Annotated in this window: 49 protein-coding genes and 1 pseudogene (2 of these 50 cut by a window edge); 7 read left to right on the top strand and 43 right to left on the bottom strand. The window is 45.8% G+C overall.

Features of this window, described 5'->3' with window-relative positions; genetic code table 11:
- The 14 genes and pseudogenes from DFQ00_RS16645 to DFQ00_RS16575 form a co-directional block, all read right to left on the bottom strand.
- Window positions 1-796: the 5' portion of a response regulator gene (locus DFQ00_RS16645; protein WP_167433749.1), read on the bottom strand. 836 nt of this gene lie to the left of the window's left edge; 796 of the gene's 1632 nt are visible here — the first part of the coding sequence; it begins with the start codon at window positions 794-796; its stop codon lies beyond the left edge, outside the window.
- A gap of 229 nt (window positions 797-1025) precedes the next feature.
- Window positions 1026-2390 carry a glycoside hydrolase family 30 protein gene (locus DFQ00_RS16640; protein WP_110897611.1) on the bottom strand — a complete coding sequence of 455 codons (1365 nt, stop codon included), beginning with the start codon at window positions 2388-2390 and terminating at the stop codon, window positions 1026-1028.
- A 50-nt stretch (window positions 2391-2440) separates the two neighbouring features.
- Complete coding sequence (locus DFQ00_RS16635) at window positions 2441-4084, bottom strand: type 2 periplasmic-binding domain-containing protein (RefSeq protein WP_110897610.1); 1644 nt, start codon at window positions 4082-4084, stop codon at window positions 2441-2443.
- Window positions 4085-4138: 54 nt separating this feature from the next.
- A complete protein-coding gene (locus DFQ00_RS16630) occupies window positions 4139-5026 on the bottom strand; it encodes a carbohydrate ABC transporter permease (protein ID WP_110897609.1) in 888 nt (295 codons plus the stop codon).
- Window positions 5027-5040: 14 nt separating this feature from the next.
- Window positions 5041-5904 (bottom strand): ABC transporter permease, encoded by an 864-nt coding sequence (locus DFQ00_RS16625; RefSeq protein WP_425271034.1) that lies wholly within the window; start codon window positions 5902-5904, stop codon window positions 5041-5043.
- 333 nt (window positions 5905-6237) lie between these two features.
- Window positions 6238-7257, bottom strand: a complete 1020-nt coding sequence (locus tag DFQ00_RS16620) for a LacI family DNA-binding transcriptional regulator (protein WP_110897607.1) — start codon at window positions 7255-7257, stop codon at window positions 6238-6240.
- Between the two features lie 229 nt (window positions 7258-7486).
- Entirely contained in the window at window positions 7487-9865 is a 2379-nt protein-coding gene (locus DFQ00_RS16615) for a glycoside hydrolase family 95 protein (protein WP_110897606.1), read from the bottom strand.
- 229 nt (window positions 9866-10094) lie between these two features.
- Window positions 10095-11078 (bottom strand): alpha/beta hydrolase, encoded by a 984-nt coding sequence (locus tag DFQ00_RS16610; RefSeq protein WP_110897605.1) that lies wholly within the window; start codon window positions 11076-11078, stop codon window positions 10095-10097.
- Between the two features lie 239 nt (window positions 11079-11317).
- Window positions 11318-12616 carry an NCS2 family permease gene (locus tag DFQ00_RS16605; RefSeq protein WP_110897604.1) on the bottom strand — a complete coding sequence of 433 codons (1299 nt, stop codon included), beginning with the start codon at window positions 12614-12616 and terminating at the stop codon, window positions 11318-11320.
- 358 nt (window positions 12617-12974) lie between these two features.
- The gene (locus DFQ00_RS16600; RefSeq protein ID WP_110897603.1) at window positions 12975-14189 is read right to left on the bottom strand and encodes a macrolide family glycosyltransferase; all 1215 of its coding nucleotides are present in this window, start codon (window positions 14187-14189) and stop codon (window positions 12975-12977) included.
- A 63-nt stretch (window positions 14190-14252) separates the two neighbouring features.
- Window positions 14253-15680: an MFS transporter gene (locus DFQ00_RS16595; RefSeq protein ID WP_244213881.1), complete on the bottom strand. Its 1428-nt coding sequence runs from the start codon at window positions 15678-15680 to the stop codon at window positions 14253-14255.
- A gap of 302 nt (window positions 15681-15982) precedes the next feature.
- Entirely contained in the window at window positions 15983-16723 is a 741-nt protein-coding gene (map, locus tag DFQ00_RS16590) for a type I methionyl aminopeptidase (RefSeq protein WP_110897602.1), read from the bottom strand.
- 177 nt (window positions 16724-16900) lie between these two features.
- Window positions 16901-18090, bottom strand: a pseudogene (locus tag DFQ00_RS16585) (glycoside hydrolase family 1 protein).
- A 16-nt stretch (window positions 18091-18106) separates the two neighbouring features.
- Complete coding sequence (locus tag DFQ00_RS16575; protein WP_244213880.1) at window positions 18107-18418, bottom strand: PRD domain-containing protein; 312 nt, start codon at window positions 18416-18418, stop codon at window positions 18107-18109.
- A gap of 107 nt (window positions 18419-18525) precedes the next feature.
- On the opposite strand from DFQ00_RS16575, the gene DFQ00_RS16570 reads away from it, so the two are divergent.
- Window positions 18526-18996, top strand: coding sequence for a hypothetical protein (locus DFQ00_RS16570; RefSeq protein ID WP_110897599.1), 471 nt, complete (start codon window positions 18526-18528; stop codon window positions 18994-18996).
- 113 nt (window positions 18997-19109) lie between these two features.
- Entirely contained in the window at window positions 19110-19580 is a 471-nt protein-coding gene (locus DFQ00_RS16565; RefSeq protein ID WP_110897598.1) for a ferritin-like domain-containing protein, read from the top strand.
- Between the two features lie 146 nt (window positions 19581-19726).
- On the opposite strand, the gene DFQ00_RS16560 is transcribed toward DFQ00_RS16565, so the two are convergent.
- The 5 genes from DFQ00_RS16560 to DFQ00_RS16540 all read right to left on the bottom strand — a co-directional run bounded on the left by DFQ00_RS16560 (window position 19727) and on the right by DFQ00_RS16540 (window position 24757).
- Window positions 19727-20626: a cation diffusion facilitator family transporter gene (locus DFQ00_RS16560; RefSeq protein WP_110897597.1), complete on the bottom strand. Its 900-nt coding sequence runs from the start codon at window positions 20624-20626 to the stop codon at window positions 19727-19729.
- A gap of 305 nt (window positions 20627-20931) precedes the next feature.
- The gene (locus DFQ00_RS16555; protein ID WP_244213879.1) at window positions 20932-21579 is read right to left on the bottom strand and encodes a hypothetical protein; all 648 of its coding nucleotides are present in this window, start codon (window positions 21577-21579) and stop codon (window positions 20932-20934) included.
- Between the two features lie 117 nt (window positions 21580-21696).
- A complete protein-coding gene (locus DFQ00_RS16550; RefSeq protein WP_244213878.1) occupies window positions 21697-23109 on the bottom strand; it encodes a sensor histidine kinase in 1413 nt (470 codons plus the stop codon).
- Between the two features lie 17 nt (window positions 23110-23126).
- Complete coding sequence (locus tag DFQ00_RS16545; RefSeq protein ID WP_244213877.1) at window positions 23127-23819, bottom strand: response regulator transcription factor; 693 nt, start codon at window positions 23817-23819, stop codon at window positions 23127-23129.
- A 170-nt stretch (window positions 23820-23989) separates the two neighbouring features.
- On the bottom strand, window positions 23990-24757 hold the full coding sequence (locus DFQ00_RS16540) for an alpha/beta hydrolase (protein ID WP_110897595.1): 768 nt from the start codon (window positions 24755-24757) through the stop codon (window positions 23990-23992).
- A gap of 138 nt (window positions 24758-24895) precedes the next feature.
- Between DFQ00_RS16540 and DFQ00_RS16535 the strand changes: the two genes are divergently transcribed.
- Window positions 24896-25510 (top strand): TetR/AcrR family transcriptional regulator, encoded by a 615-nt coding sequence (locus DFQ00_RS16535; RefSeq protein WP_110897594.1) that lies wholly within the window; start codon window positions 24896-24898, stop codon window positions 25508-25510.
- 112 nt (window positions 25511-25622) lie between these two features.
- On the opposite strand, the gene DFQ00_RS16530 is transcribed toward DFQ00_RS16535, so the two are convergent.
- The 5 genes from DFQ00_RS16530 to DFQ00_RS16510 form a co-directional block, all read right to left on the bottom strand.
- Complete coding sequence (locus tag DFQ00_RS16530; protein WP_208643791.1) at window positions 25623-28274, bottom strand: ABC transporter permease; 2652 nt, start codon at window positions 28272-28274, stop codon at window positions 25623-25625.
- On the bottom strand, window positions 28267-28959 hold the full coding sequence (locus DFQ00_RS16525) for an ABC transporter ATP-binding protein (protein WP_110897592.1): 693 nt from the start codon (window positions 28957-28959) through the stop codon (window positions 28267-28269). Before DFQ00_RS16525 ends, DFQ00_RS16530 begins: the two co-directional genes overlap by 8 nt.
- A 115-nt stretch (window positions 28960-29074) precedes the next feature.
- The gene (locus DFQ00_RS16520) at window positions 29075-30316 is read right to left on the bottom strand and encodes a HAMP domain-containing sensor histidine kinase (RefSeq protein ID WP_110897591.1); all 1242 of its coding nucleotides are present in this window, start codon (window positions 30314-30316) and stop codon (window positions 29075-29077) included.
- Window positions 30316-31026: a response regulator transcription factor gene (locus DFQ00_RS16515; RefSeq protein ID WP_110897590.1), complete on the bottom strand. Its 711-nt coding sequence runs from the start codon at window positions 31024-31026 to the stop codon at window positions 30316-30318. Before DFQ00_RS16515 ends, DFQ00_RS16520 begins: the two co-directional genes overlap by 1 nt.
- A gap of 52 nt (window positions 31027-31078) precedes the next feature.
- Window positions 31079-31819, bottom strand: coding sequence for a class I SAM-dependent DNA methyltransferase (locus tag DFQ00_RS16510; RefSeq protein WP_110897589.1), 741 nt, complete (start codon window positions 31817-31819; stop codon window positions 31079-31081).
- 115 nt (window positions 31820-31934) lie between these two features.
- Here DFQ00_RS16510 and DFQ00_RS16505 point away from each other — a divergent pair, with 115 nt between their 5' ends.
- Both DFQ00_RS16505 and DFQ00_RS16500 read left to right on the top strand, forming a co-directional pair.
- The gene (locus DFQ00_RS16505; protein ID WP_110897588.1) at window positions 31935-33137 is read left to right on the top strand and encodes an MFS transporter; all 1203 of its coding nucleotides are present in this window, start codon (window positions 31935-31937) and stop codon (window positions 33135-33137) included.
- On the top strand, window positions 33124-33795 hold the full coding sequence (locus DFQ00_RS16500; RefSeq protein WP_244213876.1) for a TetR/AcrR family transcriptional regulator: 672 nt from the start codon (window positions 33124-33126) through the stop codon (window positions 33793-33795). The genes DFQ00_RS16505 and DFQ00_RS16500 overlap by 14 nt, the downstream gene beginning before the upstream one ends.
- Window positions 33796-33914: 119 nt before the next feature.
- Here DFQ00_RS16500 and DFQ00_RS16495 read toward each other — a convergent pair whose 3' ends face one another.
- Window positions 33915-34958: a ketopantoate reductase family protein gene (locus tag DFQ00_RS16495; protein ID WP_110897587.1), complete on the bottom strand. Its 1044-nt coding sequence runs from the start codon at window positions 34956-34958 to the stop codon at window positions 33915-33917.
- 13 nt (window positions 34959-34971) lie between these two features.
- A complete protein-coding gene (locus DFQ00_RS16490) occupies window positions 34972-35718 on the bottom strand; it encodes an acetoacetate decarboxylase (RefSeq protein ID WP_110897586.1) in 747 nt (248 codons plus the stop codon).
- Between the two features lie 161 nt (window positions 35719-35879).
- On the opposite strand from DFQ00_RS16490, the gene DFQ00_RS16485 reads away from it, so the two are divergent.
- On the top strand, window positions 35880-36794 hold the full coding sequence (locus DFQ00_RS16485) for a LysR family transcriptional regulator (protein WP_110897585.1): 915 nt from the start codon (window positions 35880-35882) through the stop codon (window positions 36792-36794).
- Window positions 36795-36935: 141 nt separating this feature from the next.
- Here the strand turns inward: DFQ00_RS16485 and DFQ00_RS16480 are convergent, their stop codons facing one another.
- From DFQ00_RS16480 to DFQ00_RS16465, 4 genes are all read right to left on the bottom strand, one after another.
- Window positions 36936-38402, bottom strand: coding sequence for a glycoside hydrolase family 1 protein (locus DFQ00_RS16480; RefSeq protein ID WP_110897584.1), 1467 nt, complete (start codon window positions 38400-38402; stop codon window positions 36936-36938).
- A gap of 90 nt (window positions 38403-38492) precedes the next feature.
- Window positions 38493-40448, bottom strand: a complete 1956-nt coding sequence (locus DFQ00_RS16475; protein ID WP_110897583.1) for a beta-glucoside-specific PTS transporter subunit IIABC — start codon at window positions 40446-40448, stop codon at window positions 38493-38495.
- Between the two features lie 158 nt (window positions 40449-40606).
- The gene (licT, locus tag DFQ00_RS16470; protein ID WP_110897582.1) at window positions 40607-41455 is read right to left on the bottom strand and encodes a BglG family transcription antiterminator LicT; all 849 of its coding nucleotides are present in this window, start codon (window positions 41453-41455) and stop codon (window positions 40607-40609) included.
- Between the two features lie 248 nt (window positions 41456-41703).
- Window positions 41704-42639 (bottom strand): ArsR/SmtB family transcription factor, encoded by a 936-nt coding sequence (locus DFQ00_RS16465; RefSeq protein ID WP_110897581.1) that lies wholly within the window; start codon window positions 42637-42639, stop codon window positions 41704-41706.
- Window positions 42640-42880: 241 nt separating this feature from the next.
- On the opposite strand from DFQ00_RS16465, the gene arfA reads away from it, so the two are divergent.
- Window positions 42881-44392, top strand: a complete 1512-nt coding sequence (gene arfA / locus DFQ00_RS16460; RefSeq protein ID WP_110897580.1) for an arabinosylfuranosidase ArfA — start codon at window positions 42881-42883, stop codon at window positions 44390-44392.
- 276 nt (window positions 44393-44668) lie between these two features.
- On the opposite strand, the gene DFQ00_RS16455 is transcribed toward arfA, so the two are convergent.
- The 13 genes from DFQ00_RS16455 to DFQ00_RS29225 form a co-directional block, all read right to left on the bottom strand.
- Entirely contained in the window at window positions 44669-45259 is a 591-nt protein-coding gene (locus DFQ00_RS16455) for a hypothetical protein (RefSeq protein WP_110897579.1), read from the bottom strand.
- Window positions 45260-45377: 118 nt separating this feature from the next.
- The gene (locus tag DFQ00_RS16450; RefSeq protein ID WP_110897578.1) at window positions 45378-45851 is read right to left on the bottom strand and encodes a hypothetical protein; all 474 of its coding nucleotides are present in this window, start codon (window positions 45849-45851) and stop codon (window positions 45378-45380) included.
- Window positions 45844-46635 (bottom strand): MerR family transcriptional regulator, encoded by a 792-nt coding sequence (locus tag DFQ00_RS16445; protein ID WP_110897577.1) that lies wholly within the window; start codon window positions 46633-46635, stop codon window positions 45844-45846. Before DFQ00_RS16445 ends, DFQ00_RS16450 begins: the two co-directional genes overlap by 8 nt.
- A 184-nt stretch (window positions 46636-46819) precedes the next feature.
- Window positions 46820-47464 carry a hypothetical protein gene (locus tag DFQ00_RS16440; protein ID WP_110897576.1) on the bottom strand — a complete coding sequence of 215 codons (645 nt, stop codon included), beginning with the start codon at window positions 47462-47464 and terminating at the stop codon, window positions 46820-46822.
- A 200-nt stretch (window positions 47465-47664) separates the two neighbouring features.
- A complete protein-coding gene (locus DFQ00_RS16435; protein WP_244213875.1) occupies window positions 47665-48702 on the bottom strand; it encodes an alpha/beta hydrolase family protein in 1038 nt (345 codons plus the stop codon).
- Entirely contained in the window at window positions 48683-49366 is a 684-nt protein-coding gene (locus DFQ00_RS16430) for a GNAT family N-acetyltransferase (RefSeq protein WP_110897575.1), read from the bottom strand. Before DFQ00_RS16430 ends, DFQ00_RS16435 begins: the two co-directional genes overlap by 20 nt.
- Window positions 49363-50157, bottom strand: a complete 795-nt coding sequence (locus tag DFQ00_RS16425) for a MerR family transcriptional regulator (protein WP_244213874.1) — start codon at window positions 50155-50157, stop codon at window positions 49363-49365. The genes DFQ00_RS16430 and DFQ00_RS16425 overlap by 4 nt, the downstream gene beginning before the upstream one ends.
- Before the next feature lie 195 nt (window positions 50158-50352).
- On the bottom strand, window positions 50353-51171 hold the full coding sequence (locus tag DFQ00_RS16420; protein ID WP_110897574.1) for a CPBP family intramembrane glutamic endopeptidase: 819 nt from the start codon (window positions 51169-51171) through the stop codon (window positions 50353-50355).
- A 203-nt stretch (window positions 51172-51374) separates the two neighbouring features.
- The gene (gene cydC / locus DFQ00_RS16415) at window positions 51375-53150 is read right to left on the bottom strand and encodes a thiol reductant ABC exporter subunit CydC (protein ID WP_110897636.1); all 1776 of its coding nucleotides are present in this window, start codon (window positions 53148-53150) and stop codon (window positions 51375-51377) included.
- Window positions 53151-53152: 2 nt separating this feature from the next.
- Window positions 53153-54904, bottom strand: a complete 1752-nt coding sequence (gene cydD / locus DFQ00_RS16410; RefSeq protein ID WP_110897635.1) for a thiol reductant ABC exporter subunit CydD — start codon at window positions 54902-54904, stop codon at window positions 53153-53155.
- 117 nt (window positions 54905-55021) lie between these two features.
- Window positions 55022-56035 (bottom strand): cytochrome d ubiquinol oxidase subunit II, encoded by a 1014-nt coding sequence (locus DFQ00_RS16405; protein WP_174812089.1) that lies wholly within the window; start codon window positions 56033-56035, stop codon window positions 55022-55024.
- Entirely contained in the window at window positions 56035-57411 is a 1377-nt protein-coding gene (locus DFQ00_RS16400) for a cytochrome ubiquinol oxidase subunit I (RefSeq protein WP_110897572.1), read from the bottom strand. The genes DFQ00_RS16405 and DFQ00_RS16400 overlap by 1 nt, the downstream gene beginning before the upstream one ends.
- A 128-nt stretch (window positions 57412-57539) precedes the next feature.
- On the bottom strand, window positions 57540-57671 hold the 3' portion of the coding sequence (locus tag DFQ00_RS29225; RefSeq protein WP_167433748.1) for a hypothetical protein. The gene runs 30 nt beyond the window's last position; the window shows 132 of its 162 coding nt (coding positions 31-162); its start codon lies off the right edge, out of view; it ends in the stop codon at window positions 57540-57542.

The following is a 57671-nucleotide window of genomic DNA, read 5'->3' as shown; positions in this document are numbered from 1 at the left end:
AGGACATTATTTTGCGGATAAGTTTGTCCAGATCAGTCTGTGTGGCTTTCACGTCAGATTCGGCGCTTGAGCCTGTGTTCACCACAACCCAGTATTCGGATGAGCTCTCCACAAAAATCTCCTTGTCCCACCGGGAAGGAATCACTTCCTCCATGATGTTAAGGATAGAGAAACGAAGCAGCTTCTCCCCTTTTTCAATGTACTTGCGTTTGACCTGCTCCACATGATTGAGGATGAATTTGATGACGACCAGATCGTCTGACTGAATGCGAAACTGAAGCTCCTCTGCTTTGACTAGCATGTCGCGATTAGATATGAATCCGCTTACAATATCCTGGAAAAAGCTATCCTTCAAGTATCGCAGGCTCTTCGAATAATCTGCTGCCGCAGGCGGAAAACCATGTAATAGCTTCTGTTCGCTCTGCAGCTTATCACGAATCATCTCCAGCAACTGGATGAGAGAATGCTCGTTGATTTCACTTTTGATCAGGTAATCTGCAGCACCAAGCTTTAACGCTCTTTTCACATAATGCAGCTCATCGAAGTTGCTGAGAATAACGAATTTGCAATGCTTGATTACATTGGACGCTTCTTGAATTAACTGTAGTCCATCCATGACAGGCATCTTAATGTCGGTAATAATCAGGTCTGGGGCCTTTTCCAGCGCCATCTCCAAGGCTTCTCTTCCATTGCAGGCTTCACCCGCTACGCAAAAGCCGTGCTCTTCCCAGTTCAGCATTGAGCGAATGCCCACACGCATCAGCAGTTCATCTTCCACAATGATCAGTTTATACATGTATGTCCTCCAAAGTTGATGATTTAATCTGGTCTCTGCCCTTGGCCAACACATCGGGCAAGTATGTTCCATCTTGTATGGTATTCGGAGTTGATGCTTGAAATCCCCTTAGAAAATACATAAAACGAATAAAAGACCGCCAATTCGGCGGTCCGGGGTTTGCGAAGAGGTTACACGTATACTGGTTATGCTATATTTCTTGCCTCTGCAACTTATAGCGAGCCAATCTCTAGCTCATTAATATCGACAAGGCACACTTGGACTCCATGTAAAGGCTAATCTTCTCCTGATCCTGCTTCTGCACTGTGATTTGTTTGCCTTCCTGCCCATCATTGAACAAAACAAGGGCTATAGAGCCGTCCTTGTTGCGAAAAGCAACTGTGAATATTGCATCATCACTGGATATGGAGTGAATTTGGACTGCTTTGGGACGAATAAACGAACTAAAGTGAGCCAGCGCATAATAATCCAGCGTATAGACAAGCTCTCCCGTTTGCTGATTGATCTGAACAATTCCGCGGCAGGTGCTCTCGCCAAAGCCCGGTACAGTCGGCCCATTCTGCTCATCCAGTGCCATATTCCATAAAATCATGGATTTGCTGTAATGACGAAGAATCTGAATGCCGGTTCGCAATACATTGGAGAAAGCCTGTTCAAACGGTGGTATCCAATCTCCGCCAGAGCCTTCCGTAAAATGCACTTCCTTACCCGCAAAGGCCTCATATACTTGAGTCTGCGCAGACGCATTTCCGCCATACCAATGCCAGGCAACCCCATCGACAGCTTCTCCAGCTTGCTCAAGCACTGTAAGTGGATAGTCCGGCCGATCCCAGTTATGGTCGTAACAGAGGATTTTGGTCTGGAGGTTATTGCTTACGAAGGCTGGCTTCAGGTGCTGCTTGATAAAATCGACTTGTGCTTCGGCGGGCATCAGCATGCCGGGGTAATGCCCAGGCTCATACAATGCTTCATTTTGCGGTGTAACGGCATAGATAGGTAGCCCGTGCGCTGCGTAAGACTGAATGTACTTTACAAAATACGCTGCATATGCCGAATACCACTCGGGCTTTAACTGGCCTGTAATCATCGAACCGCTTGTTTTCATCCAGCCTGGTGCACTCCATGGCGAAGCGAACAGCTTTAACTCAGGGTTAAGAGCTAACGCCTGGCGGGTTAACGGAAGGATATCTGCTTCATCATGGGCAATGCTGAACCCGGATAAATCCGGGTCAGTCTGATGTTCCGGCAGATCATTATAACTGTAGACCGTGCGTGCATAATCCGAAGCGCCCATCGGATTACGAATCACAGATAAACCTATGCCTTTCACAGGATGAAACAGTCGTGTCATCACTTCGTCCTGCTGTTCCTTAGTCAACTTCTGATGGATAAGATAGGCAGCAGAATCCGTAAACGAAGCACCAAAGCCATCCATTTCCTGATACGTTTCACGTTCGTTTAATTGAATGGTTACAGCTGAAGCAGGATTGGCTGTGCCCGTATTTTTTGACAGGTCAGCATGGCATTGCTCCAGATTTACGGATTGAAACAGCTCTTTCTCACCTGTAGTCCTGTATATTTTATATGTGGTCATTCTGCAGCTCCCTTTCAGGTGTAGATGATGAGACGGTTTTTGTTTTCAGCTTATTGAATGCCTAGCTTCTCTTTGTTCTGTTTCATCTTCTCGCTGCGAATCTTCATAATGTCCGACCAGCGATTCTCTTCGAGGAAGGTTCGGTATGCAGCAAGCGCATTTTCAAACGAGGCATCATCTTTAGCCCGCAGCATGCTGACGAGTGTGGAGTTCCATTTGGTCTGAATCGCTGATAACGCACGGGCTTCCGGCGTTCCCAGATTCGGGTTGATATTTTCCAAAATAAAATGTGGTGTCAGCTTGCCTTTGCCCCATTCCTGCATCTGTTTGATAGCCTGCGGGAAGGCATCGGCACTCATCGCTTTATGACGATCATGACCAAAGAACATAAACTCGCCCATGCGATAATCCTTTTTGAATTGATCGGCATGATGAAGCTGAAGGTTCTTCACCGCAGGAAGCAATTCAACCGAACCATCCGCTTTTTTGGTATACGTCTCTCCTTCAATGCCATAGTTCATCAGCAGCTGTCCTTCATCACTCAGCAAATAGGTGAAAATCTGGATGGCCTTTGCCGGGTCCTTGCAATCCTTGGAGATAAAATTGATCATCCAGCCTGTAATTCCCGATTGATTCAGCGTAGGGGCATGCCCCTTGGTGCTCTGCGGCCCGTCAATGGCAATATACTCCTTGCCTTCATTAGCACTCATATAAATCTGGAGATTTCCTCCCTGTTGAGGTGTGCCATCCAGCAGCATCGTCGCATATTTGCCCGATTTGACCTTTTCTTCAAAAGCCGTCCCATCATCCGCAAAGCTGTCATCGCTAATATTGCCATCTCTGTACACGGCGTTTATTGTTTTCAGCCAGGCCATATAATCCTCGTCCAGATTACGATCATAGAATTCGCCAGTGTCCGTCTCCAGTGGCACGCCGATAAAATCCTGAAGTGTATCGCCCAATGAACCTGTGCCTTCTCCGATCGCATTAAAACCAAACGGAATTAAGGTAGGGAACTTTTCCTTGATCTGCTTCATAACACGCTGGAATTGCTCGGGAGTGCCCACAACCGGATTACCGAGTGCATCGTAAACATCCTTGCGAATGATAAAAGCCGTCTTTGCCGGAATGTTACCGCTATCATAATCCTCTTGCGTGTTTGAATAGTTAGGATAACCATAGGTTTTACCGTCCTCCTGCTGGAACCAGTTCAGCGTGTCCGCAGCAGCAACCGTATTGAAATAGGGATCATATTTCTCGGCCAGATCATTCAGGGGCATCGCCCAGGTGGATGCCTTGTGCACTACGGCTGAATTGGAATCAAACACCGTCAGCAGATCTGGCATATCTCCCCCCGCGAAAAAGGTATTTAATTTCGTATCATCTCCTGTGATGAACTTAATGTTAATATTCAAATCCTCCTTGATTTTCTTCGTTACAATGTCCTTGCCAAAATCCGTATTCCACCAGTCTGCATTCACATACCAGGTCAGATCGGTTGCTTCTTGCTTCTGGTCCAGCTGCCAGGCAGGCTTATCCGGATCAATCGTGTAACGGTCTTCAATGGAAATCCAATTGCCCTCACCCGTACCGCCCGAGCCGCCGCTGCACCCGGTAACGATTAAAACAGCCGCCAGCAATGCTGCAAAGCCCCGTACTCCCTTTCCCTTAAACCATCCTTGAAATTTGAACATGTGTTTGCCTCCTCATCATGGAATGTAGATGTGCAGATGTATTTCGTTTCTTCGTTATTCCTTTACCGCTCCAAGCATCATTCCTGATATAAAATATCTTTGAAGTAGAGGATAGATCAGCACAATGGGCAGCGTTGTAATTACAATCGTCGCGAGCTGCACCCCTTTGGTTGTCGTTTCAATGACAGCTGATCCACCAATGTTTTGCATGGCTTGTGTCTGTGATTGAACAATAATTTCATATAACATCATCTGTAGCGGATATAACGATTGGTCTGTGATATACAGCTTGGTGGTCATGAAGTCATTCCACTGGCCTACCCCGTTAAACAAAGCAATGGTTGCCATCGCAGGCATCGAGAGAGGTATAAATATTTTCAGAAAAATATGCCAGTCTCCCGCCCCGTCCATCTTGGCTGATTCCTCCAGAGAATCCGGTACATTGCGGAAGAAATTCATCAGAATAATGACATCATAGAAGCTGAACAAGGCGGGTATAATGTACACCCAGAAGCTGTTGAGAAGCCCCAGAGACTTGATCAATAGATAAGTTGGAATCATTCCACCGGAGAAAAACATCGTAATGACACCCATGGTGACGTATAACTTGCGTCCGCGCAGATACTTCTTGCTAAGACCATAGCCAACCATGGCACAAAAGAAGACATGTGTTGCCACACCGAGCGTTGTTTTGGATACAGAGATAAAAAATGCCTGCCAGATGCTGGAGTCGTTGAACACAGCTCGATAGTTCTCCAGCGAGAACTCGGGCGACCAGAAGATAAATCCCCCTTCTGCGAGGGCTCTGCCGGAGCTAAAGGATGAGATGATGACATTCCAGAGCGGAACAACTATTACAATGGTACATAGCAGCAGCAGCATGACATTGACGGTATCGAAGACCCGGCTGTCCAGATCTTCCTTTGCCACCTTTCCATTCACGGTGAGGCCTCCTTTTACAGCACTGATTGGTTGTCATTCAGTTTGCTTGTAATTTTGTTTGCAGTGACGAGCAGGATCACGGACACAATTGAAACGCCCAAACCTACCGCGGTTGCATAGGAAAAATCACCCTGTGACATGCCCATCCGATAGACATAGGAATTGATGACCTCTGCCTTTTCACGGTTTTGTGAATTCATCAGCACCAGCGTTTGATCCAGATTCGAGCCAAGCAGACCACTGACCGTCAGAATCAGATTCAGACTGATGATGGATTTCATGTTAGGCAGAGTAATATTCCAGATTTGCCGCAGCCGACTGGCTCCATCTATTTTGGCAGCCTCGTAATAGGTCGGATCAATCTTTGACATAATGGCGAGATACAGAATTGTTCCCCAGCCTGCTTCTTTCCAGATATCGGATAACGTAGCGATCCACCAGTACTTGCCTGCGTCCAGCAAAATATTTTGCGGCTTTGAGATGATGCCCAGACTAACCAGCAGCTCATTGAACAATCCTGTGGTGGAGAACCAGGTGATCAGCATACCGCCTAGTACAATCCAGGAGAGGAAGTGAGGTAAGTATGAAACCGTTTGCACGAATTTCTTGAAGCGTCCGCTATTTAACTCATAGATCATGATGGCCAGAATGATTGGAATGACAAAGCCGATCCCCAGCTTCAGAAAGCTGATCCCGAGCGTATTAACGACCGCATCCCAGAAGTATTTATCAGACAGAATAATTCTGAAATTATCCAGACCAACCCAAGGTGCAGTAGAAAGAGTATCAATAACGGTGTAGTTTTTGAAAGCAATGGTCAACCCATAGATAGGTATGTAGCAGAAAACAATCATAAAGATTATACCGGGTATAACCATGGATTGAATCTCCCATTGCCTGGCGTAATCGGCCCAGAATGCCTTAAAGCGCTGAGTTAATCGAGGCTTACTGCCGGGCTGGTGAGGCTGCTGCTTGTGTGTCGCAGTGATTAGATGACTCATGTATTCGCCGCTCCCTTTTATAGAATTTAATAAAAACGTTTTTATTTTACGCCGAAAAACTCCCTTCCTTGGAATATATAAGTTGAACTAGAGATTTCACAACGTGTGCTCTAACAACAGAATAACCTGGAGAGCAGCAGTTATGCGCGCGTAAACTATAGTTCAACTTATTTAGATTTGAGAAAATAACGGCATCAAACGGCATCTGTATCAACGCACGTCTCTCCGATCCTTCTTCACATGACTTGAACCTCGCACAACAAGCTCGCCAGCCAGCTTCTGTGCGACTCCTTGCTCCTGCCCCTTGATCATATCGACCAATTGAGTAACCGCCAGAATACCTTGTCTCGCAATCTGATTCCGTACCGTTGTTAGTGGTGGAGAGTAATACTGAGCAATATCAATATCGTCAAAACCAACTACACTGATATCATTTGGAACCTCATACCCATGTGCTTTCAAGGCTTGAATGCAACCAATTGCACTCAGATCATTGCCGGCGAGGAAAGCATCAGGCAGCTTGCCCGGTTGCAGATGAATGAAGGATTTGATCGCGCTGTAGGTCGCCTCCTCCTCGAAGTAGCCTTGAATAATGTAGTCCTCATCGACAGGCAGTTCATATTCACGCAACGCCGCCAGATATCCCGCTCTCCGCTGCACGCTGTCAAACATCGTATCTACACCGCAGATATAGGCGATTTTCTTGTGACCGAGCCCGATCAAATATCGGGTAGCTTCATAGCTGGCTTCGTACGAGTCAAAAATAACACTCCCCATACGTTCGCTTTCATATGCACGGTCGAGAAACACTGCCTTGATCTTGTCTTTCTCCATGGACAGTATGTCCTGCTCATCAATTCGAAGCTCTTCGTAAATAATAACGCCATCCACCCGTCTGCCAAGAATATTGCTCATAATGACATGTTTATCCCGGGTAACAAATACATTCAGCCCATATCCGAGACGATCACATTCACGCGACATCGCTTCAACAAGCTTGTAGAAATAAGGTCCCGATACACTCGTTGTGAAAAAACCGAGCATTTTGGTCTGTCCCGATTTCAACAGTTTGCCATTCAGATTCGGTATGTAGTTCAGTCGCTCCGCCACTTTGAGTACATGGGACTTGGTTTCCGGGTTCAGAACATCAACACCATTCAAGGCATTCGAGACAGTAGAGATGGATACGCCAGCTTCCCTTGCCACATCTTTAATTGTGATTTTTCCCATAAGTTCGGTTCCTTTGCTATAAAAACGTTTTAATACATTCAAAATAGCATAAAACCGTTTTCATTACAACCTTAAACTGACGAAATATGCCCAAAAGAAAACCGCTGATCCAGAATGATCAGCGGTCCATAATCTCCAGCGCTTTATAAGGCGCTGGAAGTTGATAGGTTCCATACGAATTAATTCAGTTCAATCCACCCGAAGTCATCCATCAACATTTACTCATTGTTTATTCAAATGAAATAATATACGTTTCTCCTGTTTGCGTTGGCACGCTTATTTGATCGTCTTGCTCTGCATGTATTTCTACTTCAGCTTCATTGAGACGGACCTTCATGCCTGGTGCAGATTGCAGGTAACATGTATTACCTGTGTGTGACAGAATTTCAGCCTCGATCAGCTTTCCATTTTCCCAACGAAGACTGATCTCGAATCCGCCTCTTGCTCTCAGACCTTTAACATAACCTGTAGACCAGCGCTCCGGCAATGCTGGCAGGAACTCCAAATAGCCTTGGTGGGATTGCAGCAGCATCTCGGCAATACCCGCTGTTGCTGCGAAATTGCCATCTATCTGGAACGGTGGATGAGCATCAAACAGGTTGGCATATACCCCGCCCTGCTCATGTTTGCCTGGCTCATGCGCCTTGACAAGGGTCAAGAGATTGGAGATCAGCTGCTCGGCACGATTGCCTTCTCCGAATCTTGCCCACAGACCGATTTTCCAGCCCAGACTCCAGCCCGTGCCCCCATCTCCACGAATCTCAAGCGAAGTGCGGGCAGCGCGCATCAGATCAGGTGATTTTTTCTGTGTAATGAGTCTTCCAGGGAATACACCCACCAGATGGGAAACATGGCGGTGCTGCGGGTCTTCCTCAGTGAAGTCTTCACTCCACTCCTGAAGCCGTCCCTGTGCATCAATCTTCAGCGGAAGCAGTTGCTCCTTCTTCGCGCGCAGGAGATCAGCGAATTCATTGTCTGTTTCCAGCACTTCAGCCGCTTGAATGCAGTTATCAAACAGTTCGGAGATCAGTGAAATATCCATCGTTGTTGCTTCGCTAACCGCTGCATGCTCACCGTTAACAACAAATTTCATCTCGGGTGATGTGGAGGGGGATGTAACGAGCCGTCCTTCTTTATTTTCGATAAGCCAGTCCAGACAGAACAGAGCTGCATCCTTCATGATCGGGTAGGCTGTTTCCTGCAAGAACTGTTTATTTTCCGAGAATGCATAATGCTCCCACAGATGCTGTGTCAGCCATACACCGCCCATCATCCACAGTGCCCATACCGGATCACCTTCGCCATAATCGCCTACCGGGGCTGTCTGTCCCCAGATATCCGCATTGTGGTGAGCAACCCAGCCTTGAGCTCCATAGTTGATCTCAGCGGTTTTACGTCCATTCACTGCGAGCTTGCCGATAAAATCAATCAGCGGTTCATGCAGCTCGGCCATATTACATGTCTCCGCAGGCCAGTAGTTCATCTCTGCGTTAATATTGAGGGTATAGTTGCTGCTCCAAGGAGCCCGTGTATCCTGATTCCAGATCCCCTGCAAGTTGGCTGGCAGTGTTCCGGGTCTGGAGCTGGCAATCATCAAATAACGACCATAGTTGAACAGCAGCTCTACTAATCCCGGATCGCTGCTTCCGTATTTCTCGATACGTTCATCTGTAGACATGTGCTCGGGAGCCATACTGTCACCTAGATGTAACTGTACACGGTTGAACAAAGCTTGATGATCCTGCACATGGCGTTGAAGCAACTCATTATAATCATGTGTCATAATCTTCTGAATAACGTCTGCGGTTTGGGTTGCAGGAGACTTTGGCGTTCCATTCACCTGCTCCTTGGCAGCATAACTCGTGGCTCCTGCAAAATAGATTACCGCTTCAGTCGCATCAATGATTTGCAGTTCGCTTCCGTTTGAATGCAGGGTGCCGCCAGTATGAGAGACTGCTATCCGGCCATGGAAAGACATCGCACGGTTAGATTCAGAATCTCCATAACGCACAGGAACTTCAACATCATGATAGTTAGGTGATACATACTCTGGAGCCGTCCCCGACAACTCGAATTGAGCATTTGCAACCGAGGTTGTGTGTCTCAACGGGCTACTCAATCGAGTACGGAAGCTTAATCTGCCCTCCTTGCTTGCTGTCAAACGAATGACAATGCCTTGATCAGGATGTGAGGCGAAGACCTCTCGATCATAACGTACGCCGCCAATTTCGTAGGAAACGCTTACAACACCTGTTGATATATCCAGTTTGCGTTGATACGTTTTCCGTTCACATAACTGACCATGCTCCATAACCAGCTCCAGATCGCCAAATGGAAGGTACGATTGTGTGAAGGGCCCCATCATTTTTTTACTCAGCAGATCAGCCTCTACATACTGTTTATTGGCAATCAGCTCTCTGATTCGGGGCAAGACCTCCCGTGCTTCCGGGTTGTTCCAGTCCTGAACATAGCCCGACCATAACGTATCTTCGTTTAATGCAATGCGTTCTTTTTCGATACCACCAAAAACCATTCCACCCAGCTTGCCGTTGCCGATCGGCAGTGCTTCAACCCAATAGGCGGCTGGAGAACCAAACTGAATATTCATGCTGATTGTTCCCTCCAAATGCACACGTATTTTGGACATATATGAAAACTTGTTCAGCAATCATTATATCTTTCAATCCGGGGAGAGGATATATAATTCGATAAAAATGATGTGGAAAAAATTAAACGAATAACAAATATGACTTATAATCCCAATCGAGGACTTTATTTCTGTAAGTTAGAGCACAAAAGCGCCACCGGGTACGGCGACGCTTTTCTATATCAGAGTATTATTTCAGTTGAATTTGTTTCATAAATTCTTTGAACTGCTCCGCGATCTCTTTATATTTCGTATGGTGCAGATAGTGTGAACCTTCCATTGGTACCAGTTTGCCCTGATCGGATTGTTTGATCTGCTCCTCATGTAGTGGCAGCCATTTCGGATTATTATCGTTGTTGGATTGCACAAACAGCAATATCGGCAGCTCACGCGGATATATCATGTGCTCTGCATTTTTGAAGTTGGAGCCCAGATTTTTCAGTTCATTCATTAGTGTTGAATTGGTGGCGACTTGATTCGAGATCAGATTCATCTGCTCCTTGGTATGCTCATCGTAGTCCATTGCATCGTAAGGGTCAGCACTCAGCTTTTTGAGCAATCGCATCAGCCCCGAGGATTGAAGGAACTGCATGGACTTCAGCGGCAATTTCACATCCATGCCAGGCTGATTCGGCACACTGCTGTCAATGCCAACAAAGGCCATTACTTCATCCGGATATTGCTTTACATAGGAGACACCATACAAGCCTGTGATGGAATGACCCATCAGGATATAACGCTTCAGACCGAGCTGTTCTACAGCCTCATGAATCTCACTGACGATGTTTTCCGTGGTTCGCTCCTTCTCGGTGCGATCACTCAATCCATAGCCTAAGGGTTCAATTGCTACCACTTTATAGTCGGAGGTCAGTTGATCAATCAACAATTTGAAATCCAGCACCGGTGAGGGGGTTCCTTGCCCTGGAAGCAGCACAATGGTCTGCTCGCCGTCCCCCTGTATGGATACGTTCATTTTTTTGCCATCCACTTGCACGTACTGTCCATAAGAGTCAATTTGTTTCTTTTCCATCCCGTTGCTAATCACGTTGACCACAAACACAATGCCCATAAATAATACAAGTGCTCCGAGAATACTTCCGCCTATTTTTAATAATAACTTTCGTTTTCTTCCGGGTTTCTTCTCTTTTTGCTTGATCTCTACGATCTCTCCCATTCCAATCTTCTCCTGTCCCTTGAGTCTAATAAAGTATCTTGATGACTTCTGCTCAGTATAATCGAACAAGATGTCGTTACAGTGACGCCAATATGAACAGAGTATGAACAGGGCTCATGGCGGATGTCAAAAGCTCGTTCAGCATACGTGCATGCTAAAATAAAATAAAATAAAAAAGAGAACTGCTTGGATGAAAGCAGCTCTCTCCTGTGAATTCCACATTCACTTCAGATCCTCTTCTAGTGGTCAAGGAAAACAAGTTGAATGAAGAACAGTATTGCGAAAATATAAAAGATCGGATGAACATCCTTGCCTTTACCACGAAGCAGCTTGAGCACAGGATAGAAAATAAAGCCAATACCGATGCCGGTTGCAATGCTATGAGTTAATGGCATGAGGATAATGATCAGGAAGGCCGGGAAGGCCTCTTCGAGATCACTCCAGTTCATTTTGCTAATTACACTAATCATGAAGAAACCAACAATAATCAGAGCCGGAGATGTGATTGCAGGAATGCTGGATATAACGCTCACAATCGGGCTGAAAAACAGAGTTAGTCCAAGCAGTATACTTACAGTTACCGCAGTTAGTCCTGTTCTTCCTCCAGCAGCGACACCTGTACTGGACTCAATATAGGCCGAGGTTGGGCTTGTACCCAGCAAGGCCCCCGTCGTTGTACCGACAGCATCTGCCAGCAACGCACCGCGGGAACGCGGAAACTTACCGTCTTTGAGCAATCCGGCTTGCTCTGCAACGCCCAGCATCGTTCCCGTTGTGTCAAACAAGGTAATAAGCAAAAAGGTGAAGATAATGGTATATAGCCCATTGGAGAAAACACCAGCGAGATCCATCTGGAACGCTGTCTCCCCAAGACCTGATGGCATGGCTACCATCGATTCCGGCATTTGGAACAGACCCATGAACCAGGCAATGATTGCCGTAATGACCATACCAATGAATAGGTATCCCTTCACATTGTAGGCCATCAGCGTAACCGTAATAATTAATCCGATCAACGTCAGATACGTCATAGGCTGCGCCAAATTACCAAGTGTAATCAGAGTAGATTCGGAATTCGCGATAATGCCCGCATTTTGCAAACCTACAGTTGTAATGAATAATCCAATGCCTGCCGTAATGGCATGTTTGAGACTCGCCGGAATTGCATCCAGCAGCATGTAGCGAAAGGATGTGAGCGATAGAATGATAAATAAAACACCTGCAATAAACACAGCACCGAGCGCTGTCTGCCACGATACGCCATATCCCTGTACAACACTAAACGCGAAAAAGGCATTCAAGCCCATACCAGGTGCAATGACAATCGGGTAATTGGACCAGAGCCCCATAATTAAGGTAGCCACAATACTCGCCAGAATCGTAGCGATAAATACACCATTAAAGCTCATGCCTGTACCGCTGAGGATTCCAGGATTCACTACCACTATGTATACCATCGTGAAAAATGTTGTAATCCCTGCAATAATTTCAGTTGAAACGGTGGTGCCTCTTTCTTTCAGTTTGAACCAGTTGTCCATCGTAAAGCCAGCCTCCAACTTTCATATTGTCCTTCAACTCTAAAGTCCATTTCGAATTTTATTAAATATAACATCCGATGTCAATGGAAAAGCGTACTTGTTCACAGTATTTACGAACTATTTTAACAAAATCAATGTATAATTTTCGTTTTTCGGGGAGATGAAACGTGTGAACAGAAATAAGATTATTTTACGCTCCGGCTGCAATTGTGATCGTTTTTATTTACAGATAAATGATGATCTTCATAAGGATGAACAAGTGAACCCCCCTCTCTTCTTTTAACTGAAATGAAGAAAGGGGGGTCTCATTCATGTTTATGTTATTCGTTGTTGCATAAGATTAAACTGGCGATCACGTTTATACCTTGGCAAATTGCTGCATAATGGCTGCCGCAGCACGTGTGTACCCGCCAGCTTGTCTCAAAGATTCACCGATGAGATGAGCCTGCTTTTGATAGTCTGGATTGTGCAGTACTTCCATCACCGCCTCCCTTAAAAGGGCTGCGCTCAGGTGATGTTGATCCAATACAACCCCTGCACCAAGTTCGTTTACACGAGCAGCAACGAAAGGTTGATCTGAGGTCATAGGGATCATGACAAGTGGAACATCGAAATACAATGCTTCGCTTACACTATTCATTCCCGCATGTGTAACAAAAACGTTTGTGTGCTGCAGTATTTCAAGCTGTGCAACGTACGGCTTCACGATGAAATTGTCAGGGATAAGCCCCTCAAGAGCTTCAAGGTCTGTGTATTTGCCAGAAGATAAAACAACGTTAATGGGCAGATCCTTTAATGCATCAAAGCATAATTTATAAAACTCCAGGTTTTTATTCAGTATCGTTCCCATTGAAATGTATACTGTCTCGGAATGACGTTCACGAAGCAGACGAAACGGGAACGCAGGAGCATCCTGCCGCGGGATAATTGATGGACCCGTAAATAGATATCGGTCATCCAGTTCATCTGCTCGCGGCTGAAAATAACGGCTTGTGTATACAATTTTCAACTGGCCGGTATGTGCCATAATGTCTTCCACAGCAGGTACACTGACCTGATACTCTGCAGCGATCTCTTGCGCAGCGTTCATGATTGCTTCATACAGTTGCTGTGTATAACTATGTTCTTCATTAAGTGATCCTACATTTTTGCCCAGAGGCTCAACAAACGCAAAAGAAGTTATGGAACAGACAGCGGGAATCCCTAACTTTTCAGCCAATATTTTGCCTCCCCAGCCCATAAGGGAATCGTAGATCAGATAGTCAAATGTCTGATGCTCTATCACACGAAGAACTTCGGGAATCATCTGGGGGATGACACCACAAGTAACCATGTGTATAAATTGATAAGGATGGCGATATTCCAAGGGTTTCAAAACCGGATCATGAGAGAAAGCATCTTGCAGAAAGGGATACGTCATAACCCGGGCCCCTGTCTGCTCCATCCGCGAACGGTACTCCTCTACAGTCACATAAACAACTTCTTCTCCAAGGTTGACCAGCTCCGTGATTAACCCCAAAGAGGGGTTCACATGACCTTCAGCCGGAGTAATCACAACTAACACACGCGCCATCTCGCGCACCTCCTGAATGTAATATTTCCTCCGATCTGCATGTTGTCTGACCGGGTTGTTATGTTACATCGGAAGTGTATCTATTTTCTGTCCAGCGGACGAATGCTTGTGACGAGCAAGGATTGAAATCCGTAAAGAGGACAGAAAGCTAAGTAAAACCAATAGTAACTGAAGCATCAGCACCATAAAAATACCTGTCGATATCCCCCATCTCATTGTCTCGGCTAATGCAACAAGGGCACCGCTGACACCAATGCTCATAGCTACATAAAAGGAATCGACAAACTGCAGATTGGCAGACATCTTTCCTTCATGTCCTAGCTCGGCATATTGTAGAGCGATGACTGCTGTTGTCGGGTTAGCCAGACCGACACCAAATCCAATAATAATTTGAGAGATTAGAATGAGCATGATCCCCGTATCTTGTAAAAATAAAGCGAGTATGACGAGCATAACCCCGCCAATCATCGTCCCGATTCCAAGCATAACTCTCCGTTTACGCCCTTCACCCCGATCTTTTGCATCCAGTCTGGCTTGCAGCCATGCTGCACCGGACCAGCTTAAAGAGCCTGCTGCTACCAGCAGGCCGGCAGTATCTGCGGATAACCCCTTGAGCTCCGTCAGCCCCAGAATAACAAAACTTTCTGTAGCGAAATAACAAGCCACATACAATCCTCTCGTTACCAACGTAGCCGGTAAACCTGCTTGGACCAAAAATGTCCCTTGAGGCAACAATTTGTGCATTAACGGTATCATGATCATTAATCCACCCATTGAAAGAGCTATACCCTGCCAGTTTGTAATCATGCCAAGACCTGTCAGCAATAAACCGGTTCCAATTGCTAGTAAGATGGCCTGCCCTGTTCTTGAGTCAATGGCTCGTGCTCCTCCTGTAACCTGCTGACTACGTTGTAAATCACGAAATGATCGATATGTAAGGAGAAGAGCGATTGCAATCAATGGAATAACAATCCAAAAAACAAATCGCCAAGATATATAAGAAGCGATGAGTCCTGCGAAATAAGGTCCGATTAACGAAGGCAACACAAAAGCCATAGAGAAAGCCGCCAAAATCTGAGTTCGCAGAGAATCTGGATAATATAACGTTACACACGCATAGACACATGTTATTAATGCTCCAGCACCGAATCCTTGAAAGGCCCTTCCTCCAATGAGCATATACATGTTCAAGGAGGCAGCCGCAATAATGGTTCCGAGCACAAAAACCGTAAACGATACAAGCATGGAATTAAATACACCTTGTTTATCCACTTGCTGGCCCATCACCAGTGTTCCTACGAGCTGAGATAACAAAAATGCACTGAAAATCCAGCCATATAAATGAAGCCCCTGCATGTCTTGAGCAATCTTCGCAGCAATGGTTGTGATCGCCAGCCCTTCAAAAGCCGAGGTGGTTAATACCAGCATAATGCCAATCGTCATAGCTCTATATTGTCTGTCAAAAATGCCGACGGTCTTGTGTTCTGTCATGCATACCTCACAAATATTGAAATATTAGTAAATTACACCTGCAGATGTATCTTTAATATAGAATAACAAAACTACTTTGTAAATGAAAATGTTTAAAAAGAAGCCCGAGTAAGCCCATTTATTATTGGCAGCTCGGATAAAGGTACGACGTATGTTGATAAAAAGGATTCTAAACCTTCGTTAATGAGAGCGATTACGGTAAACTGCTTAAACTTTTCAGTTTTGCCATAACGCAAAAGCCGATTCCACATCTGGAATCGGCTTTTACGTATGACTCTCAAAACTTTTAATACTCTCTATAGTTACAGCGTAATAATGATCGGTCCTTTTTTGGAGAGAATAATCGTATGTTCAATCTGTGCCACATGGCTGTTCTTTGTTGCAAAGGTCCATCCATCGCCTTTTTGATACACTTCTTCTTCGGATGTAGAGATGAAGGGTTCAAAGGCAATAACCATACCTTCCTTCAACAGCTCGTCATCTGACGTGTCATTATAATTATAGATATGATCTGGTGCTTCGTGAATTGCACGTCCCACTCCATGTCCTGTCAGGTTGCGAATAACGGTTAACCCATGCTGGCGAGCTGTCAGGAAAACAGCTTTGCCAATGCCACTCTTTTTGGAGCCAGGATTAGCCTTTTTTAAACCTGCCTCAAAGGCTAGCTTGGCTACGTCACATATTTTCGTTAATACTTCTTCTCCCTGACCTACAACAAATGAAATGCCTGTATCCGCGAAATAGTCGTTTTTGGAGCCGGAAACATCAATATTAACGATATCGCCTTCCTGAATAACGCGATTGCCCGGAATGCCGTGAGCGACCTCTTCATTGACACTAATGCACGTAAAACCAGGAAAGTTATATTCACCTTTTGGAGCAGAGATCGCTCCTTCTTTTTCGAACAACTCCCCGGCCAGATCATCCAATTGTTTAGTCGTTACTCCCGGAGCTGTGCGCTCCACCAGGTTATCTCGAATGGAAGCAACAATTCTGCCAATTTCCTTCAACCCATTAAAATCTTCTTCTGTTTTTGCAATCATATGCGCTGACCTCACGATCCTTCTTCATTCTAAAACGTTCATCTCATTCCAACATAAATTAATGTAATTTGCAACATTTTGCGTTGAAAAAGCATAGAACCACGCTATGCTGCATCTTATTATGCATATGTAACAAATAAAAAAGGATGAACCGCAGCTCACCCTTTTTCATTCAAGTTATAGTCCATTGCTGGAGATCACATTTTGGTACCAGAAGAAGCTCTCCTTCCGTTTTCTCTCCAGCGTACCGTTTCCGTCATTATCCTGATCCACATGGATTAGACCATAGCGTTTTTCCATTTCCGAAGAAGAATAGCTAATCAGATCTATAATTCCCCAGACGGTATATCCTATAATTTCAACACCATCCAGTAACGCCTCGTGCATTTGCTCGATATGGGAACGCAAGTATTCAATGCGATACGGATCACGGATTGTCCCGTGCTCTTCAACAGTATCGTAGGCCCTTAGACCATTTTCTACAATGAACAAAGGAACCTGATAACGACTATACAAATTGTTAAGTGCCAATCTCAAACCAATCGGGTCGATCTGCCATCCCCAATCACTGACAGGCAGGTACGGATTTTTCACGCCTTCCATCGTGTTACCACTAACCGTCTCTAAACCTTCGCTATCCGCACTTGCAACAAAGGAGTTATAATAGCTGAACGATATGATGTCCGCTGTGTAGGTCTGCAGCAGCTCGCTGTCCCCCTCAGCTTTTTTAATAACGATGCCCTGCTCTTTAAAATATCTCTCGATATAACCAGGATAAGCGTCGCGTACCTGTACATCGGTGAAAAACAGATTAAACTGATTATTCTTATGTGCCGCCAGCACATCCAGCGGATTACACGTATGCGGATAATGCAGCAGGCTTGTCAACATGCAGCCGATCTCGGCATTCGGAATGATCTCATGGCAAAGCTTCACAGCATATGCACTTGCATTCTTATACCGGTTGAAGACCGTTGTGCTAAAGCGTACAAAGAAATCGAGCACTTCTCTCGAAGTCCACCCACCATAATGATCCACCAGATACATTGGCATTTCATAATGAGACAAGGTAACGAGGGGTTCAATGCCATTTTTAATCATCTCATCAAACAGGCGATCGTAGAAAAGTAAACCCTCTTCGTTTCGGATAATTTAATGTTGATTGATCTGTAAGAGCTATCGCAAGCTGCTCCGAGCTCACAGCATTTTGTTTTTTTATAGTCACCCTTGCTAATATTCTTCTTATTGGTTGCTAAATCTGCAGTGGAAATGCCCTTACCTTTCACATTCCAGGCTCCCTCTGCCTGATTCGCTGCAATTGCGCCGCCCCATAAAAACCCTTCAGGGAATGTTCGGCTTGTAGTCATATAATCATCCTTCCTGTTAATGCGCTCTATCCATCACTCGGCTAATCTGAATGATGAGATACAACCTTTCTTCATTGGCCATAAATCGTTCGAATTTGGCGCCAATATAATTGTTAATCTTGGAAACGCAACTTCCTTCCTCCGGGTATTTCATGGAGATTCGTTCAAGCAGCTCATCATCCTTGGATTCAAGCATCGTATTCTCCAGCAATCGCTGAACAAAAAACTGCAAATGAGTCAAAAAACGTGAATAATTAATGCTTAATGTATCCAGCTCAATCCCATAATGAATGCGAATAATGTTGAGAATATCTTTAACATGCAGCATTGTATTTTTACTTTGCTCAATGCATTATATAACTTCCGTAAGGGCATCTTAACCAGATGACAACTGTTGCGTGAAACATGAATCCGGGCAATTTGGAGGAAAATGATATGTTGATTAATGTAGTTGTAGGCATGCTCATTCCCCTGCTCATAGGAGCGTGGGTTCTTAGAGGGCACTACAGATTTTTCGTGATTTATTTTCCCCTCGGCGTCGCTTTGTCTTCAAGCATCAACAGTGTAGGCTTTAATTTTTTCTGGAACATTCTGCCGAATACACGCAATCAAGGCTTTGCTGCTCTTCCAATGGACCTCGGCATCTATCCCGTAACCGGCTGTATTATGATGTATATGATTCTGGTCAGACATACCAGACCTTGGCCCTCCATCGTCATTTCAGCCCTTCTGTTAACGTTGATTGAATGGACGGGCAAGCTGCTGGGACATGTTATTTATTTCAACGGATGGAATATCTTCTGGACCTTCTGGTCTTATTTCCTGCCCCTGATGCTTGCTTACGGTTACAGTAAACTTCTGAAGATTGCTTTGCCGGAGCATTCCCATCAGGGCTCCAAAACGTAAAGGAGTGTGGAGATACTCTGAGACGGGCGCCTGCGCATAAAATCATTGCATCTCGTTAACGTCACTGGGCGCCTGTGCATATCATAATCCATAATGGTTATGGAGGGATTGTAATGTACACGGCGTATCCGCATTATTACAGAAATACATTTACTCCTGTATGGGCGACATCAACCACAGAAGCTTTGGGATTGATTCAATCCGCTGTGCAAGGAGAACGCAATGATGAAATGTTCTATGATGCTCTCATTCGCATGGCCCCTGATTCTCATCAGGTGGCTATCATTACAAGCATTCGTGATGATGAACGCGGGCATAACATGATGTTCAGACAGATGTATAAGGACCTCACAGGCCAGGAGATCACGGGTGTTAGCAGTGAACCTCCTGAAACCGTCTCATCTTATCTTGGCGGACTGCAAAAGGCGTTTCAAGGGGAACTTGCTGCAGTGGAGAAGTATAGAAAAATATGGTTTGGCCTTCCCTACGGTATATACAAGGACACCGTTTGGGGCATTATTCTGGATGAACAGAAACATGCGGATAAATACAATAACCTGATTATCTACAATATGCCCAAGTAACTTCTTGTGTCCACTCTGGTTGGAGTCTACTGAAGAAAATGTGTTCGCCTGGAAGACAGGCACACTTGATACTCGTCAAAAAACCAGTAAACAATATCGTTTACTGGTTTTTAAATTCTGAATTAAGTGATATACGTTCCGAACTATCACAAACATTCTTTGGCATTTTCAGGCTCCGGCTCCGGCTCTACATGTACATGTACCGTATACACATCATGTTCATCCAGCAGCTCATTCTCGACATCGGTACAGATATCATGGGCTTGCTGCAAGTCCAAATCACCTCGAACCGTGATCACAACGTCCACAACAGCATTGCTGCCATAATTACGCGCTCTTACATCCTTTACCGTCTCGACCCCATCAATTCCGGCAATCGTATCACGATATTCCTGAATCAGTTCCACATCGAAGCCATCCGTAAGATGGTGGGTAGCTTCTCTGAAAATATCCCATGCCGTCTTGCAGATCAGCAAACCGACGATTATCGCCGTTACTGGGTCAAGCCATGGCAGACCAAATTGTGAGCCTACAATCCCGATCACTGCACCGATACTTACCCATGCATCAGAAATATTGTCCCGTGCGGCAGCCATGACTGCCTGACTTTTAATCCGTGTAGCCAATCTCTTGTTATACCGATAAACGAGGTACATAATTACCGCACAGAAAACACCTGTATATGCCGCAAGAAGATCTGGGGACTCATGCTTGCCTTGAAAAACAGAACCAAAGGCTTCGAATAAAACTTGAAGTCCGACAGCCATCATAATGAACGAAGCAACCAGTGACGCAACCGTTTCTGCTCTCCAGTGACCATATGTATGATCTTTATCAGCCGGCCGCTGTGCGAGCTTTAAGCCGATCAATACCGCAATAGACGCAACGATGTCCGTTGCATTATTCAGTCCATCTGCCTTGAGCGCTTCCGAACCAGCCATCGTACCAATGACCAGCTTCAGTGCAGTCAAACATATATAAGCGACGATGCTGATAATCGCTCCGCGCTCCCCGAGTTTTAAATTATCATATCTTAGTTGATCCACCTTCAGTTCCCCCTGCAATCTTCAACTCTATCAACACTTGTATGATGGTATCATTGAACATTTGTGTGGGTCTAGAGAAACGTTTTAAGTGTGAGACAACATAATCTGAGAGCGCCAAGAGTTTAATAGAAATCCAAAAAAGTTGTGTATGGCAAACTTGTACTTGTTATGTTTTCTAGAGAAGAGTTTTGTCTGTGATTCAACAGTCACAAATATAATTCAGACTACATAAAAAAACTGCCCGACTTCGGACAGATTTAGTCTAAGCTGGAGCGTAGGAAACGCTGTTTTGCATAATTATAATTTTAGTCGAGCAGGCTGTAGATCTGAATGCTTTCCACCTTGGCATCCTTGATATGGAATGACATCACATCCACATAATTGGATGGCTCGTAGCGAAAATCATCCTCCTCTTCAGGGGCTCCTTCACCGACGAGTCTCCCCTCCGGGTAAGCATTTTTGAGTGTATCCAGGCTGTCGCCTGCTTTAATATTTCGCACTGTCGCATACTTGGGATCGGTAATTTGGATATGAAAGATTGAGTCTTGTTTTCCATCGGGAATACTGATTGTTTTAATTTTCAGTCCCGGATACGTGTATACTTTTTCCGTAAAGCCAATCAAAGTATCCATGTTGGTCCCATCATCTGCACGATACGTATGAGACTTCACATGTTCTGCTTTTCCCAGCATCTGCTCCAACTGTTCTTCGTTTGCTGTATCGGAGATCGCAATCGTCTTCCCTTTAAACATAAAAGCAAGCTCCTTCAGCACCACATTGCCTTCCTTTTGTTTTGAACCTTCCTTCACCACTACAGTACTCTGTCCTTCGGAATTTCCCGAAGGGGACGCAGCTTCTGGTGACTTGACCTGATTGGATTGACAGCCTGTCAGTGCCGATGTCAGTAGTGCTCCTAATAGGATAATAGCTGAAGCTTTAATATTAATTTTCATCATGATCCCTCCATAAAGGTATGATTTCTTCTTATGAAGTGATTATAAAAAAAGCATTTGTTAGTCTCATAACAGAATTGTATCAGTCTTGTAACGTTACCTGATTGACGTACGGCTTTACGCTTGTGGCAATACAATTGTAATGGTTGTTCCTTTTCCCAACTGACTTTCCACGTCGATATATCCGTTAAAACGCTCAACGATTTCTTTGCAGATGGACAGCCCGAGTCCTGAACCATTAGCTGTATTTGCATTTTTTGCCCGGTAAAATCGCTCCTGCACACGTTCCAGTTCATCGCCCGCAATGCCAATGCCTTGATCGCGTACTCGAATAACCACCTCACTTGGTGTACGTTCCGTCTCGATTACAATCTGTGAATGATGATCGGAATATTTAATTGCGTTATCCACGAGATTGGCGATGGCGTGCGACATGAGCGTAGAATTAACGTTGGCGCAGACTTCACTTCGGTTTCCCCTGACCGGCTTTTCTTGCTCTTCTGCCTCCATGATGCTGATCTGGATGTTTTTTTCTTTGGCCTTTGCAGCCATATGGCTTGCAACTTGCACAACCAGTTCAGTTATTTCCGTTTTTTCGACTTCGAGCTCGCCGGAGCTGTTTTTGTCGAATCGGGATAACAGTAACAGTTCATTAATTAATCGTGTCAGCCGATCCGATTCTTGCAGCAGATGCGCATAGATTTTGTGCAGCTCCTTGTTTTCATTCTCACCTTCGTACAAGTATTGGGAGAAACCACGAATAGCGGCAAGAGGTGTTTTTAATTCATGCGATACATTGGAAACAAATTGCTTCTGATACTGGATATAATTATCAAGCTGCTGTCCCATTTGATCCAGTCCATCTGCAAGCATGCCCAGCTCATCATTCCGCTTCAGATGAACTCTTCGAAACTCCTGTCTGGAGAAGCTTTGCGTAGCGCCGAGCAGTACCTTAATCGGTTTGGTTGTATTCCGTGCAATCCATAGACTGGATAACGTGATTAATACAATGAAGCCCCCAGCACCAGCAAATAGAATATAACGAATCTGATCCATCATCACATAAAAGTACGAGACGTCCTCGACGAACTCATACACATATGCATTTTGGTAATATTGATCCTGAATGGGAGTTGCAAAATAAAGCAGATGGTCCTCCGTTACCGTGTATGCATAGCTGCCATTCAGCGCTTTTTCAATATTTTTCTCAAAAATAAGCGGCTTGCCATCATTAATGATGATGCCGTCCACAGCCAAGCCAAGCAACTGCTTGCCGCTGTCATAGATTCGAACCTCTTTGCCCGAAGCCTTCAGCTTCTCCAGAGCAAGTCGGGCAATCTGCTTCGTCTGCTGCGCGTCAGTTGATGATCTATGCTGTGCCAGCACCTCTCGGAGGGACATCTCGGAGAGATCCGCCTTCTCGATCATCCGTTTCTCAATTGTGATGAAGCTGTAATAATCTATCGCTTTATTGATTGCAAAAATAATGATGCCAAAGGATAGTACGGAGAAAAATAAATAATTCAGCACTAATCGGGTCGCATATTTCAGTTCGCTCCACCTCCAAGCTGGTAGCCGAATCCATAGATTGTCCTGACATACCTAGGTTCCTCTGCGTTATCCTCCAGCTTCTTCCGCAATCGCATAATCGTCATATCCACACTGCGACTGTCGCCCATAAAATCATATCCCCATCCGATCTGCAGCAGCTCATCCCGTGTGAAAATTTTGTCCGGCCGTTTAAGCAAGGTTTCCAGAATTTTAAACTCTTTCGCTGTTAACGAGATAGGCTCATCATTTTTCAGCACTCTGCGGCTTTCCAGGTCAAAAGTCAGCTCTTCATGAATGATCCGTGTAGATTTCATATCCATCTCTTCAAGCGTTTCTTCCTTGCTCTCGCTTCTTCTCAAAATGACCTTAATGCGGGCGAGTAATTCCCGATTATCAAAAGGTTTGGTCATGTAATCCTCCGCACCTAGCTCAAGTCCAAGCACTTTGTCGATCACCTCGTTTTTGGCAGAAAGCATCATAACGGGAACGGCCCGTTCCTGGGTAATTTGCTTACACAGGTCGTACCCGGAGCAGTCAGGCAGCATCAAATCAAGCACCACCAGATCGGGTTGAAAGGAATTCAGCAGCTGCAGACCGATTTTACCGTTTTCAGCTGTCCGCACCTCGTAGTTTTCTCTTCTCAGGACCAGTTCAATTAAATCTCTAATGGCGATCTCATCATCGATCACAAGTATTTTTTCCAGAAGGATTCCTCCAATCGGGCCAAGCGATATGCAAACCAAGTGTCTTTACTATAACAATGCTTTGGCAAAAAAACATCGGTTTATCGGCAGATATTGCTGAATTTTCGTTCCAAGCAATGAAGTTTGCTCCAGGCTAAAAATATAGAATAGCGGGTCTATTTATCCCATCTCTTCAACCATGCTTCCAGTGCCTGAATAACCTGCTGAAGCTGCTCTGCTTCTGTAATTTGAGCCGTGTTATCTCCCTTCTGCATGCCGTAGGAGCCAAATTGACCGTGATTTCCGCCTTCAATGCTCACAAAAGTAGTATCTTTGGGCAGGTTGTTTTTGGCTTTTTCCCACTCTTCCCCGTTCAAAACGCCATCCTTGCTTCCCGTAATCTGGAGTGCGGACAAGCTGCTGCCATCCAGTTTGCCACTCTCATCCGCATAGGATGCCAGATAAAAGACACCTTTGATCTGAGCTATGTGGGCTGCAGCATACCGCGAAGCAAATACTCCTCCAAGAGAGTGGCCTCCGATGACATATGTTTCGTCTGGATGCAGGCCGAGAAAGGTATCCGCCCGGCTTTCACCAAACATCGCTAAATTCAGTGGCATCTTGGCAATATAGACCCTGTGTCCTTGCTCCGCCAGTTTTCGTGCCATTGGAGCGTAGCCTGCCGGTTCTACCAGTCCTCCGGGGTAAAAAATAATATTAGGCTGTATAACATCCTGACCCTGCGGCTCAAATTGATATCCATGCTTGATTTCGCTTACCAGGACCTTGCTGTCGCTCTGCATGGCGGCTTCTGCTTGCTTGGACGGGCTATACGTTACGGATGCCAAATAGGCAAACACTCCTGCAACCAGGGCAATGATGACCACACTGATCCATATCGCAATTTTTTTCCATCTGTTCATGCCAGCTGCTTTCTTCGCCATAACCTGATTTCCCCATCCTTTGATTTATCTTATTTAACGCCGAATAATATTATATTTACTGGTAAGTAAAATTACAAGACTCTTTGCTTAAATGTATCTTTTAACATAAAATGTTGATGAAGGAGTGTGTACGAATCTATGCCAGCACAAGTACCCAAACGTTTACGGGGCAGACCCAAGCAGACAGACAATGATATTTCCATCCAGCAAACGATAATTTATACAGCCTCCACCCTATTTAAAGAATTTGGATACGAGTCAGTAACACTTCAGCAGATTGGCAAGAAATGTGGTGTATCCAAACCGACTATATATTATCATTTCGCGAGCAAAGCGGATCTATTCCAGGCTGCAATGACAACGATGCTGCAGAATGTACGAAAAATTACAGCGCGTATGCTGGAGGAGGCAGAGCACCTGCAAGACGGATTAGTTCAACTAGCCGCAGCACGTCTGGCGAATCCGCATGGAGAGATCGAAACGATGATGCGTGAAGCGGAGCCTTTGCTGGAAGAAGCGCAAATTCGTGCTATACGTGAAGCGGAGCATCAGATTCATGAGGTTTTGGCCCTACATTTCAAGCTTGCGATGGAGCAGAAGATATTTCGCGAAGAAGATCCGTTCTTTCTGGCAGAGGCTTTCTCTACACTAATGTTAATGGGCAACCGGGAGCATGATTCGGAGAAATATGAGTCTGAACGTGTTTTGGCGGAGAAGATTGTGCATTTTTTTCTCAACGGGGTAACGAAATGACGATGACTTGACAAGCTGTTCCTGAATCACTCACCTGCATTTCAGCTTGATCTGAATGACAAAGAACCCTCGTTGCTTGCTTTAGAGCAAGCGCGAGGGTTCTTTGTCGAGATTAATTCTCTCCGCGTAAACCATCTGTAATTTTGATTCGTGAAAGACGTCTCAGCGGCCAGTAGGAGGCTATTAGCGTTGCTGCAATGGCGCCCAAGCTTCCGATCAGAATGCTGATCCAAGGCAACGTCCATTCAACCTGTAGAGCATTCCTCATCAGATAAGATATGCCGTAGCTCAATCCTGTTCCTAGCAAGCTTCCATATACAGTTGCGAAGATGCCGTAGAATAAACCTTCCAGCAGTACCATTTTGCGAATTTCCTTTTGAGTCATGCCAATCGCTTTTAATACAGCGAATTCTTTGGTTCGCAGGATGAGATTGGTACTAACCGTATTCAGAATATTCAGGAAAGCAATCGCCGCAATGACACCTATAAATCCGTAAAGGAAAATATTTAACGTGATGGCATCGTTGCGATCCTGTTTCATTTCCTCTACCCGATCACGGTAGCTGTAACCTGCATCCTTCTGCACAAGGCTTTTGAAATAATCCGTAATGACCTTAGGGCTCGCATCCGGATTAGCCTGGAGAAATACTCTGCTGTATGCGTTATCGCCAGTAACATTTTCGAACACCTTGGGCGTCGTGATCATCTGAATAATTGCACTTTCCACGTAGTCTCCAGAGAGAGGTCCCTGCTCTGCTGTTCCGACAACCGTAACCGTTTTGAATCCCCCATGGCTATCCATTGAACGAACCTGAATCTTGTCCCCTACCTTGAATCGGGTCTGGTCAATGATCATGTTGGTTCCTTGCTCGGTGATCATTCTGATTTTCTGGATGACGATTACACCATTCTCATCATTCATTTTACTTGCATCAATGCTTCCAGAAGTGAGTTTGGGGCGAAGCTCCTGAAGTCCGTTGATGCCGTAAGAGACCAGATAGTTGTTGTCTGTTCGGTATTCATTACCTTTTTCAACACTGTACATTCCTTTTTGCTGCTGGTAATAGTCAGGATTCACCTTCTCTTTGGGAATGAGCGCTTGAAGCTGATGGTTGTAAAATGCATAAGCCTGGCTCACGCCCTCCAACGATTCCAACTTGTTATACACGGAATTCGGGATACTTCTGCTTCCTCCCTGATAATCAAGGGAATACGAGTAATTAATGCCGGATGCAGAGGTTGTACCCATAATATTGGCCAAACCACTGAACACGATATACATGACAATACTGATGATCATTGAAAATGCGGTTATCCGGAATCTTTTTTTGTTGCGCCGAATATTTCGGCTGGCGAAGCGGCCTTCGAATCCAAGCCACTTGCTGTTCGCAAAGGACAAGCGCTTGAAGCTCCCCTGCTCTACAACTGTGCTTCCAGAGGTCTTCAATGCTTCAAGGGGCGAGACACTGGAAGCCAGCTTGGCTGGTCCAAGAGCTGACACATACACCGTGATTAGTCCTAAACCTGCTGCCGCAAGTAAAACGGGAACCGAAATCACCATATGCATTCCGTTCAGAAAGCCTAATGTCAGCAGGCTGATGTTGTAGAATAGTACTTTCATCAGAATGGTTCCTGTAAACAAGCCGACGGGAATGGCAATCAGGCTGAGCATAGCCGCTTCCTTCAATACAATTTTGCGAATCTGGGCAGGTGTTGCACCGATACAACGCAGCATTCCGAATTGAGAGATGCGCTCAAGTACCGAAATATGAAACGTATTATAGATGACCGCACTTGTGCAACCCATGATAATAAGAATGATAGCGATAAAGGCATAGAGAGAGCTTTGGTTGACATTGTCGTATGTGCTTTTACCAAAGAGTTTGAGCAGCTCATTGTTATACTCAATGCGCACATTCTTTATAACCGACTCCCGGTTAAGCTCCTGAGCAGAGCCTTGATCAACATTGCTCCAGCCCAGAGATGACACTATCGCTTCACTCTTATCCTGAATCTTGTCCATAGACTTCATGGTGGCGTAGATAAAATAGGGCTTGGCTGGATCTGTCTGCTGATGATCGTCATACGTTATCGCTGAATAAATAAACGTCGATGACCAGGTTACATTTTTGGCGGGTTTCATAATGCCCACAACAGTATATTGCTGCTTGGCGTGCGGTTGAAACTTTTCATCCAGGTCCCATCCAAAATCACCTATGGTGTTGGGGCTCTTCACCTTTCCGCTGGAAGCCTCGATCCGCTCTCCCAGGTTCAGCGTGATTTTGCTGCCAATCTCCGGTTTGGGATTAAAATAATTCAGACTCCAGGATGACAAAATGATTTCATCTGGCTTTTGGGGCAAACGTCCACTCTCCAGTTGAACCTGAAGTTTATTCATGGCTTGTGAATCATAGCCTTTAACATTCAAATAACGATACGGTGCAGCAAACGGATTTTCCTTTTTCTCTTTCTCACTTGTCTGACTTACGACCGCATAACCAATTCGATGAATAACCCCGGCACTGCCTATGGCAGCCTGATTTACGATACGGGGAACGTCGTTGCCTGACACCCCGTTAAATGATACCTCATAATCACCGTAATCCTGTGTCGCCTGACGGACCAGCTTGTCCTGATAACTCATGGCTAGTGTTCCGATCGCCGTAAGAAGAGTGACCGACAACATTATGCCAATGATGGTGAGAAGAGACCTTTTTTTCTGACCCAGTAAATACTTTTCCGTGAGTCCTGTGTACTTACGCATCATGCTGGCCCCCAGCCTGCTGCTCGTAGAGAACTCCGTCTTTAATGTTCACAATTCGGTCCGCTCTCTTGGCAACATTGGAATCATGTGTAATCATAATTAACGTTTGATTGTATTTACGGACGGAGAAGGTAAGCAGATCGACAATCTCTTTGCTGTTTTTACTGTCCAGGTTGCCCGTTGGTTCGTCAGCCAGAATAATGGAAGGTTTGTTAATCAAGGCCCGCCCGATGGCTGTTCGCTGCTGCTGCCCACCAGACAACTGGTTAGGCAGATGATGTTTGCGCTCCTTCAGGCCAAGCACATTCATTAATTCGTCTGCATAGCTTTCATCCGCTTGCCGGTTATCAAGCAGCATAGGCAGTTTGATGTTTTCTTCAGCGCTGAGTACCGGGATCAGATTATACGCCTGAAAAATAAATCCGATTTTACGTCTTCTGAAGATCGCCAGATCCGTCTCGCTAAGAGAATACAGATCGGTTCCGTCAATGACGACTTGACCACTCGTTGGACGATCCACGCCCCCCAGCAGATGCAGCAGTGAGCTTTTCCCCGAACCGCTGGCACCCACTATAGCCACAAATTCACCCTGCTGAACGGTCAAGTTAATATTTTTCAATGCCTCGACCTTCGCGTCGCTGCTTCCGTATGTTTTACATAAATCATGTGTTTTTAAAATTTCCAACGTATTTGCCTCCTTCTGAGCTGTGAACCATCGCTCATCTCTATATTTGTATTATAGGCCCGGAAGCTTACGTTAAAGTGAAGAGGAAGCTTACGTTATTGTAAGCTTCCTCTTCTTACACGGTTTTCATGAATGTAATTCGGAATTCGGAGCCCTTCCCTTGTTCACTGGATACAGATATGGTTCCGCCCAGACCTTCAATAATGGACTTGGTTAGCGACAGACCTACTCCGGTACTATGAGGTTTGGCATTACTTCTTCCGCGGTAAAATCGGGTGAATACATTAGGGATCTGCTCGGGACTGATGCCTTCCCCTTCATCACGGATGAGGATCGAATGGAATAATCCCTCGTCTTCGAGCGTAATGTACACTTTACCCGACACGGGGGAATGCTCAAGCGCATTTTTGATCAGATTGATAATCGCTTCCGTCAGCCATTCTTCATCTGCATACAGCACCATACCCTCGCCACCCTGAACGAGAATGGTTTGCTTCTTCTGCTCCGCCAGCGTTTGCAAGGACAGCACTGTAGATTCAACGATGGCTTTAGGCCTAACGTTCTGCAAATGAAATACAATGGCACCCGCCTCGACTCTCGCCAGCTTTAACAAGCTGATAATCAGCCACTCCATACGTTCAATCTGCAGCCTGCTTCGTTCCAGAAAGGTAGTCCTCATCTCGACCTTCATCAGCGGATCATGCAGCATATTTTCATTAAATACAAGCAGGGAGGCCAGCGGTGTTTTGAGCTGATGGGATATATCGGTAAGCAGATGACTTAGAAATGTCTTTTCTTGTTTAAGCTGCTCCACACTATGATGTAGTCTGCCTGCCATCATATTGAAGCTGTGGCCCAGCGCACTGAGATCACCTTCTGTATGTTCTGACAACGAGGTATCGAATCGACCTTCCACGACCTGCTCCGCCGCAACGGTAACCTTGCGAATTTTGACAAATATGTTGCGATACTCCCACAGCAAAAGCAACAATACAGGAATGCCACACAGCATAAAAATTAAAGCCGTACTTACAGGTAACGAGGTACCAGAAAAAGCAGATTGATCATGGATGCTCATCTGCTCCGTATATCCGTATTGCGACAATATTCGTTTACCTAACACAACATGCTGTGGATTCGTATCCTGCGTAATGCTGTGAACCAGCTGCTGTTCGAGCTGTGGCTGCTGGCTTAACACCTGACCGACAAATGCAGCATGCTGGTTGACAATAGTTTGATTGATGCTTTGAATCTGCATGTTCATAACAAAATAAATGCATATAGCCAAGCCTAGCTGCACCAAGATGAATTTGGTGAAAACAGACTTCCACTCCGGATTTCGCATCACTTCAACCATCAGCTGTACGCTCCTGTCGTTTCAGCGTTCCATTTGTATCCCACACCGCGAATCGTGACAATGTACTGTGGTGTGGCAGGAATCTCCTCTACTTTTTCCCTTAGCCTGCGAATATGCACTGATAACGTATTATCATCAATAAATTCACCTGAGACGTCCCATAGCTTTTCAAGCAGCGATGCTCTGCTGCATATTTGCTTGGGATGGGACATTAACATAAGCAGCAAGCGAAACTCCAGCGTTGTCAGCAACACTTCCTTTTTATTTTTGAGAACAACGCCTTCCAGTACACGAACCTCAAACTCACCTGATGTCCATATATTTGAGCTGTTTGCCCCCTGCTCGGGACGGGAGTGGCGCCGTAAGACGGCCTTCATTCGGGAAAGCAGCTCCTTGGTGCGGATTGGCTTGGTCATATAATCATCTGCACCCAGATCAAGTCCTGCGACTACATTGGTCTCCTCATCCAGGGCGGTTAAAAATATAATCGGGACCTGTGACTTCCTGCGAATCTCCTTACACAATTCATATCCTGTTCCATCCGGCAGATTGATGTCCAGCAAAATGATATTCATCTCTGTCTGAGCAAGTGCGTTACGGGCTTCCTTCAAACTGCCTGCATGAGTAACCTCGTAGCCTTCATTCGACAAGGTATATTCTATTCCAAACACAAAATTTTCATCATCTTCAACAAGTAAAATACGTTGCATTACAGCACCCCTATCCTAGCGTAACCTCTTCAATTCAAGTGTATGTGCTCCATTATACTTTCTTACACACGCTGATTACCATCGGACTTGAGGGTTGAAACGAGGTCTGATCCCAGTTCGCATACTGATGTTCTAGAATAAAGCCTTGTTTGTCCAGCAACTGCTTTAGAGTCTGCACATCTGTAAATCGGCATACAATTCGTGACGTCGTTTGGCGATGTCCCCAATCCCGGAACGTCACCCAGTGCATCAGTTGCTTCGAGGCATCATACGTCTGAGTTCCAGAGACCTTGACGGTAGCACCGTCCATGTCGGTAAATGTGCCCCAGCTCTCTTCTTCCTCATCGGACAAATCTGTGCCGTCTGGATTACGCATCTCAAATGCAAATATTCCATCAGGCTCCAGATGCTTATATATCGTTCGCAATAACGCTGTCTGATCCTCATCACTCAGAAATGCTTGAAATGCATTTCCCGTGAGATAAATCATGGAATAACGCTGATTCGATTCAAAAATACGTGCATCCGCTTCGATAAAATCAACGGGCAGTTCCTTCGCTTTGATCCGCGCATAGGCGAGCATGGGCTCCACGATATCCACTCCCGTAATCCGAATACCCCTTTCGGCTAAATACAGCGTGGTTAATCCTGTGCCGCAAGCAAGCTCCAGCACATGCCCCGGATGTTTCTTTGCAAGCTGTAGGAAAAAATCATACTTATCCGTTTCGCCGCCAAATTCAAGATCATAATTTATCGGGTCGCGATACTCTTCCTGATTGTTGTGATTAAGCAAAAGACCTCACCTTTCTGCTAGAAAAAATGTATTTACAACAAAGACTATAACATATTAATATAGTTTACATTATGTAAAGGTTAACACAATGTAAACAAAGGAGCATTAGACACGTATGCGCAAATTGCCGCAATCAGCGCGCTTCCCGATGTTCATTCTCATGTTAAATCTGTTTATTGCTTTATTGGGGCAAGGTATGCTGATTCCTATTCTGCCGGAATATTTAAAGCTGTTTCATGCAGGGGGAACCGTTGCCGGATTTCTGGTGGCAGCCTTTGGAGCAGCGCAATTTCTATTCTCACCGCTGGGAGGACAATGGGCTGACCGCTTTGGCCGTAAAAAGCTGATTATGTCTGGCATGTTTCTGGTTGTAATTTCAGATTTTATTTTTGCAGTGAGCACTTCATTGCCTCTCCTGTATATCGCTCGTTTTATTGGTGGGATCAGTCTGGGTCTCATGGTTCCGGCCAATCTGGCGTATGTTGCTGATATTACAACTCCAGAGACTCGTGCGAAGGGAATGGGGTATTTCGGAGCATCCATGAACCTCGGCATGGTGCTGGGCCCTGGTCTGGGCGGATTGATCGCCGAGATGGGTGTACGTATGCCCTATTTTGTTGCATCAGGTTTGGGACTTGTTGCTGCACTGCTTACGCTCCTCCTGCCGGAGACGCTTCCCCCCGGTAAAAGAACGAGCACACCAACGAACAAGCAGGGCATTTCTAGCGCCACACAAATCTGGAGTTCGTTTAAGGTTCCTTATTTTAACTACTTGTTGATTATTTTGGTGATGACATTTGGTCTGATGAGTTATGAAACGGTGTTCTCCCTTTTTGCTGAAAATAAATACAGCTTCAGTGCTTCAACCATCTCGATTATTATTACGATGGGGGCCATAATTGGTATCGTTGTGCAGATCTGGCTGCTGGATGTGTTTGTGAAGCGTCTGGGTGAAATCAAGCTGATCCGCTGGTCCTTAATGATGACGTCCATTGCTCTTTTGTTCATGTTAATCAAGGTGAATCTGATCTTCCTCTTATGTGCGTCGGCATTATATTTTGCTTTTAATGCTTTCCTTCGTCCAACGGTCAGCTCGCTAATATCCAAACATGCTGGCGATCGACAAGGCTATGCATCTGGCCTGAATACAACCTATTCGAGTTTGGGAACCGTATTCGGCCCTCTTGTTGCCGGTCTGCTGTTTGACATCAACGTCAACCTTCCTTATATTTTTGGTGCCTTTATGTTACTCGCCGCATTATTACTTACGATGAAAGTACAACGCTCCATGAGAGGAAACGGATATGCAAGTGAATGAGAATTGGCATCAGCAGTTGAAAAATCAGCACCGAGAGCATCTAATCGAAGCTGGCAAACAGCTTTTTCTGAAGCACGGACTACTTCAGGTCAAGATCAAGGACGTGTGTGCTCAGGCGAAGCTCAGCCGAGTAACCTTTTATAAGCATTTTCAATCTCTGGATGAGCTGATGCTCACCATTCAGATGCAGTTGTTCGACACATTAACGGAGCATATCAGTCAAGCTGCACGCCCGCAGGAAAAAGGCCTTGCTCAGCTTGCCGCGATGCTGCATGCCTGGGTTCATTTTGCACAGACCCATCCCGATCATATTCGCTTTATTCAATTATTTGATATGAATTATGAGGTGTACCGTTTCCCGGATGAGCTTAGAGCAACCTATGACGAATTTACCCGTAACGGCAAGGAAAACCACTTTCTGCTGCACGCGTTGACCGCAGGTACTGCCGATGGTAGCATACGTAACCCTGCCCCTCCACTCAAGCTTGCACAGTTCATATTCACTGTAATGATGGGCATGCTGCAAAAGATGGTCACACGTCGATCCGGGGATATCCATCCTCTGGATGATCAGATGATGAAACAACTGGTTGATATGCTGCTACATTATGCAAGTCATGCCGACACCGGATGGAGCGATTCTGCAAACCTTACGTAATTAATGCGGGACGCTCTGTGAAACTTTTTAGTAGAAAAGCAAAAGAAAGAAGCCCTTAACATTTGCGTCTGCGTCTGTTTGGCAGGACCATAACGTAAAGGGCTTCCTTGTCATTCATATTAAACGTTCAATTGCTTAATCTGTAATAGCTGTTCAAACGCACGGATGTTGTGATCGAACTGAGGCACGTTTTGCTCTGCTTCTGCTGCTTCCACCAGTCTGACCACCAGATCGTTATAAGGGGTCTTCAGATTTACGTCTTTTGCCTTGCTTGAAACAACTCCGTTGATGTAGTGAATCTCTGTTTTACGTCCCTTCTCCAGATCCTGCAGCATGCTCGCTTTAAGCAGTCTGGAAGGTTCCATCACATGACGAAGCGCTTGAATACGTGCAGGAATATCCTTCTCGCTCTGTAGCTCCAGTGAAGCTATATCAAATCCATTCATGGTCACAAAAGCAACACCATTCGCATGTCCAACCTTGATTGTTTCGTCAACAATATGAACAGCACTTCGAATGCCCGTCTCGTGATCGAGAATATCTCCATATGTGCCGTTCAGTGCAGCGGACAAGCCGCTAAAAGCATTGTTAATCAGCAGCTTGGACCATTTGGTGCCTACCAGATTATCGGAGATATGGGTTCCCCCGACCAGGTCAAGCACTTCCTTTACACGCTGTATGCGTTCGGTATGACCTCCGTCTAATTCCCCAATCTGAAAAGCATACTTCTTGAATTGAGGATAAGCGGTAGTTAGACTGGACACGCCAGGTTCAATAAATGTAGCGCCAAATTCAACCGATCCCGCGATCACTCGTTCAGCTCCGACAATGGCAGCCACATGCTCCTCAGGAATTCCGTTTTGCAGTGAGCACACGATGCTCTCTTCATGCAGGTATGGAAGCAGCTCCTTCAGCACAGACTCATTGTACAGTTGCTTTGTTAACAATAACACAAGATCATAGAACCCTGACTTTTGCTCAGGAGTAATAGCTTTTACTTTTGCCTGAAACTCGATTGTTCCGATGACCTTCGCACCTGTCTGGTTCAGGGCATCAACATGCTCCTGATATGCATCAATTAGTTCTACATCCATTCCGCCATCTGCGAGATACGCACCAACGATGGTTCCAAGTGATCCTGCGCCTACAATTGCGATTCTCATCTGTATTGCCTCCTTAATGTTGTTCCAGATAGTTGTATACAGGCTGTGCTGCATTCAAAGTTAAGTTTGTGAGGATGTGGGAAGCGGACACCACTTCCAGCACCGGCAAATCGGCCAAAGGCGCTAGTGCGTGCTCAAATAGCTGCAGGCGGGCGGGTCCAGTCCAGGCCTCCTTTACCTCGATATCGGTAATTTGCGTACGAATCAGGTCACAAATGCGCAGATTGCCCGTATAATCCGTAGCGATTTTGATCATAAAGTTGGGACGGCATATTTCTTTTCTCGCAAGCTCCTGATCCATCTGTACATGCTTGAACCCCATGGTTGCCGTGGCTACGCGCAGCGACCCGTAGTCCAGGGTGCCCACAAGGGTGTCAGAATCTGTGTACAGCTTGGGCGCACCGAGCTTTTTCGGATAGGCGGTTAATTCGCGGCCGCTGGCAATGGCGGGGAAGTTATCCACATACATGGAATGTACATAATCCCCGTCTTCCCCATTGAATTGTACGGGAATGACCTGTCCAGCTTCGGTGTAGGCGCCAAGTCCAGAAACGTCCGGCATCCACATGACTTCGAATTTCACCAATGGTTCGGTGATTTGCAATGGCTCGGGGACTGCTGCGCGTAAAGCTTGCTCATCCGTCCGATAGATAATATTCAGGTACTCACGGTTGACGAATTTATAAGGTGGCATTGGGTACGCGGGGGCGGTTAAAGGTGTATTGAGATTATTGGCTATATTGTGCACATCAATTTTCATAAAAAGACACCTGCCTTTACATCAAATTATGGGTTGATTGTTTTATAGGCTTATTGATTTGTTGATTTGCTATGAATAAAGTCTACATCTTTCTTTAAATTTAATATAATACATAATAAGTACTATATACATTTATTGAAATAAATAAGGAGTGCATACAAATGGAGCTTCTCCAGCTGAAATATTTTCAAACCGTGGCTTATACGGAGCATATCTCCAAAGCCGCTGCTCAGTTAAATATCGCACAGCCTTCGTTAAGTCTCACGATCAAACGGCTGGAGGACGAAATGGGTACCCCTCTTTTTCATCGAAAAGGCAGAAACATTGAATTGAATACGGCGGGAAAAATTCTGCTGAAGCATGTTAATCGAATTTTTGTTGAATTGGAAAATGCGCGGCTTGAAATCAAGGAAAAGCATGATGAGCTTTCTTCCCTGATCCATATTGCGATCTCGAATTCGAGGTTTCTTTCGGGGCTGATTAGTGAGTACCTTGAAAAGTTTCCTGATTCGCAGCTTCATCAAGGCATCGCCAGTCGAAGTGACATTATGACACAGCTGAAAAAAGGAGATATTGATCTGGGAATCACGGGTCACCCCATTCAGGACGAGGAGATTGAAAGCGTGGTGCTTGTGGAAGAAGATATTGTTCTTGTTGTGCCATCCGCACATGAATATGGCGGGGAAAAGCAGATCTCACTATGCGCGGCTGCTAACGAATCGTTCCTTTCCCTTGCCAATAACGATGAGTACCGACGTTTTACAATGACGTTATGTGAAAAGGCCGGTTTCGTGCCTCATCTCGCTTTTGAGGTGGATTCGCACACGCTTGTGGAGATTATCAGGCTGGATCGTGGTGTTGCGTTACTGCCCATTTCCGTTTGCCGTAATCTTGGCCTGCATTATGTATCTATAGCTGACGAGTCCTCGATATATCCAATCAGCTTGTCCTGGGCTAAACATCGCACTCTCTCTCCGGCTGTTTCGCAATTTCGAGACTTCATTACCGCTTATTACACTTTAAAGACTCCGGCGTTCAAAAAAACGGACAACCCTTCACCATCCAAATTTGAATAAAAATTTCTTGTGCCTCAATGCAAAATTTCTTGACATGAAGAAACCTCCGACACGGGTCGGAGGCTTCTTTGTCTTACATTGAGAAAATGAAAATATAATTTATGATATATGATGGAATTCGAAAGCAGCACGAACGTTAAATTAAAGGATCTCACCATTGGATTCAATCACTTGTTTGTACCAATAGAATGAATCTTTACGCGTTCTTTCGAGCGATCCATTTCCCGCATTGTCCTGATCAACATAGATAAATCCGTAACGCTTGCCCATCTCGGAAGTCGAGCAGCTGATGATATCAATTGGCCCCCAGCTTGTGAAGCCCATCAGTTCCACACCGTCAGCCACCGCTTCTTTCATCTGTTCGATATGGCTGCGCAGGTAATCAATACGATACGGGTCATGCACCGATCCATCTGCTTCCATTGTATCTGTAGCACCCAATCCGTTCTCTACGATAAAGAGCGGCATGCGATAGCGATCATACAAGCGGTTCAGCGCAACGCGAAGACCAATTGGGTCGATCGGCCATCCCCACTCGGTCGCTTTCAGATGTGGGTTTTTGATCTGACTTACCAGCATACCGGAGTTGCTGTTGTCGTTTGGATCATATTTTCCGATATACGTCATGTAATAACTGAATGCAATAAAGTCCACCGTATTGTCGCGGATAATCGCATCATCTTCAGGGCCCTTCACCAGTTCAATGCCTTGTTCTGCAAAATATCGTTGCATATAGGAAGGGTACTCTCCGCGTGCCTGTACTTCCGGGTAGAACAGGTTCATCTGATCTTCCTTCATCGTCTGCAGCACATCTTCCGGTTTGCTGGATGCAGCGTACGTCTCCAGACGGCAGATCATACAGCCGATTTGGGCATTCGGCATTTTCTCTTTACCACTTTTCACAGCCAGTGCACTCGCTACAAACTGATGGTGCGTTGCCTGATAAGCTACTTGCTCAGGTGTGCCCTTGATTTTATCTTCCAGAATGCCGCCGCCCGTATACAGGCTGGTCAGCATCATATTCATCTCATTGAAGGTAATCCAGTATTTCACTTTGTCTTTGTAACGGTCAAACAGCGTGTTGGCAAATTTCAAATACAGGTCAATCATTTCACGGCTTTCCCAGCCGTTGTATTTGCGGCTTAACTCTACCGGCATTTCATAGTGAGAGATCGTTACAAGCGGCTCAATGCCGTATTTCAACAGTTCGTCGAGCACATTATCATAGAATGCAAGGCCTGCTTCGTTCGGAGCTGCTTCCTCACCTGTCGGGAAAATCCGCGTCCATGCGATGGATAGACGGAATACCTTAAAGCCCATCTCGGCAAACAATGCAATGTCCTCTTTGTAGCGGTGATAGAAATCGACCCCATTCCGTTTCGGGAAATAGACATCGCTGCTGCCGCTCAAGTATTGCTCCAATTCCACGGAATTAACGTCAAACGTAAAATCTTTGCCATTCCGCTCCTCATGCGGTACATAAGGCGCCATATCAGATGTGGAAAGTCCTTTGCCGTCAGCGTCAAATGCACCTTCAAGCTGATTGGCAGCGGTAGCTCCGCCCCATAGAAATCCTTTAGGGAATGTGTGTTTTGTAGTGTTGGTCATGATGGTTTCTCTCCTTTTTTTGTGTAAATATAACGTTAAATTTAAAACTCGGTTAAAATAGAAAGCCTTCATTCGTTTTGTAGAAATCTGTTAACGAACGGTGAGCAGCAGCAATTCATTCATTGGAATCACCCCCTTCACCTGAACAGGGACTACATCAAGATAATCTGGTGTATTGGTTACAATAACCGGGGTTACCAGATCTATTCCGGCAGCCTGAATGGCTTCGATATCAAACTCGAGCAACAGCTCCCCCTTACTTACCCTTTGTCCAGTAACCACCTTTGTGTCAAAAAACTTGCCTTTAAGTGACACGCTATTCAGTCCAACATGAATGAGAATGTCGATTCCGTTAAAGGAGGTCAGCATGATCGCATGTTTGCTCTTGGCAACCATCGTTACCGTTCCATCAAAAGGTGCGGTTACTCGTCCCTCTTGTGGATAAATAGCAATCCCTTTTCCCGTCATTTCCTCTGAAAAAGTAGGATCAGGCAGCTCTTTGAGCAAGACCAGCTCTCCAGTAAGCGGGCTGAACACTTCCCCTTTCTTTTCCTCAATGGAATGAACGGTTACAGGTGGTGAAACTTCTTGATCAGACTGTTTGGCTGATGCTGTTGATGTTGGCGCTTCTGAACCGGCTGCGTTTTCTTGCCCGGAGGAGCTTGCAGCAGCGGCCTGTAGTGTATTCGGTTCATCCCACTTGAGAAGCAAAGTCACCGTAAAGGAAACGACAAAGCTGATGCTTACACCGATGAGCGCATACCAGAAGTTGGTCATTCCTCCATTTGGACCAATATATAAAGGCAATGAGAGCAAACCCGGTACGGCAAAGCCGAAACATTTCAGGCCTACCGCTGTAATAAAGCCACCGCCGGCTGCTCCACCGATGATGGAGGCATAGAACGGCTTTTTCAGCTTCAGTGTTACACCGTAGAGCGCAGGCTCCGTGATCCCGAGAAAGGCAGAGATACCGCTGGATAGAGCGATGGATTTCATGGACTTGTCCTTGGTTTTGAGAAATACTGCCATCACGGCTCCGGCTTGACTCATATTGGCTACAAGGTTAATTGGCAGCAAGAGCACATCATAACCGAGCTTGCTCAGATTCTGTAAGGTTCCGGGAAAGAACGCATAATGCATACCCGTCATTACAATCAAGGGCATAAGTCCACCGAGCACAATGCCTGTTAATGGGCCGGAATGAGCAAATAACCAGGATGTGCCGATCTCCAGATAAATGCCGATGTAATTACCAAGTGGCCCGATTGCAATTAATAAAATAGGAACCGTGATGACCAGCACAATCATCGAGGTGAAGATTACTTTAACCGGACCAGGAATGAAACGATCCACCCAGCGATGTACATAACTCAGAAGCCACACACCGAGAATAATCGGAATGACCGACTGGGTATAATTCACGATGGACACTGGCAAGGATAGAAATCGAATGGGTTCCAGATGATTTTCCAGATACGCATTCAAAATAGTCGGGTATAATAATGTACCTGCAAGAGTCAAGGCGATATATTCATTCACTTTAAACTTTCGTGCAGACGATACAGCGAGCAGGAAGGGCAAGAAATAAAAGGCTGCATTGGCTATGGACGCTAGAATCTGATATTCTCCGCTTGTCTCCTGAATCGCTCCCAAAGTAACCAGTAATGCCAGAATTCCTTTGAGCATGCCCGTACCTACAATGGCAGGAAGAATCGGCGTGAATATGCCTGAAATGGTATCAAGTACGGCATTGATGCCTCTTGAACGCTGTGGCTCTGCTTCCACCTTTACTGATCCGTCTTGCTTTAACTGGTCCTCCAGCTCTTCGTAGACTGCAGCAACCTTGTTGCCAATCACCACTTGGAACTGGTCACTTTGGAACTGCGCTCCTAACACACCATCCAGTGCGCGGATCTGCTCGAGTTGGACCTTGTTTTCTTCCCGGACATTAAAACGGAGCCGAGTGATACAGTGCCAAGCCTGCGTAATATTTTCTTGTCCTCCTGTTAATCGAATAATTTCTTTGGACAACTCCCGATTATTCATGCTGCTTCCTCCTTTTTTGGCGAAAAAAAAACCAAATGTATACCCGGACCGCGACAAACTGCGGAATCGGAAACATTTGGTGGTGCCTGATCGAATCAGTAACACTCCATATTCACTTCATTCTATAGATGGTATAACTTCAAAAGGGTGTATTGAGATTAACCCGCATCGGTACGGGATGTCACTCTCTCGATGTGAATCATGAGGTATACCATCTCATCGGGAGTAATCGCGAACCCGCGCTGCTGCTCCATCGCCTCCTTTATTTTGAGTGCGCATTGGAAGCTGACAGGGTATCGCTCCGACAATACATCATATAAAAATTGCTGATCCTTGAATGAGAGCACTTCCCGGTTCATTTGCCGAACGATGAAGTATCTCAGATGGGTGATGAATCTGGAGAAATCCGTGGATTCCTGATTCAAGTCCCTCCCAAAATGATCAGTCATGATACCTAAAATGTCATTAATCATCTGTGTAATCCTGATCGTTTGGTTCATTCCGCCCGAATCATATTGCGAATTCACAAAATGAAGAGCAATGGAGCTGGCCTCGCCAGAGGGCAATGTAACTACAAAGGCTTCATTAATTCTTTTGACTGCCAGTTCACCTGCTCGATATTCCGCAGGATACAGATGCCGAATATCCCAGTGGAGCGGATTTTGCACATCTACTCCTTTTTTGAAACGATCGAGAGCAAAATGAATATGATCTGCCAGCGTTAACAGGATGGAGTCATTCAGCTGCTTTTCGATAATTCCTTTGCCTTCTTCAATAATCTGATCCGTAATATCAATGACTTGCAGAGGGATATCGCTAAGGAATTGTTCGACTCGTTGATACTTATCATTCGAGCCAATCCGGAACGTTTTCTGAATCTGACTCTGCTCGATCGGCTGCCCCTTTACTTTTTTGAAGCCAACGCCTGTCCCGATGACAATGACTTCACAGCCTTCGGCGTCTTCCGCCAGGGCGATGTTGTTGTTTAATGATTTCTTGAACCTCATGATGCCCTCACCCCCAATATGCAAAAAGCACCACCATTGCCCAATACACAAGCCAATACACTTGTGTAATCCAGACTGTGGTGGTGCCTGATCGAATCAGTGACACTCCTTATATAGCTGTATTCTATACCAGCCATGTAATCGTTGTCAATACTCTAGTTCTGGAATACGGATATGCTGCTTTGGAGCTGATTTAACACCAGTCGATGTTGGTGCCTTTTATTTAAATTGATAACAAATCGCATATTCTATTCATTTGCAGTTTTGATTTTCTGAGCATCATAATAATATCGAATCATAATATCCTGATCGTAGTTACCAAAGCCCTTGCCAAATAGGGTAAGCCCCCCGCGTCCCGCGGCGCTTTCCTCCGGGTTTAATCCAAACGTCCAATAGGTGGCCGTCTGGAGCTCCAGGTCTGCAATGGAAACATCCGATATTCGCTGGCTATCCATAAACGTGCCTTCCTCATTAATGCGCAGCACTTTCAATACTCCATACTGGTTAACGTCCAATTTCCACCATAATGGTGTATGCTTCCCCTTGCGATCACCGAAGTCACCCGGACTAGTCCATGTGCCGAGATCATAGCCGTTAAGTGTAAAGCGAATATCGGACGGCCAGTTTTCATTGACTTTAGGAGCTTCAGAGCTGAGTTCAAGTGAGATTTCAATCTCTCGAAGCTGCTGATCATTATGCAGATAATTGGGAATCTTATATTCAACGAAACCTCTGGCCATCCAAAGAATACCGGCATTCACCCGATCCGGGTCCATGAAGCAGGCGGGGGTATCAAATTGTCCGATCACTTGAGTTGTTGTTGCAATTCCGCAGGTTGGCCATGCTTCATAATCTGTATATTGCCCCACCGGAATGGATACTTCGTGATAAGAAGTGTCCGCAGGCACGGGTGGTGACAGACTGATGGTCATGAATTCTCGCACAATAAAACAATATTTGTAGGTGCCACCGTTCTCCCGTTTCATTCGGCTGCCCACAATGCCTGCTTTTTGCAGCTTGCTGACATGTGTACTGACGATGGCTTTGCTGAGATAAAGCTCCCCGGCAAGAGCATTAATGTGCATCTCTCTGTTTTGCAGCAGCAGCCGCACAATATTCAGACGCGCTTCACTTGCTAGCGCCTCGTAGACAAGCAATGAAGCTGCATCGGTTCCAAGCATCATAAATTCCACTTCCTTGGTGTCATATGTTTTTCTTTCAGGGTTTAGATGTCCTATTTTTCGAATTTAGAATTCGTTATTTAGCGAACTGAGTAAAATGAACTTGCTCAATATAATAGCATTATGATACATATTAGATAACAAATCAATATGTTGATTTTGCCTTTAAGCGAATTCAAATTAAATGAAGATGACGTAGTTGTATCACAAAAAACACTAATTCAAACTTGTGGAGGTTTTCGCTATGTTACAATCCAAAATGCTGATTGATAAAGATTTTCAAATCGCTGAAGTAGATCCGCGTGTATATGGCTCATTTATTGAACATCTGGGGCGGGCTGTATACGGAGGTATTTATGATCCAGGCCATCCAACGGCAGATGCACAGGGCTTCCGTCAGGATGCTATTGAAGCGATCAAAGCTCTGAATGTACCCGTCGTTCGTTATCCGGGCGGTAACTTCGTATCCGGGTATAACTGGGAAGATGGCGTTGGGCCAGTAGCAGAGCGCAAGCGTAGACTAGAGCTCGCTTGGTGGACAATTGAAACCAATGCGGTGGGCACAAACGAATTTGCGGATTGGGCCAAGCTGGTGGGTACCGACGTGATGATGGCTGTTAATCTGGGAACACGCGGCATTGATGCAGCCCGAAATCTGGTTGAATACTGCAACCACCCATCCGGCACGTACTGGAGTGACCTGCGTATCTCCCACGGCTACAAAGACCCTCATAAATTCAAAACGTGGTGTCTCGGTAACGAAATGGACGGTCCATGGCAGATTGGTTCGATGACAGCATATGAGTACGGACGTATTGCCAATGAGACCGCTAAAGCGATGAAATGGGTTGATCCAGAGATCGAACTCGTTGCATGCGGCAGCTCGAGCCGTGACATGAAAACATTTGCAGATTGGGAAGCAACGGTGCTGGATCTTACTTATGACAATGTGGATTACTTGTCCCTGCATCAGTATTACAACAATAACAAAGACAACACGTATGATTTCCTTGCGACATCACTGGATCTGGATCAATTCATTGATAGTGTTGCTTCAATCTGTGATTTTGTACAAGCCAAAAAACGCAGCAAGAAGAAATTGATGCTCTCTCTGGATGAGTGGAACGTCTGGAACTCCATCGGAACTAGCCGAATGGAAGAGCGTTGGCAGATTGCCCCGCCCGAATTTGAAGATGTATATACACATGAAGATGCACTTGCCGTGGGATGTTATCTGATTACAATTCTGAAGCACGCTGACCGTGTAAAAATGGCTTGTCTTGCGCAGCTCATTAACACCATTGCACCAATCATGACGGAAAATAACGGAGCGATCTGGTTCCAGACCACATATTATCCGTTCCTGCACGCTTCCAACTTTGGACGCGGAACGGTACTGCGTTCGATCACAACTTCACCTAAGTATGACTCCAAAGAGTTCACTGATGTGCCTTATCTTGAAGCAATCAGTGTACATGATGAGGAAAATGGCACCATCACGATCTTTGCGGTGAACCGCCATCTGGATGAGTCAATGGAACTGAATGTTGATCTGCGTTCCTTCGGAGAAACAACATTTGTAGAGCACCTCGTGCTGGAGAGCAACAACATAAAAGCAACCAACACCAAAGAAAATCCACATAATGTACTGCCTCACAACGGTGGACACACAACCGTGGATCAAGGTAAAGTGCAAGCTGTGCTGAACAAAGCTTCCTGGAACGTAATTCGTTTGAAAACAACGAAAAAGGCTTAGTCATCGCGTTCTTGACTCTGCTACAATTCATTCAGCATTTTCTATATTGTGTGCTCACACCCCGTACTTACATGTTGTACGGGGTGTTTTTTTTATTTTTATCATGCGGTTGCTGTGACCGTGGTTAGGGCTACCCATTCTTGCTGTTCTTCCTAAATGCAAAAATGCAAACAAGCCGCTCTCCACCTCATGTCAGAGAGCAGCAGCTTGCAGTTTCCTTCGTTCCAATCATCTCTTTCAACTTACCTCTTCAATTGAATCTCGTTTAATCAACCATTATGCCTCTTGCACTTCCGCCTCTGCCTCAGACTGGGCTGCTTGAGCTTGGGCTGGAGTCATCAGACCCTGTACAGCCCCCATAAACGGCTGGATCTGTTTGATCATGCCGTAGCCCATTTTCACAACAGGTACGAAACGCTGGATCATGCCAAACAAACGCATTCCGCCTCCGAGCATTCCGCCAATCCCTCCAGCACCGCCAAGTCCACCAAAGCCGCCCAACAGGGAGCCCATCATCGGCATCAAGGATGACACATGAGCTTGACTCGACGATGTACGAGAAATAGCCCGAGATCGTGCGGCTGGCTTACGAGCACCATTAACCTTTTTCCGGCTTCGGGAGGATGCGGTTCTGCCAGCTCCGGCTGGTTTGGGTTTCATTTTAGGAGAAGCGCTACGTGTAGCACCTGCTGTTTTGGTATTTATTGTTTGTGTTTGCGCTAGTTTTCCGCCCCCGGTCATCACTACGCCCTCGCTGTTAACGCCAGAGATGTACCCGATGTACGTTTCGCCATTATGAAGTGTCACGCAGACCGGACGATCTTTGAATCGTTTTGCCTTGTCGTGTATTTCACTGGTTCTAGCCATGGAATTCACCTCACTTGACTTGATCTACTCTAGTCTACGCAATGGGTGGACGACTTGCCTGTGCGAATAACTCATCCGTGTGCCGAAAGAGCCGGAAGAATAACTCCTCAAGTGATGCTTATCCTGGCCCTAGCTGAAACTTCTTCTCACAATCAGCCCGTGGATTATTTCCTCGTGACTTATGAGACACAACTAACTCTCCGTCATATAGAATAGAACAGCTTATCCAGCTGGCACCATCATTTGTTCTTGCCCGGACATGAGTGGAGGTTAGGGGGATAAACGTATCTTTGGGAATAACAAATGTCTCTTTATATGGAAGCTCGACAGACTCTAAATACATACTCTGCGGATGTTTTCGTGCATTGATCTCCACCTCCAGATCAACAGCCGAATTACGATCACTGTCAACATGCACTTCAACGAGGATTACATCCGTGACCTGCGCAGCCTTTCTTTTTGACACCTCACGATCCGTACCTTGTAATGTATCTTCTGTTGTCCCACATGCTGAACATAACATTAATAGACCTGCCAACAAGGCGGGAAGCCCATTATTCTTGCTCTTTTCTCTGGATGGATTATTATTCATGTACGTCGTCCTCTCTTTGTTTCAAAAAAAAGCTGATCATCTCATCTACATAAGACATGAATTCATTATCCATACCCATCACGACAGGCGCCGCATGATCCCCCGGTTGAATAAGTGCCCAATACTTGTTAAGCAGTGTTTCATCCCCAGCAAATAGCTCTAGTCCCAATTCGTACAGCTGACCGGCAATGATTTGAGCTTCGGAAGTATGTGGAGATGAGGGCATCATAGATCCTACACGTTCAAAAATGGTTAACAGTTGCTCCATTCGCGGATCATTACTCCCGAGAACAGGCAGCTGATTGAATATGTCTATTTCCTGTGAAGTCAAGTGTAACTCATCACTGAAATCAGGAGGTATTATGCCTTCTTGGAGAGGACGATTTTCCAAATGGGAAATAATCCGCAGTAATTGTTCAAGATCAGTCATTCCGTTGAATCGCACTGTCTGGATGGTAGATCTGAGATAGTATTGCTTGCGAGTCAGTTCTTCTTTTTTTTGTTCAATCAGCTCTATTTGTTCTTGAAGAGACGCGACCCAATTTTCGTTTTCGCCCATATTGTTTTGCTTCTGTAACAGCTCTTTAATTTGTTCTAGTGTGTAACCAATGGATTTCAGCAGGAGGATTCTTTGAAGGCGAAGGATGGCAGTTTCATCATAGTAACGATACCCGTTATCTGTAATATGTGTAGGCTGGAGCAATTCAATTTGTTCATAGTAATGGAGTGTTCTTTTGCTGATATTAGTTTTTTTCGCTAGCTCTCCAATCAGAATGATATACATCACCTCTTCCTGAAACCATTATAAACAATAACGTATACGTTACTGTAAAGCCCGTGAGGCATAAATTAATCAATATGGTTCAAAAAATATAAAAATCCTGGTCGGGTTAAACATCCTGCATACTCCTATACAGTAAAAGAACACATTACGCCCCATCGCGAATGTGTTCTTCATTATCATTTACTTATTGTGCAAGCTGCTCCTTCGTATAATATCGTTCGGCTTCTTTCGTCATGATGTACCTGTTAACCCCTCTGCTTGCCTGAATAGCTTTGGAAGCATATTCTGCTGCCTGCTCCAAATGATTTAATCTGCGTTCAATCTCAGCCAGAAGTGCAAAGCGCATCCACTCTTTTTTAATGGAAGTCAGATGTGCCCTGGCCCGCTCACTGTTCCCTTCCTCTGTAAGTAAAATGGTCTCATAGTATGTACGGTAATCTGATCTGCGCATCTCGCGAACCGCTTTTCTCAACGTGAACATATCCTTACGATAGGACCCATACGCAGCCTGATAGTTTGCTTTTGTTGACTTGCTGGCGCGCGGATCACTCATCAGTTTTTCGATTGTCTGCTCCACTTCCTCATCCAGTCTATTGGCAGTGGCGTAGAAAATGTAAATGTACGGCTTATGCTGTTTGTTTCGCAAAAAAGCGTCTAACCGATTCATTCGCGTCTCCCAAGCCATCGGGTATATAACGTGAATTGTAAACGCAATCAGTGTGGTGAAGAGCACTACACCCAAAACTAGAATAATCGATTGGTCATTCCACAACATCACAAGGGTAAATAAAAATACAGCAACATAAATAATAACTTCCCGCCTATCCACTGCTAACCTCATTCCTCTCCATATCATTTTCTCTAATAAAATCTCATGAAGTTATTAGTATAACAGAAATACATCCTTCTTTTGTATAATATTAGGGGATAAAACTCCAAAAAGGTGATACACATATCACCCTCGGAGTTCTTGAATGAACTTACCTATTTAATGTACTGGTTTAACTTACTTCCTTCAATCAGAGACAATCACGGAGCCCGTTTTGTGAGAAAATCCTCAATCTCATCCATATAACCATCCGTCGTTATACTTCGTGGAGCAAACAGGAAGCGAAGCCCCATCTTCCATTCAGAACCTGCTATAGATGTGGGTAACATCGAATGCTCTGTATGCTGGAGCGTCTTGACATGCAGCCAATAAGAAGGCTGAATTTCCTTGCGATAAGTGCGTTCGGTATCTTGAATATCTACATTCACATCATCTTCTCCCAGCAGGAGCAACACCGGGCTTTTGAAATTGCGCAGACTCTCGGTGGCATCGGAATTGAAGTTTTTGCTGACAAAACTCCAGCGTTCCCTGGACATCGGCTCTTCCCCATTGCGAACAAGCTTCATATATTCCTCATAGGAACCATCATGTTTTAAAAGCTCTTTGATCTGGTTCTCATATTCGACCTGTACCTCAATCTCCTGAGATGTATGACCATCCTTGGCCATTTGACTCCGTGTATTGTATTCTCCTTGCTTCAGCCAATTGATGGCTGGCGATACGAGGATGCTGAATGCGAGATGATCCTTGCCTGCGAGTTTAGGAATAACCCAGCCGGCCTGACTTGCTCCCCATACGCCGATCCGGGTACCATCAATAACTGACTGCTGCTTGGCCCAGGCAATCGCTTGCTCCGCTTCAACCACCCGATCATCTATGCTCTGATTAAGCCAGTTGCCTTCGGAGCCCCCAATTCCGCGCTTGTCGAGCGACAAGGAAGCATAGCCAATTGAAGCAAGGCGCTCCCATAACGGCCTGTAACCCTCGCTATGCGTTGCATCAATCGGGCCATCACCGTGGATAAAGAGCACGAGGCCAAGTTTCTCCTTTTCGCTAACTTCCTTGGGAAGTGCAAGTATGCCCGTCAATTTGCCTTGCGGCGTTTGAATCTCAACAGATTGCTCCACCATGTTATAATCCTGCTCAGCAACGATATACGCTCCGGTACCTGCAAACAATACTGCGATGATAAGCAACGCAATCCATATTTTTTTACGTTTAAGCTTGCTGGGTTTCAATATAGTCGTCTCCTTTGCGGGTCATATAGTACCAATGATGTTCACCAAGCAGCAGGCCCGTAAGCAAACTGCTGGCACGGTTTTGTGTATGAAAATGAACACGTTCGTACAGTCGAATCGCATGCTCGTTGTGCCGAGCTACATGCAGGCTGAGATAAGATAGCGACGTTCTTTGCAGCATGTATTGCTGGGCCCAGTCCAGCAGTTGTTTAGCCACGCCTTTACCTTGATGTACCGGGTGTACGACGAGATCCTCGATATAACATTCTCCCGCGGAAGGCTCATGTTTGAGCAGATGTATGCCTGCAAGTATACAAACCATCTTCCCATATCCGATGTGACTGCATGCTTTCCACCACTCAAAGCTGGTTCTTTTTACGTTTTCCACTCCCGCTCCTGCTTTCCATTGCAGACCCAGCGTACCTGTAACCACATTGTTCTCCAGAGTGACAACCCGCAGACTATTGGCCTGCCTTGGTTCGTGAATTAATAATTGTTCAAATGCCATAGCCAAATCGGAGATAGATAATGAAGAAGAACGCTGGAATTTATGTCCGAATCCATGTGCCATCAGCTCAGCAACATCCTCGTAGTGCTCAGGCGTTACAGCCTCAATCTGAATGGACTGAGGTTGAACAAGCTTGGTATAGATATGATCGCTCATGCGTGCACTTCCTCCGGGTTGCAAAGATACGAGAACAATTCATAATGAAGCTGATTCGGTGTAAACAAGGATAAATAGGATTTTTCCACCATAAGTAAAGGACCTGAGCACATGTAGCCCATCTGTTCAGCATGAGCATAGAATTCCTGGATATGTGCGTGAAGCTGTTCTTCGTTCTGCACCAGAAAAGTCCGTGATACATATGAACCTGCTGGCAGCAGCAGATCATATGCACCTGTTCCTATCCGTGTGTACATGCCAACATTGCCAGATTCGTTGTACACATAATGGATATCCTTTTCGAACAAATTTGGAATTTTGCCTTGATGCTGCAGTAATTTCTGTGCATTCAAGCTTTCAGTAGCCCCCATCTCAAACCATAATGTGAGCGGGAGTGCTTCCCGCTGTACAATGGTAAACGCTGCTTCCTCTATTTCGGAAATTTGCTCTCTCTCCACCAGCAGCTTTTCAATAAAGTGCTTGTTTTCCTGTAATCTTCTAATTTCAGCTTCTGTATTTGCCAATGCTTGATGAAACAGCGGTGTAATCTGCTCTGCGGTCAAATGAGACAGGCATTCTTTGATAACCTGCACAGAGAAGCCCATCTTGCGCAGCAATAAAATATGAGCCAGCCGATATATTTCGTCCATGCCATACATCCGATATTGATTTTCCCCTGTATATGCCGGATTGAGTATGCCTTTCTCCTCAAAATAGCGGATCTGATGTGTGGATACTTGCATCAGCTTTGCCAGCTCACTAATTGTAATCTCACCCTGCATCCCATTCATTGTGATCCCACCTTTGTTGTTCTGTCTGTCGTTAGCATAAACCTTAGGTCTGACCTAAGGTCAAGCGTTATTTTCATTTCATTGTGACCTGTGATGTATACCTCAATACACGCAAGAAAAAAAGCATGCCGTTTACCGGCCTGCTCCTTGCTTGCAAATATGGTGAAAATACGGTGTGAAAATGAGATCGCCCCCTTATTTCCTGGAGTGAATATGTCCTTTACGCTTTGCACGAATTAACATAGGGATGGCAATCATTAAACTGATTAGAATTGGTACAATAGAAGCTTCAAGTCCGAAGCTGCCGCCTGTCAGCAAGGCTGGCCCTGACAGCTCTACATCAAAAAAGCCTTGGGAGACAATCCCCGAAACCGGAATGCCCAGCATACCCTCCACTGCATTCCAAGCAAAATGAAGTCCAATCACAAACCACAAATTGCGTCGCCACAGAAAGCCTGCCCCAAGCAGAACACCTGCCTCAATGACAATCGCAATTGAACTCCATAGCGTTGCCCCCGGGTTCGGCAGATGAGCCAGACCGAAGAAAAGAGACGTTACCGCCAGAGCGATCCAGCTTCCACCCCGCTTCTCGATCGCCTGCAGGAACAAACCACGAAAGATCAACTCCTCTACTACAGCCGCGCCAATCGCCACAGCAATAATCGAACCGGCTGCGTGCTCAGCCGACCATGTGAAGCGGTAACCGCCAAGCAGCATAATGATCAACGCAGAGGCTGCAATCAGCAGCAATCCGACTATCGCACCGAGCATCAACTCGCTTGCTGCCCGCTGCATATGTAATTCCTGTACCTTTCGATCAGCCATGAATTTCATAATTAACCGGTATATTGCGATAGATAGAGCGCCTCCCGCAAGCGCGAGCACAATCGACATCATACCATCTGCAGCAGTGAACAGCTGTTGAGTGATGAACCCGGAAATCCCCAGAAGAATTGCACCTGTAAGCATCCATACGAGCGGGAACCGAATGACTGTTCTCATCTTCTTTTTCATCTTCACAGAACCTCCTTCCACGAGTTGGACTGGCTACTTCTATTATATATCTATGTTGTGCAGATGGCTTTAGAGCTATATTCCAAACATGCGACAGCAGTGACTACGCTATACATCCCAGACAATAATGGCGCTGTGTGGAGGGACACCCGTAACCTCTAACGCAAAAAAAGCCGCCAATTGCGGCTTTTCTTCTTCACAGGTTAAGCGCCCTGATCTCCAAGCATCTGCAGTTCAATTTGTTTCATCTCATAAAAATAACCCTTTTGACTCATTAATTCATCGAACGTACCCGTTTCCACGACTCGTCCCTGATCCATCACCACAATCTGATGCATCTGTTCAAGTCCAGTCAACCGATGACAGATGAGCAGCAGTGTATCATTCACTGCTTGGGCCATCAGATTCTTCAGTACACGAGCTTCTGTTACATAATCCAGCGCAGATGTAGGCTCGTCCAGCAGCCATAATGTTCCTGGTCGAAGCATTGCTCTTGCTATAGCCAGCCGCTGCTTCTCGCCGTCGGACAGATTTTCTGCCTTTTCATAAACAAAGTCCTCTAACGCCAGATGCTGTAATTGAACGGCTTGCAGGACAGCAAGCAACCGATCTTCCTCCCTTTCCTCATCCAGATTCTGATTATCGGAGAGCAGATTGTCCCGAATCGTCCCACGAAAGAAATGGCTCTGCTGCAGCACAACGTGAGTATTACGCCAGATGCTCTCTTCATGGTGTTCGCTGATCGAGACGTTGTTCAGCTTCAGAACACCGGAGGTTGGAGTGCGCAGCTTGAGCAGCAGGTCGAGAATGGTGGATTTTCCTGAGCCGCTGGGCCCGACAATGGCCGTTTTGGAGCCGGGTGCCAAATGAAGAGAAACCTCCTTCAATGCTGCACGCCACTCTCCCTCATATTGAAAAGAAACGTTACAAATCTCGACCTCAACCGCCGACCGCTCGGAGTACATGCATGGTTCCCAAATCCTTTCCTGATTCGGATGAACTGGTGCAACTCGGACATGCTGCTCATCACGCGGGGGTGCGGTTTGGGCAAGGCGTTTGGCTGCATACTCACTGTCCTGTTTATATGCAGGCAGTACAGCCATTGCTGCTGATTCTTCGAATACCGTCTGTGCCGCCAGGATCAGCATGGCAAGGAATACACCCGACAGCTCTCCCTTTCCGATCAGTACTGCACCGAGTACAAGCACTCCCCAGGTTACAAGGTAGGTGATCATGACATGCATCGACTGCCCTCGGAGCAGCTGCGTAGCTGATCTCTGCTGTTCACTGGCAAGTGAAGCGGAAGCATGCTCCAGCATCTGCTCCCGCTGTGCGAGTTGTCCGTATATTTTCAGATCACGGAAGCCATATAACACCTCAGTCACTTCTGTAGAGAGTGTTGCCCGATGTTGCCGCACCTGATCATTCAGTTTACGCTGCCAGCTCACGACCAGTCCGGGTACAACAAACGCCGTAATCAGCATGCCTGCTACAAGCAAACATGCCATCCAGAAGGAATACACGGCTGTAAATATGACGGTGCACAGGAACACCATAACCACCATCACCGGAGGATAGGCTACACGCAAAAAGTAATGCTGCAGGCTTTCCACATCACCCACGATACGTGCGAGCAGATCTCCGCTTCGATTCTTGTTCAATATGCCCGGAGTGACTGGAATCAGCCTGGCAAAAAATGTGGTGCGCAAACGACTCAGTATTGAGAACGTTGCCCGATGTGATGCCAGTCGTTCCCCATAGCGGCTTGCCGCACGCACAAATCCTAGCAGCTTGACCATAGATGTAAGCACAATCAGCGTGTACAATGGCGGCGCAAAAACCGTCTGAGAGATCATATATCCACTGGCGGAGAAAAGTGCTACTCCCGCTGTACCCGCAATAAATCCGAACATAATGGATAACAGAATATCTTTGCGTTCTTGCATCATGGCTTTGGATAGGACGGCGAGCTCCTTCACCTTCATGCGATCCCTCCTTTTTGTTGCATATGAACCATCTCCGCGTAAGCAGGTAATCTCTGAATCAGCTCCTGGTGTGTTCCCTGATCTGTCAACACGCCATCTGCCATAAACAAAATTCGATCCGCTTGCTGAATGGTATACAGCCTGTGTGCGACAGTAATCATCGTTGCATTCCGGGCCAGTGATGTAATAGAGCGCTGTAGAATTCGCTCGGTCTGGAGATCAAGTCCAACTGTCGGTTCGTCGAACAAAATAACAGCTGGCCGTTTCAGAAAAGCACGAGCAAGAGCAAGCCGTTGCTTTTCCCCGCCAGACAATCCTCTTCCTGCTTCTCCCACAGGAGTGTCCAGGCCGTTTTCCAGCCCGGCAATCATGCCTGCAAGTCCTGCCTGCTCAGCCGCTTCTTCAATGTCCTGTCGGGATACATTCTTCCATGCACCAATAGTGATATTTTCAGCAAGCGTACCTGCAAAAATATACGGGTGCTGCGTAATATAACTGATCTGACTGAACCAGTCGGCTTCGCGCGATTGCGAGAAAGGTCTTCCATTAATGAGCACGGTTCCTGATGTCGGTTGTAATAAACCTGAGATAATGTGCAGCAAGGTTGTTTTCCCGGAGCCACTTTTCCCAACGATTGCTATTTGTTCCCCTGCTCTAAGCTCAAGCTGCTGTATGTTAAGCTCAAAACCCGCTGTACCATAGTGAAAACGGAGACTCTCAAGCTCAATCGTTGGCGCTACAGAAGATACCGAAGATGCAGATGCATTCTCGTCGGATGCGCCAGTTGCTTCTGGTCGCGACTGAATCAAGTGACTGGACATGTCCGTCTCTTCTATCATGTGCTCTATCTTCCGAATAGCCCCCATACTTGTGCGTCCGCTGTGAAAGGCTGTTCCCGTATTTTTGAGCAGACTGTAGAATTCGGGAACGAGCAGCAGCACCAGAAATGCCGTATGGAAGGTCATGGATTGGAACACAAGCAGCTGCAAGGCAAGCTCCAGCGCAACGATCCCGATGCTTAACATGACAATCGCTTCCAGCATGAACGTGTTGGTGAACGCAATTTTCAGAATGCTCATCGTTGCATCACGGAACCCCAGACTGCTGCGTTCAATCTCCTGCTGCTGACGTTCCGCACGACCGAATAGTTTCAAGGTCACCAGCCCTTGAAGAGAATCCAGAAACGTTCCCGAGAACAAGGCCAGTTGCTCATACTTCTCTTCAGACTTATGTTTCGTTTGCAGGCCTACCAGAATCATAAAGAGCGGAATAAAGGGTGCAGTGCACAGCATAATCCAGCCTGTATTCGCATGTAAGGTGAATGCAGCCGTTAATAGGAGAATGGGAATTATCGCTGCCTCCATCATACGCGGGGTGTACTGACTAAAATAACTATCCGCTTCATCCACCGCATCCAGTGCTACACTGACCTTCCCTCCCGTTTGCCCCTGTAATGAAGAGAACATGGAGGCCCGGGTCAGGTGCTGCAGCACGATGGCTCGCATTTGTGTCTTGGCACGGGCTGCCATATGCAGCCCTACCTTTCCGTTACCGTACATAAGCAGGGTTCGAATCATCATAACAGCAAGCAGCGTGCCAAGTAGCAGCATAATTGAGTCGAGCGTAGCTTGCTCCACAAAGATTCGCTGGACCGCCTCGGCTGTTAAGACGGCCTGAGTGATCACTGCTGCGCCAAGGGCCAGTGAAAAGATCATAAGGAGAAGCCTGCTTTTGCGAAGTGATGACATTTGCTGCTGAATCAGCGTAGATCTGCGCCGACCCGTTTTTTTCCTTTGCCGCTCAGCCTGCTGGTTTATAGGTTGTTCGGGCTGTGGTTTCCTTTGCCTTTTCACAGGGTACCCTCCTTATCTTTTTCCTTTGACATAATCGGCATCAAATAGAAACAGCTTGAACACCAGAATCAGGGATGGAATGAGCAGACATAGCCCACCAATAAATACAACGACAAGGGCGAAGCCCATCGCCGGCGGGGTTGCACTGCTCTGAATGGTAATATACGGATCAAGAATGTAAGGATACTGACCGATACCATAGGCGAAAAAAGCACAGAAAAATTGCAGCATAATGCTAATAAATGCAAGTCCATAGCGGCGACCATTATACAGCAGCCACATTGCAATCATGAAAAACGCAACAGATAAGGCTAGAAGCCACCAGAGATCCATCATATTTTGAAAATGACGTTCATTGTGCTGTCCCAGATATATAAAGGAGGTCAGGGCCAGAATAATCGTTGGTGTACTCCAGAACAAGGCATAATTCCGCATCAGTTGAAGTGCAGCATGGTCCTCTGCTCGCGAAGCGTAAAAGGTTAAAAACGACCCGCTGATAAATAATACCGACACGATGGCGAGCCCGACAATGCTCCAGGATAACGGATTAGTCAACAAGGCCCAATAATCGAGTGACACGATCTCCCCCTGCTTCAGAATGAATCCCCCTTCCGACAAGGTCAGGGCCACGGACAAGGAGGCTGGAATAAGCAAGCCCGTTGCTCCGTATAAGAACAGATAAACGATGTTGTTCTTGGAGCCATAATTCTCAAAGGCGTAGAACGAGCCACGAATCGCGAGTAGAATAACGGCTATACTGCCCGGAACAATGAGCGCTGCGCCATAATATGAAGCCGTATCTGGAAAAAAACCGATGATGCCAATATAGAAAAATACAAAAAATACATTTGTAATCTCCCATACGGGGGATAAGTAACGAGAGATTAAACGATTAATCAGATGATCCTGCTTGGTGAGGCGTGCGTAAAAGGCAAAAAATCCGGCTCCGAAATCAATTGACGCAACGATCAGATATCCATATAGGAACAGCCAGAGCACCGAAATACCAATCAATTCATAGCTCATCACGAACGCCCTCCCTTCCCTGCTTCTATAGCTTGATCTTGAACTTCCTTCGTCTTCAGCCATTTCTCCATCTCAAGCTCGGCAGGGTTGTTATTGAACAAACGCTTCAGAACGAGCGCACATATCACACCCAGTACGATATACAAGAGCAGAAACACAAAAAATAAAATGCGTACACTCGGGGATGTTGTAGCCGCCTCCTCCACACGCATGTATCCTCGAATAATCCAGGGCTGTCGCCCGATCTCGGCATAAAACCAGCCCATCTCGACTGCCAAAAAGGCAAGCGGTGCGCTAAGAGCAACCAGTCGAAGCAACCATTTGTTGAGGGCATTGCGCTTCTTCCAAAACACAAACAGAAAATACAAAGCAGAAACAGCTAACAGTGCAAAGCCGATACCTGCCATCAGATCAAAGAGATAATGCACCAGCAGCGGCGGCTGCTCATCAGGTGGAAACTCGTTCAGCCCGGTGACCTCGGCATTAAAATCTCCAAAGGCTAAAAAACTGAGCACCTTGGGCAGATGCAGTGCACCTATAATTTCATGCTCGGCATTCAGCCAGCCTAGCAGAATCAAATCCGCGCCAGATTCTGTCTCAAAGTGCCACTCTGCTGCTGCCAGTTTCTCCGGCTGATGCTCAGCCAAAAACTTGGCAGATACATCACCAGCGAGCGTATTTAGCAAGCTGAACACCAGAACAACAGCCATCATCAGCTTTAAGCCTTTTTGATGATAAGCTGATGGGCCTCTCCTGAGCATCGCCAGTGCGGCGATGCCCGCAAGCAGAGCTGCCCCGGTAACATAAGCAGAACTAAGCACATGAAATACTTTGGAGAACGAGGCTGTATTCAACATGGCCTGCACCGGATTAACGGCCAAGAACTGTCCTGCCTGCATGACAAAGCCTTCGGGCTGATTCATAAAGCCGTTTACTGTTGTAATAAATACAGCCGACATGCCTGCTCCCGCCACAACAGGAATGCTTAACAGCCAGTGAATGTACGGATTTTTGAACCGATCCCATGTATAGAGATAAATGCCCAGGAAGATGGCCTCGAAGAAAAAAGCAAATACTTCCATAAATAACGGCAATGCGATGACATTGCCAGCCAGCTTCATAAAGTTGGGCCACACCAGAGCAAGCTGCAGGGATATCGCCGTGCCAGTCACCACACCTACCGCTACTGAAATAACAAATCCTCGCGACCACCTCTTGGCCATCAGTATGTAATGAGGGTCCCTCTTGCGAATTCCGATAAGTTCTGCAATCGAGATCATCAGGGGGATACCCACACCAAGTGTTGCAAAAATAACGTGGAATCCAAGGGTCAGACCGGTTACAAGTCTGCTCCATAACACCGTATCAATTGCCATCTTGTATTGCCTCCTCTGTTGTAAAATAGGTTTGTTACTCCTGAACTAAAGTTGTTTACTCATGCAAGCAGGTGATTATCAGCTCTGATATAAACCGAAGTAAGGAATATGCCATCATGAGAAATAATTCACAAAACAGACAATAGCGATAGGTTGTCACATGTTTTGTACGTTTTCTTCCGCATCAGTTGCATGGCTGCGCGATCCGCCACATCAGAAACCCGGCGCTCCATACCTGCTTGCAGCTGATAATGGTGCAA

It is taken from the genome of Paenibacillus barcinonensis (genome assembly GCF_003217495.1).
GTDB classification, from domain to species: Bacteria; Bacillota; Bacilli; order Paenibacillales; family Paenibacillaceae; genus Paenibacillus; species Paenibacillus barcinonensis.
Note: the sequence above shows the minus strand (reverse complement) of the source record. Positions and strands in the feature narration are given on the sequence as shown.

Bases quoted from the DNA above. Each gene is read 5' to 3' on its own strand.
- DFQ00_RS16450 (WP_110897578.1), bottom strand. From the start codon at position 45,851: ATGAATAATAATCCATCCAGAGAAAAGAGCAAGAATAATGGGCTTCCC.
- DFQ00_RS16455 (WP_110897579.1), bottom strand. From the start codon at position 45,259: ATGGCTAGAACCAGTGAAATACACGACAAGGCAAAACGATTCAAAGAT.
- DFQ00_RS16555 (WP_244213879.1), bottom strand. From the start codon at position 21,579: ATGAAAATTAATATTAAAGCTTCAGCTATTATCCTATTAGGAGCACTA.
- cydD (WP_110897635.1), bottom strand. From the start codon at position 54,904: ATGTCATCACTTCGCAAAAGCAGGCTTCTCCTTATGATCTTTTCACTG.
- DFQ00_RS16495 (WP_110897587.1), bottom strand. From the start codon at position 34,958: ATGAGAATCGCAATTGTAGGCGCAGGATCACTTGGAACCATCGTTGGT.
- DFQ00_RS16480 (WP_110897584.1), bottom strand. From the start codon at position 38,402: ATGACCAACACTACAAAACACACATTCCCTAAAGGATTTCTATGGGGC.
- map (WP_110897602.1), bottom strand. From the start codon at position 16,723: ATGATTGCAAAAACAGAAGAAGATTTTAATGGGTTGAAGGAAATTGGC.
- DFQ00_RS16475 (WP_110897583.1), bottom strand. From the start codon at position 40,448: ATGAATAATCGGGAGTTGTCCAAAGAAATTATTCGATTAACAGGAGGA.
- DFQ00_RS16640 (WP_110897611.1), bottom strand. From the start codon at position 2,390: ATGACCACATATAAAATATACAGGACTACAGGTGAGAAAGAGCTGTTT.
- licT (WP_110897582.1), bottom strand. From the start codon at position 41,455: ATGAGGTTCAAGAAATCATTAAACAACAACATCGCCCTGGCGGAAGAC.
- DFQ00_RS16535 (WP_110897594.1), top strand. From the start codon at position 24,896: ATGCCAGCACAAGTACCCAAACGTTTACGGGGCAGACCCAAGCAGACA.
- DFQ00_RS16570 (WP_110897599.1), top strand. From the start codon at position 18,526: ATGTTGATTAATGTAGTTGTAGGCATGCTCATTCCCCTGCTCATAGGA.
- DFQ00_RS16515 (WP_110897590.1), bottom strand. From the start codon at position 31,026: ATGCAACGTATTTTACTTGTTGAAGATGATGAAAATTTTGTGTTTGGA.
- DFQ00_RS16635 (WP_110897610.1), bottom strand. From the start codon at position 4,084: ATGTTCAAATTTCAAGGATGGTTTAAGGGAAAGGGAGTACGGGGCTTT.
- DFQ00_RS16620 (WP_110897607.1), bottom strand. From the start codon at position 7,257: ATGGGAAAAATCACAATTAAAGATGTGGCAAGGGAAGCTGGCGTATCC.
- DFQ00_RS16420 (WP_110897574.1), bottom strand. From the start codon at position 51,171: ATGAAAAAGAAGATGAGAACAGTCATTCGGTTCCCGCTCGTATGGATG.
- DFQ00_RS16520 (WP_110897591.1), bottom strand. From the start codon at position 30,316: ATGGTTGAAGTGATGCGAAATCCGGAGTGGAAGTCTGTTTTCACCAAA.
- DFQ00_RS16500 (WP_244213876.1), top strand. From the start codon at position 33,124: ATGCAAGTGAATGAGAATTGGCATCAGCAGTTGAAAAATCAGCACCGA.
- DFQ00_RS16605 (WP_110897604.1), bottom strand. From the start codon at position 12,616: ATGGACAACTGGTTCAAACTGAAAGAAAGAGGCACCACCGTTTCAACT.
- DFQ00_RS16610 (WP_110897605.1), bottom strand. From the start codon at position 11,078: ATGGGAGAGATCGTAGAGATCAAGCAAAAAGAGAAGAAACCCGGAAGA.
- arfA (WP_110897580.1), top strand. From the start codon at position 42,881: ATGTTACAATCCAAAATGCTGATTGATAAAGATTTTCAAATCGCTGAA.
- DFQ00_RS16445 (WP_110897577.1), bottom strand. From the start codon at position 46,635: ATGTATATCATTCTGATTGGAGAGCTAGCGAAAAAAACTAATATCAGC.
- DFQ00_RS16530 (WP_208643791.1), bottom strand. From the start codon at position 28,274: ATGCGTAAGTACACAGGACTCACGGAAAAGTATTTACTGGGTCAGAAA.
- DFQ00_RS16400 (WP_110897572.1), bottom strand. From the start codon at position 57,411: ATGGCAATTGATACGGTGTTATGGAGCAGACTTGTAACCGGTCTGACC.
- DFQ00_RS16425 (WP_244213874.1), bottom strand. From the start codon at position 50,157: ATGAATGGGATGCAGGGTGAGATTACAATTAGTGAGCTGGCAAAGCTG.
- DFQ00_RS16505 (WP_110897588.1), top strand. From the start codon at position 31,935: ATGCGCAAATTGCCGCAATCAGCGCGCTTCCCGATGTTCATTCTCATG.
- DFQ00_RS16600 (WP_110897603.1), bottom strand. From the start codon at position 14,189: ATGGCGCGTGTGTTAGTTGTGATTACTCCGGCTGAAGGTCATGTGAAC.
- DFQ00_RS16540 (WP_110897595.1), bottom strand. From the start codon at position 24,757: ATGGCGAAGAAAGCAGCTGGCATGAACAGATGGAAAAAAATTGCGATA.
- DFQ00_RS16490 (WP_110897586.1), bottom strand. From the start codon at position 35,718: ATGAAAATTGATGTGCACAATATAGCCAATAATCTCAATACACCTTTA.
- DFQ00_RS16625 (WP_425271034.1), bottom strand. From the start codon at position 5,904: ATGGTTATACCCGGTATAATCTTTATGATTGTTTTCTGCTACATACCT.
- DFQ00_RS16485 (WP_110897585.1), top strand. From the start codon at position 35,880: ATGGAGCTTCTCCAGCTGAAATATTTTCAAACCGTGGCTTATACGGAG.
- DFQ00_RS16405 (WP_174812089.1), bottom strand. From the start codon at position 56,035: ATGAGCTATGAATTGATTGGTATTTCGGTGCTCTGGCTGTTCCTATAT.
- DFQ00_RS16430 (WP_110897575.1), bottom strand. From the start codon at position 49,366: ATGAGCGATCATATCTATACCAAGCTTGTTCAACCTCAGTCCATTCAG.
- DFQ00_RS16465 (WP_110897581.1), bottom strand. From the start codon at position 42,639: ATGATGCTTGGAACCGATGCAGCTTCATTGCTTGTCTACGAGGCGCTA.
- DFQ00_RS16615 (WP_110897606.1), bottom strand. From the start codon at position 9,865: ATGAATATTCAGTTTGGTTCTCCAGCCGCCTATTGGGTTGAAGCACTG.
- DFQ00_RS16575 (WP_244213880.1), bottom strand. From the start codon at position 18,418: ATGCTGCATGTTAAAGATATTCTCAACATTATTCGCATTCATTATGGG.
- DFQ00_RS16595 (WP_244213881.1), bottom strand. From the start codon at position 15,680: ATGACAGAACACAAGACCGTCGGCATTTTTGACAGACAATATAGAGCT.
- DFQ00_RS16565 (WP_110897598.1), top strand. From the start codon at position 19,110: ATGTACACGGCGTATCCGCATTATTACAGAAATACATTTACTCCTGTA.